Raw genomic sequence first — 56,624 nt, 5'->3', positions numbered from 1 at the left:
GCAGGCAGGGCCGAGGTCGGAGAGGATATCCCCGAACAGATTGGAGCCGACCACGACGTCGAACCAGTCCGGATGCAGCACGAAGTTCGCGGTGAGAATGTCGATGTGGTACTTGTCCCACTTCACACCGGGATACTTCTTGGCCATCGCCTCCACGCGCTCGTCCCAATAGGGCATGGTGATGGAGATGCCGTTCGACTTGGTCGCCGAGGTCAGATGCTTCTTCGGCCGCGACTGCGCGAGATCGAATGCGAATTTCAGGATGCGGTCGACGCCAATGCGGGTCATCACGGTCTGCTGCGTGACGAACTCGCGGTCGGTGTCCGGGAACATGCGGCCGCCGACGGAGGAGTACTCGCCCTCGGTGTTCTCGCGCACCACCCAGAAGTCGATGTCGCCGGGCTTGCGGTTTGCCAGCGGCGACGGCACGCCGGGCATCAGCCGCACCGGGCGCAAGTTGACGTACTGGTCGAACTCGCGGCGGAATTTGATCAGCGAACCCCACAGCGAGATGTGATCCGGGATCTTGGCCGGCCAGCCGACCGCACCAAAGTAGATCGCGTCATGCTTGCCGATCTGAGCCTTCCAGTCGGCCGGCATCATCTCGCCGTGCTTCTCGTAATAGTCGTAGGAGGCGAAGTCGAAATGGTCGAACTTCACGTCGACGCCGTGCTTCTTCGCCGCCGCCTCGATGACGCGCAGGCCCTCCGGCATCACTTCCTTGCCGATGCCGTCACCGGGAATGACCGCAATCCGATACTGCTTTTTTGCGCTGCTCATCGAGAACACCCTTGTGATTTGCCCGGCCGGCAATGCCGCCTATCCTGATGGTCCTGCAATGGACCAAACTTCGCGCGAGCGCAACGCTGCAGTGCAGTGTTGACCGCGGCGCGACCCTGCCCCACCAATTTCGCTGACATCCATTCCTCATACCAAAGCGAGACATCCCATGGATCTGCATCTGCGCGGCAAACGTGTCCTGATCACCGGCGCTTCCAAGGGCATTGGCGCGGCCGCCGCCGAAGCCTTTGCCGAGGAAGGCGCCAATTTGCTGCTCGCCGCCCGCAACGGCGAGCAATTGAAGGCGCTGGCCGAGCGGCTGCGCTCCGCGCACCAGATCGATGCCGCGATCAGCGTCGTCGACCTGCGCAAATCCGAAGATCTGGCGCGATTGGCAAAAGAGGCTGCCGACATCGACATCCTCGTCAACAACGCCGGCGACATCCCGGGCGGCTCGATCGACAAGATCGACGAGGCGACCTGGCGGCACGCCTGGGAGCTCAAGGTGTTCGGCTACGTCAATTTGACCCGCGCCATCTATGCCCAGATGAAGGCGCGCGGCGGCGGTGTGATCGTCAACGACATCGGCGCAGCCGGCGAGAAGTTCGACGCCAATTACATCTGCGGCAGCGCCGGCAATGCGGCGCTGATGTCGTTCACCCGCGCGCTCGGCGGCAAGAGCCTCGCCGACAACATCCGCGTCGTCGGCATCAACCCCGGCCCGGTCGGCACCGACCGCCACGTCACGCTGCTCAAGACCCGCGCCAAGAACCAGTTCGGCGACGAGAGCCGCTACACGGAATTCCAGAAGGGCCTGCCGCTCGGCCGCCCCGCGCATGCGCGCGAGATCGGCGACCTGATGGCGTTCCTGGCGTCCGATCGTGCAGGCTATACGTCGGGCGTGATCTATACGGTGGATGGCGGGCTGACGTCGGGGTGGGGATAACTCTCTCCGCGTCATTGCGAGCGAAGCGAAGCAATCCATAGTCCCACAGCGGGAACATGGATTGCTTCGTCGCTCCGCTCCTCGCAATGACGGGTTACGACGCAGTCCGTTCAAACAACTGCCGGATCAGCGTGGTGATGCGGCCTTGCGGCGCCAGCATCTGGTTCAAAATCGAGAAGTGGTCGGCCCCCGCGATCTCCTCATAGGTCACCGGTAAGCCGTAGCGGGCGCGATGGCCGGCGAAATCGGCGGTCTGCTTGCGCAGCAGCGGCAGTTCGGCGCTGCCGACCACCAGCGACAGCGGTTTTGCCGTGCCGCCTTGCTGCATCATGGGCGAATTGCGCCGTGAGGCGGCTTCGTCGAGCCTGAGCTTCTCGTTGAGGTAGGAATGCCGGATCGGCTCGAGGTCATAGATGCCCGAGATCGCCATGCCGGCCCGGACATGGGCGTTCGACAACGCCATCGATGTCAGATGGCCGCCGGCCGACCAGCCCGACACGACGATGCCTTCGGCAGCGGCACCGAGCGCGGGCAACTGCCCGGCAAGAAAATCGATGCCCGCGTGAATCTCGGCGACGATGTCATCGAGCGTCGCATCCGGCGCCAGTGTGTAGCCGATCAGGGCCACATTGATGCCGTGCACCATCGGCCCCTCGGCAAAGATCGTGAACACCTCCTTGGCGCGGGTCTGCCAATAGCCGCCGTGGACGAACAGCAACGTCGACGCGCGATCGCGGGCTTTGAGGAAATCGATCCGGTTGCGCTCACGCGGACCGTATCGGAGGTCGAGATGCTCGGGATGCTTCTGCCGCAGCGCCGCGGAGCGCTGCTCCCAGCCGGCGGCGATCTCGGCGCTGCCCTTGACGGCAACGCCGTTGTTCAACCCGAGGTCCCGCTCCTGCTGGCTCATCGCGCGCCAGTCCAGCGCGGAAAACAACGCTGCCATCCCTGCCCCTTCGGTTCTCGTCGCATTGCCACGACGGCAGGAAATGTTCTACAGCACAAGCAAACAGAAGACATAGGAGCAACGGCGCATGGCTGATCAGGGCTTGGTGAAGGAAACGGCGTGTGCCGTCGTCGCGAAACTGAAAGCCGGCGACGTCACGTCGCTCGACCTGCTCGATGTACTGGAAAAGCGCATTGCCGAGGTCGACGGCAAGGTCAACGCGCTGCCGACGCTCTGCTTCGACCGCGCACGCAGCCACGCCAAGGCCCTGATGCAGAAGCCGGCCAGCGAGCGCGGCCTGCTCGCGGGTCTTCCGGTCCCGATCAAGGACCTCACCGCCGTCTCCGGCGTGCTGACCACGCTGGGCTCGCCGATCTTCAAGGACAACATCCCCGCCAAGTCGGACATCCTGGTCGAGCGCCTCGAACAGAACGGCGGCGTGATCTACGCCAAGTCGAACACGCCGGAATTCGGCGCCGGCGCCAACACCTTCAACGAGGTGTTCGGCCCGACCCGCAATCCCTGGGACACATCGCGCTCGGCGGCCGGCTCCTCCGGCGGCGCCGCGGCGGCACTGGCCAGCGGCACCGCGTGGCTCGCGCACGGCTCCGACATGGGTGGCAGCTTGCGCAACCCGGCGAGCTTCTGCGGCGTCGTAGGCCTCCGGCCGTCGATCGGCCGGGTCGCCCACACGCCGAAATTCGGGGTCGACCGCACGCTCGGCGTGCAGGGACCGATGGCGCGCAATGTCGAGGACCTCGCGCTGCTGCTCGACGCAATGAGCGGCGAGCATGCGGCCGATCCGCTGTCGCTGCCGGTGCTGCCGACCTCGTTCCTGTCCGCGGTGCGCTCGAACCGGAAGCCGAAGCGCATCGCCTACTCGCCCGATCTCGGCATCACGCCGGTTGATCCAGAGGTCAAGGCCGTGACCCGCAAGGCCGCGGAGCGTTTCGCGGAAGCCGGCGCGATCGTCGAGGAGGCGCATCCCGACTTCCGCGAAGCCCATGAATGCTTCCACGTGCTGCGCGCATTCGATTTCGCGATCAGCAAGGCCGAATTGCTGCGCACCAAGCGCGACCTGCTCAAGCCCGAAGTGATCTGGAACATCGAGGAAGGGCTAAAGCTCACCGTCGAGAAGCTCGAGCGCGCCGAGGCGCAGCGTGTGGCGATGACCGCGCGTGCGCTTGAATTCTTCGAGCGATACGATTTGCTGCTGGCGCCCGCGACCATCGTGCCGCCATTCCCGGTCGAGAATCGCTATGTCGCCGAATGCGACGGCAAGAAGTTCGACAATTACGTCGAATGGCTCGGCATCGTCTATGCGATCACGCTGGCCTGCTGCCCGGCGCTGTCGCTGCCCTGCGGCTTCACCGCGTCGGGCTTGCCGGTCGGTCTGCAGATGGTGGCCAAGCCCCGCGCCGAAGCGCAACTTCTGGCCGGCGCGAAAGTGCTGGAGGACATTCTGGGCGTGCGTGGTACCACCCCGATCGATCCGCGCGCGCCGAGATAAGGCGTTCTACGCCTTTTCTTCCGTCGCATGCAGCGCGACGGTGAGTGCGAGCTTGGTCTGCTCGACGATCTCGTCCATCAGTTCCTCGCGGCTGATCCGGCCGACCTCGCCGGTGAGCAGGCCCTGCTCGGCGAGCATCACGATGCCGTGCAGCCCAGCCCAGATCTTCAGCGCCTGCCGCTCGCGCAACAGCCCGACCGCCGGCGCCTCGAACGACTCGATCAACAGCGCCAGCGTTTCCATCGCTGCGACGTGCAGCTCGCTGCCGACGGGCGCGCAGGCCATGGTTCTGGACGCGAACATCAACCGGTAGATGCCGTGGCGCTCGAGCCCGAAGGCCAGCGCAGCTTGGGCAAAGCGCGACAGTTTCGAGCCCTTGCCGGGCTGCTCGATCGCCTCGCGCATGATCACGTTGAACTGCCGGAACGCTTCCGCGGTCACCGCTTCCAGCAACGCCTCACGGTCGGCGAAATGCCGGTACGGCGCCGGCTGCGAGACGCCGAGCTGCCTGGCCAGCGCCTTGATGCTGATCGCTTCGGGGCCACCGAGCTCGACCTCGCGTAACGCCGCCTGAATCAGGGCTTCGCGGAGGTCGCCATGGTGGTAGGTTTTCAACGGCTTACGAACGATTTGTCCCATTGCGGCAATGATCGCTGAATTTTCGCTTGACGCGCAAGCATGACGATAATGTAATATGCTATAACTTGGCGATCCGGTTAAGAGGCCGGCCGCCCAAGCAAGCTGGAACTTGCATAAACTAAAATGAGGAACCCGGCGCGCCCATCCGTGCGCCAGAGCCGAGGGAGAGTGCTTGCATGTCCAAGCTCAGAATCCGCGTCGACCAGGACAAGTGCCAGGGTCACGCCCGCTGCAAATCGCTCGCCCCCGAACTGTTCGAGCTCGACGAATACGGCAACGCCCATGAAGTCGGCGACGGGACCGTTCCGGCCGGGCTCGAGGACAAGGCCTGGCTCGCGCAGACCAACTGCCCGGAAATCGCGATCGAAGTCACCGAGGAATAGCGGCCAGCAGGGATGGCCGGGTGCCTCCCGTTGAGCCGACCAGCGTTTTGATCGAACGAGAAGGAAACGAGCTGATGTCCGATTCCCCGTCCGCGACCTATCTGCCCGAACATCCCCCGGTCACCGACTGGGTCCATGATTTCGACCATACCGATCCGGTCTGGACCGACGACCCGTTCCCGATCTGGGAGACGCTGCGCACCGCCTCGCCGGTCGTGCACACCGAGCGCTTCCTCGGCTGCTACATGCCGACCACCTATCAGGCGGTGAAGGAGATCGCCTACGACACCGAGCACTTCTCTTCGCGCCGCGTCATCGTGCGCGATATGCGCCCCGAGATCACGGCCCGTGCGCCGCCGATCACCTCCGATCCGCCGGAGCACAAGCCCGCCAAGCAGGTGCTGCTGCCGCCCTTCACGCCGGACGCGATGAAGCGGCTGGAGCCGCGGGTGCGCGCGATCTGCAACGAGCTGATCGACGAATTCATCGCCGATGGCCATTGCGACGCCGCGGCGCGCTACACCAAGCACATCCCGGTCCGCGCCATCGCGCACATGCTGGGAATCCCCGAGAAGGACGGCGACCTCTTCATCAAGTGGATCCACCAGATCCTCGAGCTCGGCATCAAGGACGAGAACGAGATGATGAACGGCGTGCGCGAGATGACCGGCTACTTCATGGCTCATCTCGAGCAGCGCAAGCTTGAGCCGGGCGACGATCTGATCTCGCAGCTCTTGCGGGCCAAGGGCCCCGGCGGCCAGCCGCTGACCGACGAGCATGTGTTGGGCTCGCTGCGGCTGCTTTTGATCGCCGGCATCGACACCACCTGGAGCGCGCTCGGCTCCTCGCTCTGGCACCTCGCCAAGACGCCCGCCGATCGCGAGCGCCTGGTCGCGGAGCCGGCGCTGATCCCGACCGCGATCGAGGAATTCCTGCGCGCCTATTCGCCGGTGACGATGGCGCGCGAGGTGATGAAGGAGACCACGATCTCCGGCTGCCCGGTCAAGGCCGGCAACATGGTGCTGCTGTCGTTCCCCGCGGCCAACCGCGACCCCGCCATGTTCCCCGACGCGGACAAGGTCGTGATCGACCGCAAGGAGAACCGCCACGCCGCTTTCGGCCTCGGCATCCACCGCTGCGTCGGTTCCAACCTGGCGCGGATGGAGATGCAGGTGGCGATCGAGGAATGGCTGAAGCGGATTCCGGATTTCCGCCTCGACCCGGCCGGCAAGGTCACCTGGTCGGAAGGCACGGTGCGCGGCCCGCGTCAACTGCCCGTTCTGTTCGGCAAGAACGCCTAAAGGAACAGGACAGCTGTTACATCGCACCACGCAAATGAGATAGGTTGCCCCGGAATCGCGCCAGAGAATCCGGGGAGGCCTGCCAATGTCCGAACAAACCGCTCAATCCGCGAGCGACCATCTCGACATCCATGACGTCGAGCGGCGGGTCAAGGCGATCTTCATCGGCTCGGTCGGCAATCTCGTCGAGTGGTACGATTTCTACGCCTACACCGCGTTCGCACTGTATTTCGCGCCGGCGTTCTTCCCGCATAGCGATCCGGTGGTGCAGCAGCTCAATGCGGCCGTGCTGTTTGCCGCGACCTTCCTGATGCGCCCGCTCGGCGGCTGGCTGTTCGGCTACATCGCCGACCGCTATGGCAGGCGGCTGTCGCTGACACTTTCCGTTGTCTGCATGTGCTTCGGCTCGCTGATCATCGCGGTGACGCCGACCTATGCCACCATCGGCATTGCCGCACCGGCGATCCTGGCACTCGCCCGCATCATCGAGGGCCTGAGCCTCGGCGGCGAGTATGGCGCCAGCGCCACCTATCTCAGCGAGGTCGCTGACGCCAAGCATCGCGGCTTCTATTCGAGCTTCCAGTACGTCACGCTGATCGGCGGCCAGCTTACCGCGATCATCGTGCTGCTGTTGCTGCAGAAGGTGTTCCTGACGCCGGACGAGCTGAAGGCCTGGGGCTGGCGGATTCCATTCGTGATCGGCGCCATGCTCGCGATCTTCGCGGCGGTGATGCGGCGCGGCCTGCACGAGACCGAGGCGTTCGAGGAGGCCAAGAAGGTCTCCAAGCCGACCGGCTCGATCGTCGGCCTCCTGAACTATCCGCGCGAATTGCTGCTGGTGGTCGGTCTCACCGCCGGCGGCACCGCGGCGTTCTATACCTTCACCACCTACATGCAGACCTTCGTGAAACTGTCGGTCGGCCTCACCGAGGACCAGACCACCTTCGTGATCTTCGGCTCGCTGATCTTCGCGACCTTCCTGCAGCCGATCTATGGCGCGCTGTCCGACCGTATCGGCCGCAAGCCGCTCTTGATCTTCTTCGGCGTCGTCGGCACGCTGGCGACGATCCCGATCCTGACCGCCCTGAAAGAGACCAAGTCGCCCTTCATCGCTTTCCTCTTGATCTGCGGCGCCTGGATCTTCGTCGCCGGCTACACCTCGATCAACGCGATCGTGAAGGCCGAGCTGTTCCCGACCAATGTCCGCGCGCTCGGTGTCGGCCTGCCCTACGCCATCACGGTGTCGATCTTCGGCGGCACTGCGCCTGCGGTCGCGCTCTATTTCAAGAGCATCGGGCATGAGGACTGGTTCTACTACTATCTCAGCGGCATGATCTTCCTGTCGCTCTTGATCTACTCGACCATGCGCGACACCAAGCACGACTCCGCAATGCATCGCCACGAATGATGGCGCTACGCCCATGACCGACGACGCCGAGCCACCCGAGAGCAAGCTGACGCGCAGCAAGCAGCGCTGGGCGCGCGAGGGCAAATTCCTCACCGGCAAGATCACCCGGCCGGAGCAGCAGCGCCTGCCGCCCGGCCAGCATCTGACCGCGGACTGGCCGGTGCTCGATCTCGGGCTGATGCCGAACGTGACGCGGGAGCGCTGGCGGCTCGACGTCTACGGTGCGGTCGAGCAGACGATCTACTGGAACTGGCCGCAATTCACGGCGCAGCCGCAGACCAGGTTCGTCTCCGACATTCACTGCGTCACCACCTGGTCGCGCTACGACAATCAATGGGAGGGGCTCGCGACCCGCGACCTGCTCGCCGCCTGCCGGCCGCGCGAGGACGCGCGCTTCGTCGCGCTGCATTCGTATGACGGCTATACGACAAACCTGTCGCTCGAGGATTTTGCCGCCGAGGACGCGCTGCTCGCCCATAGCTGGTCGGGCAAGCCGCTGGAGCAGGAGCATGGCGGCCCGGTGCGGCTCGTGGTGCCGCATCTCTATTTCTGGAAGAGCGCCAAGTGGCTGCAGCGCATCGAATTCCTGACGGAGGATGCGCCGGGCTTCTGGGAGGTGCGCGGCTATCACAATCGCGGTGATCCCTGGGCCGAACAGCGCTATTCTGGCGACTGACGGATCAACACAATGATGGAGCCTGCCCGTGCCGCACGAACGCTTTCAATTCACCGGTGTGGGCGGCCATCAGCTTGCCGCCGCGCTTGATACGCCGGACGGGCCGATCAAGGCCTATGCGCTGTTCGCGCACTGCTTCACCTGCGGCAAGGACGTGCTGGCGGCCAAGCGTATCGCGGTTGCGCTCGCCGCCAAGGGCATCGCTACGCTGCGGTTCGACTTCACCGGCCTCGGCTCCAGCGAGGGCGATTTCGCCAATTCGACGTTCACATCGAACGTCGCCGATCTCGTCCGCGCCGCCGACCATTTGCGCGAGACGCGCAAGGCACCCGCGATCCTGATCGGCCACAGCCTGGGCGGCGCCGCGATCCTCGCGGCCGCAGGCCAGATTCCCGAGGCGAAGGCGGTCGTCACCATCGCCGCGCCGTCCGATCCCGTCCATGTCACGCACTTTTTCAGGGACCGCATCGAGGACATCCGCGCGCGCGGTGAAGGCGAAGTCTCGCTCGCCGGCCGCCCGTTCCGCATCAAGCGCGAATTCCTCGACGACGTCGCCGAGCAGAATCTGATGGCGCAGGTGACCAGGCTGCACAAGGCGCTCTTGGTCATGCACTCGCCGACCGACGACACCGTCGGCATCGACAACGCCACGCATATCTTCACCTCGGCCAAGCATCCCAAGAGCTTCGTCTCGCTTGCCGGCGCGGATCATCTGCTGAGCGGCAAGCAGGATGCCGCCTATGTCGCCGACGTGATCGGTGCCTGGGCCGAGCGCTATGTCGACCTCGCGCCGCAGCCTGTGGCCGACACTGGCAGCGCGCCGCGCAACGTCGTGGTGCAGGAGACCCGCGCCAGCAAGTTCCAGCAGACCGTCACGACGGGTCCGCATCGGATGCTGGCCGACGAGCCGGTTGCCGTCGGCGGCCAGGATTCCGGTCCCGGGCCTTACGATTTCCTGCTCACGGGTCTCGGCGCCTGCACCTCGATGACGATGCGGATGTATGCCGACCGCAAGTCTCTGCCGGTCGATCGCATCACCGTAACGCTCCAGCACAACAAGATTTATGCGAAGGATTGCGAGGAGTGCGAGACGCGCGACGGCATGCTCGACCAGATCGACCGTGTGATCAGGATCGAAGGCGACCTCGACGCCGATCAGCGCGAGCGGCTGATGGAGATCGCCGACAAGTGCCCGGTGCACAAGACGCTGACGTCGGAGGTGCGGATCGTCACCAAGGCGGCGGAGTGAGCCTGCGACGCAGCGAGACGGGCCGAGCCGTAGCAGCATGTCAGCTGCATCCCCCTCCCGCCTGCGGGCCGTCGCAGGGGCGCGCTGAAAAATATCGAAAACAACCCCATGCAAAGTAGCCGGCCGCCGCCGGCGTTCGACAAGGCTACTTGACACGTCGGGCAACTCAGGGACATTCTTCTATTATTCCGAACTCTGCGAGCGCCCCTCTACCCACGCGCCGCGCGCTTGCCGGTCAGGCAATTCGCCATGATCCGGACCGCGGCGCCGATCTCGTTCTCGCGCCACGCGGCGAAGCCGAGCAGCAGGCCGTGGTCGTGCGGCCGCTCCAGCGCAAGGCTCGACAGCGCGCGCACCTCGACCCCGGCTGCGACCAGGCGCGTCACGGCGCTCCGGTCCGCGGCGCCATCCTTGAATCGGGCAATCAACTGCATGCCGCCCGGCGGGACTTCGGCTGTCAGCACCGGCTCGAGCTGCCGCGCCAGCGCCGCCGCGAGGTGATCGCGGCGCGCGCGATAGATCCGCCGCATTCGCCGGACATGCGCCAGGAAATGCCCGTCGGTCATGAAACCGGCCAGCGCCTCCTGGACGTGCACGGAAGCCATCAGTCCGAGATGGCGCTGCGCGATCTCCATCGTCCGTGCCAGTGACGGCGGCACCACCAGATAGCCGATGCGGATATCGGCGGTCGTCGCCTTGGCGAAGGTGCCGAGATAGAGCACGCGTCCCTCGCGATCGAGCCCTTGGAGGGCCGGCATCGGGCGGCTGTCATAGTGAAACTCGCCGTCGTAATCGTCCTCGACGATCCAGGTCTTGCCGGGCTCGGCCGCCGCCAGCAGCTCGGTGCGGCGTGCCACCGGCATCACCCGCCCGGTCGGGTGCTGATGCGACGGCGTGGTGAAGATCAGCTTCGGAGCGCGCGTCTCGCGCGTCCGCATCATGCCCCATTGATCGAGCCTGACGCCGACGACGGCCGCTCCGGCCGCGCGAAACGCCGCCGCGGCGCCGGGATAGCCGGGATCCTCAGTCCATACTGCATCGCCGGCAACGATGGTGGTCGCGGCGATCAGCGTCAGCGCCGCCTGCGCCGTCGGCAGGATCAGGATCTGGTCGGCCTCGGCGCGCACGCCACGGCTGACTTCAAGGTAGTCGCGCAGGGCCTCGCGCAGGCTCGGCCGGTTGATCACGGTCTGGTCGTTGAAGCGGCGACGCAGCGCGCTGCGTCGCAGGCAGCGCGCCCAGATCTCGTGGGGAAATTCGCGCGCATCCGCTAGTCCAGGACGCAGCGGCCGGAAACCGGCCTGGTAGGACAGCGGCCAATCCGTGTCCGAGAGCTGCAAGGCCCAGGGCGACAGCAACGGCTTGCGGGCGGCATCGCCCCGCGGGGCCGGCGCCGCCCTGGCGAAGCGCGCCTCGATATCGTCGGTGACTACGGGACGCCGCCGCGCAGCCACGCGCAGATACCCCTCGGCCGCGAGCTGCTCGTAGGCATGTGTCACCGTGTTGCGCGACACGTCGAGCCCGGCTGCAAGCGTGCGGCTAGACGGCAGCACGGCTCCGCTCCTGATCCGGCCGCTCGCCATCAGCGCACGCAGCTGCTGCGTCAGCTGCGCGGTCAGCCCGGCATCATCGGCACGCTTCAGCGCGAGCAATTCGGCAAGGATCAATCTGGCTCCTTTGATCTGTCAAATCTGGCTCTTTCGATAGAGCCAGTGCGATCCTATTCAGAAGCGGTATCGCCTGCAAGGATGCCGCCCGTGAACCAATCCCTATCCCCTGCCAAAGCCGCCGCCTTGTTCATCGTCGTGGTGCTGGCCTGGGGCATCAACTGGTCGGTGACGAAATCGCTGGTCGAGGCGGTGCCGCCGCTGTGGACCGCATCGATCCGCAGCTGGGTCGCCCTGGTCGCCCTGCTGGTGATCCTGCGCGCCAGCGGCAATTTGATCATCCCGCGGATCGCCGATGTCCCTGTCGTGCTCAGCGTCGCGCTCTTGCACATGACGTTCTTCTCGACCCTGGTCGCCGCCGGCCTGCGCTATCTGCCGGCCAGTAAGGGCGTCGTGCTCGGCTACACCACGCCGCTCTGGGTCGCGCTGGCCGCGGGCGCGGCGCGCACCGAACGGCTCGGCGCGCTGAAGCTCGTCGGCGTCGCATTGGGACTCGCCGGCCTCTGCGTGATCCTCAACCCGGCGTCACTGGACTGGAGCAATCTGCATGTCATCGCCGGCGCCGGCATGATCATCATCGCCGCGATCTGCTGGGCCGCGAACATCATCTATATCCGCTCGCACCGCTGGATCGCGACGCCGCTGCAGCTGTTGCTGTGGCAGGTGCTGGTTGCGACGGTGGTGCTGACCACGACGGCGCTGGTCACCGAAGGCGTGCCCACGGTGAAATGGTCGCCGCACCTCGTGCTGCTGTTTCTCTATTCCGGCTTCATCGGCACGGCGCTGGCTTATTGGGCGATGTCGATGGTCAACAAGAGCCTGCCGGCGCTGACGACCTCGCTCGGCACCACCGCGACGCCAATCGTCGGCATCGTGACCGCGGCGCTGCTGCTCCGCGAACCGATCGATCTTTCGCTGGCGATCGCCGCGGCGCTGATCGTCGGCGGCATCGCGCTGAGCTCGCTTGCGGACGCGCCGTCGCGCGCGTAAAGCGCGATGAGTTTTGGTTGAATCGGCTTGCGGCGGTTTCGTTTCACCTCTTCCCATCGGGGAGAGGTGAACCTTCGACGCCGTTTCGGGCAGGCCCCGATTAGACGCTTACAGGGTTGAAGCGGACGTCAGCCAGCCGACAATCTCCGCTGAGACCGTCGAAAATGACCCAAAGCGGACAAGCCGCGCCGCGGAGTTATCGAACGAGAGCACCTAAGACGGCGGGCCCATGAAACATTCGATCCCGAGGGAAAGCCCAAGTTCACCGAGCTTCGCAAGGGTTGTCGGGAGGACGTTATCGGCGAGATATCCATCACCGAGGAATTGAATGATCAGTGTCGCTGATCCGCCTGTCTCTCTAAGGTTCGTGAGAAATTCCTTGTGAGGTTCAAGTCTCCCAACGAAACCCTCCACCTCGGAGGCGAACCATTGTTCCGTGACAGTGTGCCGAGTGGAATGTCTCCATCGGGTGTCAGGATAGGCGCCCGACAGGAGCGTCCCCTTGGGGGTCTTTCTCTGGTCGCCGACACGAAGCGAAAAATGTCCCTCCATTCCCAAGGCTCGACTTATGTCTGCCGGATCAAGTGATGGATGGACAATGAACAGTTCGACATCGAAACGCCGAGGTGTCGGGTCCATCACGTCTGTCGTGTTCTGCTCTGTCATGCGACTTCCCGTACGCTGCGAGCGAACAAGCCGTCAAGTTCAGCTTCTGGCCCGTTTGAGACATGCCGAACGGCCAATGTCCGTTGATAGGGATAGATCGGAAGTCCGTTGGCGCAGTGCAGCGGTATGTCTGAAGTTGGGGGCAGGTCGGACGTGGCTGGCCAACGGCAAGAATGTCGAGATTGACCCACAACGGACGTTAAGCCTGCCCAGAAAGCAATATCTCGCAGGTTGAAACCCTGATATCGTGAAACCTCTTAGGAGCCGAAGCCATCCGAAAGCCAGTCAGCAATTGATCTGGAGAATTGTCATGAGCACCACTCGTCGCGCCGCGACGCTTGGCGGTCTCAGCCTGCTAGCCGGAACATCCGTGACCACTGTGAGCCGAGCTGAATTAGGTTCTTTCCTAGGGATCGGGGACGGAATTGAGGATTTCATACTTGCCACCGACGCCTACATCTACGGCTATCCGCTCGTCACGATGGAAATGACGCGCAGGGTCATCACCAACGTGGCAGCACCGGTCGGATCGCGCGGGCCAATGGGCCAAATCATCAAGCTACGCCAGTATCCAGATGCTTCGTTCCGGGACGTAACCGCGCCGAATGCCGACACGCTCTACACGGCGGCGTTCTTCGACGTCGGCAAGGAGCCTTGGGTCCTCAGCATCCCGGATATGAATGGACGTTACGCGCTTTTCCCGATGCTGGACGGCTGGACCACCGTGTTTCAGGTGCCGGGGAAGCGTACCACCGGTACCAGTGCGCAGACCTACGCGGTAACTGGCCCCGGATGGAAGGGCACACTGCCCGCCGGCGTCAAGGCGTACAAATCTCCGACCAACATTGTCTGGCTACTCGGCCGCATCTACTGCACCGGCACGCCTGAAGACTATGCCGAGGTCCACAAGCTGCAGGATGAGTTTAAGCTCGTGCCGCTTAGCTCGTACGGTAAACCCTACATGCCTCCCGCAGGCACGGTCGATCCATCGATCGACATGAAGACGGCCGTGCGTGAGCAGGTCAACCGCATGGACGCTGTGGCGTACTTCACGCTGCTCTGCAAGCTCATGAAAGACAATCCGCCAGCGGCGGTGGATGCACCTCAGCTCGCCAAGTTTGCGGGGATTGGCATCGTTCCTGGTCAGGACTTCGATGCGACCAAGCTCAAGGCGGACTTCGTCAAGCGCGTGCCCGAGGTCGGCTTCGACCGGATCATGCTCCAGTTCAAGATCAACAAGGACGTCAAGGACGAGAACGGCTGGGCCTATACGACCAAGACTGGCATCTATGGTACCGATTATCTGATGCGGGCGCTCGTCACCGCTATCGGGCTCGGTGCCAACCGGCCGCAGGATGCGGTCTATCCGACCTCGCTGAAGGACGCAGAAGGCCGGAAATACAGTGGTGAGAACAAGTACGTGATGCACTTCCCCGAGGGGCACCTGCCGCCCGCGCAGGGCTTCTGGTCCCTAACGATGTACGATTCCAGCTACTTCTTCGTGAACAACCCGCTTAACCGCTACTCGATCAGTGCGCGGCAGAACCTGAAATCGAACCCGGACGGATCGACCGATCTGTACATTCAGAAAGACTCGCCCGGTGCCGACAAGGAGTCGAACTGGCTTCCCGCACCTCCTGGCGATTTTATCCTGATGCTGCGGATGTACTGGCCTGACGAGAGCGACCCCTCAATCATCGATGGATCATGGAAGATTCCGCCGGTGAAGAAGGTATGATTTGAAGAATAAAAGGAGAGGCTGACTCGGATAGCAGTGCGGGTCGAAGCAAGCCTTGCGATGATGATCAAAAGCTTATGCGTCACGCACTGAGCAGCGAATACCTGCGCGAAATACAACCACGCGGCTTTTACATGGAGTGCTGGCTGTGGATTCTTCATTCGGCGCGTTGGATGCGTTCGCTTTTGTCGTATTCGCTGTTCTGATCTTTGTTGGCGTAATCATCGTCGTCAATCTGGGCAAGCTTCCAGGTCAGCTGGCGCACAAATGGAATCATCCGCAGGCAGGCGCGATCAATGCCATGAGCTGGATCGGGATTGCGACCGGTGGGTTGCTGTGGCCAGTGGCGTTCATATGGGCGTTTACAACGCCCTTTGGCGCCAAATCCTCGGTCAGGGATGAGCGACGGGCGAGTAACGCAGCTGAATCCGACGTCGCTGCAACGCCCTTGACGACACTGCGCAAAGCTCCGGACAAGGAGACGGGCCTGTGATCGCATTTCTGATCATTGTCTACGTTGCCGTCGTTCTCGTGCTGTTCAAGGTGCTGCGTATCAAGCCCACGGCGTATCTGATCGCAGCCATGATCGTCGCAGGCGTATTCATGATCGGTGGCGTCGTGGTGGTCTGGACGCAGTCGGCGCCGATTACGGACAAAATGGTGACCAGCCAATACGTGGTGCAGCTCGTCCCTTACGTCAAAGGGCAGGTAAAGACGATCCACGCCCAGGCAAATCAACCCTTGAAAAAAGGTGATCTGCTCCTGGAGATTGATCCGGCTCCCTACCAGTACACGGTCAACCAGGTCGAGGCGCAATTAACGGCATCGAAGGCAAACGTAAAGCAGGCCGAGGCTGCGCTCGCGACCGCAAACGCGGCGATTCCGAATGCACAGGCCAATCTCGCGAAGGCGAAGGCCGCGGACGAATTGGCCAAGACCCAGGAACAGATCGCCCTCAACATTCAGCACGCAGACAAAGCTGCCATTAGCCAGCTCAATGTGGCCAAGGCGACGCAAGAACGTCAGGAAGCCGACGCCGCCGTTCAACAGGCTGAAGCCGGCCTCGCGCAAGCGCAAGCCTCTGCCCAACAAGCTGCCGCTGCCGTGCTTACGGCCCAGAGCAATGTTCCTGCTGTCGAAGCTCAATTGGACGACGCACGCTTTAACCTCGCGCAGTGCAAGATGATGGCACCTGGCGACGGGTACGTTACGAATTGGCAGGTGCAGGTCGGCACCATGCTGGTTCCGATGCCGCTTGCGGCCGCTGGAACATTCGTCAACGTGTCCGACACCGCGGTCGCCGCGGTATTTCCACAGAACTGGCTCTCGAATGTCGAGCTTGGCGACGAGGTGGAAATGGTGCTCAACCCATACCCCGGTCGTCTGTTCCTTGGAAAAGTGGACTACGTGATCCCGGCCACGGGAGGCGGGCAATTCACAACCAGCGGCACAATCCCGAACGCGGCCCGGATCGGATCAGACGGGCTTTATGCAGTGCGGATCAATTTCAGCGACGATGCCGTAGCCCGCAAGCTGTCCCTCGGGTCAGGTGGATCGGCTGTGATCTACACGCAGAAGGGCAAGGCCACGCACGTCATTTCGAAGGTCGCAATCCGGATGAAGAAGTGGCTGTTGTACGTGATGCCCACTGTGGAAAAGCCTCCGTCGTAATGTGCTGCGCGACGATGAAGGATACAGTCAGGTCCACGTAACGTGGGGAGCGAAGCCTTGGAAACGCAGTATCAGGCATCGTTTGGGCGACGGCATAACGTCGGCGCCATTCTTGGCTGGTCAATTCATTGGTTGCTTGTGGCTGCGCTTCTCCTGCCAACCGTGGCATGTACGATTGGGCCGGATTTTGCAGCGCCTGTCGCTCCGCTTGCCGAAAAATTTCGTGGCGCAGACAATCGCTCGGTTAAATCCGGCCCCCTTGAGTACGAACACTGGTGGACGGGCTTTCGTGACCCGACCCTCAACAAGCTGATCCAGATTGCGTATGGCCAAAACCTGACACTGCAGAGTGCAGGGACTCGGGTGCTGCAAGCACGTGCTGCGCTGGGAATAGCCATCGGCATAAGCTATCCGCAGGTGCAGCAAGGAGTGGGCTCGGTCATTTACAATCGAACCAGCGCGGCAACGCCGCTGGCCGGTCCGAATGCGACGCCTTCATATTTCTGGACCGATGCTCTTGCTGCGCAGGCAGCCTGGGAGCTGGACTTCTGGGGCAAGTTTCGCCGCGGAGTTGAATCCGCCGATGGCGTGTATTTGGCGTCGATCGCGACTTACGACGGCGTTCTGGTGTCGCTTCTGGCCGATGTTACCGCAACTTATATCGGTATCCGCACAACGGAGCAGTTGATCGCCATTGCACGGGCCAATGTCGGAAGGCAGGAACAGGCGCTTAGCATCGCAAAGGCAAAGTTCACCGGCGGCGGGACTTCGGAGCTTGATGTCTTCCAGGCGACCAACGTGCTCGAGCAAACACGTGCGGCAATACCCCAATTGACGATACAACTGCAGCAGGGGCAAAACGCGCTCTGCGTCCTGCTCGGCGTTCCGCCGCAGTCGCTCGGCATGATGCTTTCACGATCGGCCGGCAAGATACCGTCGCCGCCCGCCTCCGTCGTCGTTGGCATACCTGCGGATCTGTTGCGCCGGAGACCGGACGTCCGCGCCGCTGAACTCGCTGCGCTGGCGCAGAGTGCGCAGATTGGAATCGCCACGACGCAACTCTATCCGGCAATCAGCATAACGGGCACATTCGGCGGCTCTGCCAGTACCGCCAATGGCCATAACCTTGGTCAAGTCGTAAGTTGGAAGGGCGTGGCGTATGCCGCGGGCCCGTCGTTTCAATGGAATCTCCTGAACTACGGGCAAATCACCAACAACATTCGTTTGCAGGATGCCAAGCTTCAGCAATTGCTGATCGACTATCAGAACACCGTGTTGAGCGCGCAGCAGGAGGTAGACAACGGTCTTGCGACATATCTGCAATCGCGGAGCCAGGCCGCGTATCTGCGTCGCAGCGTTGAAGCGGCAAATGGCGCTCTCAGAATCGCACTTGAGCAGTATGAGCAGGGCGCGACGTCATTTACTACCGTACTGACCGCGGAACAAAATCTCTTTCAGGCGCAGAACAGCCTGGCCGGCGCTTCGGCCAACGTTCCGCTTGGCGTCACTGCGGTGTTTCGGGCGCTCGGCGGCGGATGGCAGATACGGGAAGGCGGCAACTTCGTGACCCCGGCAACGGTTGACCAGATGCGTGCGCGAACGGACTGGGGCAACTTACTTCCGCCCGCGAACGAGCCGCAACCGCCGGCTTCGGGCCTGCCAGGTCCTGAGGACATCGGGCCGACGATCCGGCCTCCGGAGTGGTGATTGTCGCTGGCGAAAGCGTTGCATCTTTGGAGATTGCTGATGTCAGCTTTTGGCCCATCGCGACATATTGCGCTGCCGCACGAACTTGGTCGCTATAGGAGCAAAGCGGACGTAGTCACCAGTCACATGACGCCGCCGGGTTTATAGGCACACGGCCTAATCTCATCACGCTTTAGACCATGATCCGGAAAAGCGTGAAGCGGTTTTCCGTCGCGACAAACGCGGAATGGCTTTGCGCGGAGATCATGCTCAAACAAGAGCTTCAAGCCGTCGCAAGCGGCCTGACCCGCAGCGCGCCGCGCAGGCCGGCGCCGGTGCCGAGCATGATGCCGGCGATTGCGATGAAGGACGACAGTGACAGCGTCGACAAGCCGGTCAGCCCCTGCCCGACCGAGCAGCCGAACGCCATCACGCCGCCCGCGCCCATCAGTGCGGCGCCGCCTGCCGAACGCAGCATGTGCTGCGGCGAGCGATAGCCTTCGAGCTGGAAGCGCCCGGTGGCGATCGCCGTGACCAGGCTGCCGGCGAACACGCCGAACACGGTGACGATGCCGAAATTGAGCGTCGAGCCGGTCGACAGCATGACATATTGCAGGGCGTCGGCGATCGGCGCGATGAAGGTGAGCGAGGTCACCGGCACCGGATTGAAATCATCGGCGCCGAGATAGCCGGTCGCGTACCAGCCGCCCGCCACCAGCAGCCCGACGATCAGGCCGGCCGCTATCTGGCCGGGTGACTTGCGGAACGGCGCATGGGCAAAGGCGAAAATGATCAGGACTGCTGATAGCACCGAGGCTGCCACCATCCGCGCCGGCACCGCGCCGAGGCCGATGCTTGCCAATAGCGCCGGCGCCGAATTGGCTGATACCGTGGCCTGCGAGGCCTGCACCATCGCGATGCGCATGGGCGCGATCAGGCCCTTCAGCGTCATCTCGGCAAAGATGCCGAGCACGATCACGACCACGAAGGAACGCAGATTGCCGCGCCCGAGCAGCACCAGCGCCCGCGAGCCGCAGCCGTTCGACAGCACCATGCCGTAGCCGAACAAGAGCCCGCCGAGGAACATCACCGGCGCCGAGAAGGACGGTTGCAGATAGATCGACTTGCCGAGATCGACGAGGCCGGCCGCCGCCAGCAGCTGCGAGGTCGCGATCGCAACCCCCATCGCCAGCGCGTAGGTGCGCGCCAGCCGGCCATCGCCGTCGGCCCACCAGCCGCGCAGGCCGCTCATCATGCAGAAGCCGCTGACGAGCCCGACCGAGCCATAGATCAGGCCGATGATCAGGGCGGCGAGGATGACGATCGTGGCGGGGTCCATGACAATCCTTCAATTGCCTTCGTCACTGCGGGCGAAGCGAAAAGCGCGCCGCAAGGCGCGCGGATCGTGGCGGCCAGGTGGCCTCAGGCCATGACTAGTCGACTGGCCGATCAATTCAAGGGGCTTGTTGCGGGAGGCCTAGAGCCCCGTTCCGATCGAATCGGAACGGGGCTCTGGATTCTTGTTTCGACGCGTTTTCTTCACGCGAACCGGTAGCCACTTCGCTCGAAAACGCTCTGGTCAGAGCTGCGGTGGCGGGGCCGTGCCCAGGATCGCCTCGATCGACAGGCCGAGCCCGAGCAGCCTGGCATCGCTGCCGACCGGACCGTCGAGCTCGAGCCCAACCGGCAGGCCATCAGGCGTCATGCCGGCATAGAGCGACAGCCCGGGAAGGCCGGCATTGCTGCCGGGGTCGGTGTTGCGGATCATGGTGCCGAAGGTCGGCACCGGCTCGCCGCCATTGACCGACATGTCGCCGGACCCGGTCTTCTCGTCGATCACAGGTGCAGGCGCGATCGTGGTCGGAAACAGGATCGCATCCAGGTTGTTGTCCCTGAGATAGGCGGCATAGATCGCCTGCAGCGCCGGCCGCTGCACCGTGATCGCGTCATCATAGGCGGCACCGAAGGCGTCCGCCGTGATGGCACCGAACGCGCCGACGACGTCGGGACTGGCGACGGCGGCCGCGATGTCGGACAGCGTGATCCCTTCGATCCCGGAGGCGGCGAGCCAGGCCGGGATATCGGCGATCGGTTCATGCAGCGCGACCACGAACGACACCTTGCCGTTCTGCTCGAACAGGTCAGGCATATCGACACCGACCAGCACCGCGCCGGCCGCCGTGAGCCGTGCGCAGGCTGCGCGGACAACAGCTTCGACATCGCGATCGAGGCCGCTCCAGAAACAGGCGGGCGTGCCGAGACGCACGCCGCGTAGCGGAATGGCGGCGGCCAGCGGCGTGCCTGATATCACGGCATCGAGCAGCGCGACGTCGGCGACCGTGCGTCCCATCGGGCCAACCGTGTCGCGGGTATGACTGATCGGAACCACCTGGTTGTCGTCGTGATAGCGCCGCTCGGCGCCGCCATTGCCGACCGAAGGCCTGAGGCCCACGGTCCCGGTCAACGCCGCGGGCACGCGGGTCGAGCCGCCGGTGTCCGATCCGAGGCCGCAGGTGGCGATACGTGCGGCGATCGCCGCCGAGGTTCCGCCGGACGATCCGCCGGGGATCCGGGTCGTGTCGTAGGGATTCCGCACTGGTCCCGCGAACGGCGCGAGATTGGTGCTGGTGATGCCGAAGGCGAGCTCGTGCAGATTGGTCTTGCCGATGACCACAGCACCGGCATCGAGCAGCTTTTGCAGCGACGGCGCATTGCGCGCAGGCCGTGCGTGTTGCAGCGCCGGGGTGCCGCCCGATGTCGGCAGGTCTGATGTGTTGATGTTGTCCTTCACGACGATCGGAAGCCCGGCCAGCACGCCGGTCCGCGTGCCGGCATCGACCTGGCGCGCCGCCGCCAGCGCGCCGTCGCGGTTCAACACGATGAAGGCGTTGAGGTGCTTGAGCCGCTCCGCACGATCGAGCGCCGCCTCGACGACACTGACCGCCGTCGTCAGCTTCCCGTCGCGGATATCAGCCACGATCTCGGCTGCGGTCGCTTCATTGGTATCGGCCATGGAAACTCCGCGCCCTCCAGCATTGCGGGCAAGAGGCTATTCTTTCGGCCGCTTGTCGTAAACACGTTTCGCCTTGCCGAGCGAACGCTCCAGCGTCTCGGGAGCGACGACGCGGACGCGGGTGGAGATGCCGATCGTGTTCTTGATGAAGGCGGCGACCTTCTCGGCGTGCGCGGTCAGCCCTTCGCCGTCCCAGCTCTCGGGCCGGGCTTCGGCGAGCACCGTCATCTCGTCCATGCGGCCCTCGCGGGTCAGCTCGATGACGAAATGGCCGCCGCACCAGTCGGTCGCCAGCAGCGCTTCCTCGATCTGGGTCGGGAACACGTTGACGCCGCGCAGGATGATCATGTCGTCGGAGCGGCCGGTCACCTTCTCCATGCGGCGCATCCCGGGTCGCGCCGTGCCGGGCAACAGCCGCGTCAGGTCACGGGTGCGGTAGCGGATGATCGGGAAGGCTTCCTTGGTCAGCGAGGTGAACACCAGTTCGCCTTTCTCGCCGTCGGGCAGCACCTTGCCGGTCAAGGGATCGATCACCTCGGGGTAGAAGTGATCTTCCCAGATGTGCAGGCCGTCCTTGGTCTCCACGCATTCCTGCGCGACGCCGGGGCCGATCACCTCGGAGAGGCCGTAGATATCTGTCGCATCCATGTCGAAGGCCTGCTCGATCTCGACACGCATCGCGTTGGTCCATGGCTCGGCGCCGAAGATGCCGAACTTCAACGACGATTTGCGCGGGTCGAGCCCCTGCCGCTTGAACTCGTCGAGGATCGCCAGCATGTAGCTCGGCGTCACCGTGATGATGTCGGGCCGGAAATCGTTGATGAGCTGCACCTGCCGCTCGGTCATGCCGCCGGAGATCGGGATCACGGTGCAGCCAAGCCGCTCGGCGCCGTAATGCGCGCCGAGGCCGCCGGTGAACAGGCCATAGCCATAGGCATTGTGCATCAGCATGCCGGTACGGCCGCCGGCGGCACGGATCGAGCGCGCCATCACGTCCGCCCAGGTGTCGATGTCTCCTTTGGTGTAGCCGACCACGATCGGTTTGCCGGTCGTGCCCGAGGAGCCATGGACCCGCACCAGCTGTTCGCGCGGCACCGCGAACATGTTGAAGGGATAATTGTCGCGCAGATCCGTCTTCACCGTGAAGGGAAATTTTGCGAGATCTGCAAGCTGCTTGAAATCGGACGGGTGCACGCCGGCGGCGTCGAACGCCTTCTTGTAGTGCGCGACATTGTCATAGGCATGCTTGAGCGACCAGGCCAGCCGCCTGGTCTGCAGCGCCATGATCTCGTCGCGCGAGGCGCGTTCGGCCGCATCGAGCTCGGCGTGATAACCGCCGTCCTTGACCTTGAGCTTTGCCGTTGCCATCGACGTTTCCCCTGAAGCCTTATGCCTTGATGTCCGTGTCCGGCAGCCAGGTGCCGGGTATCACGCGCGAATGTCCGCGAAATTCAGCGATCACGCCGTCGCCGGCGGTGACGCGCACGTCGTAAATTCCCGAGCGGCCGCTGCGCGAGATCTCCCGCGCGGTCGCCACCAGACGGTCGCCGAGCTTGCCGGGCCGGATGAATGTGACGTTGCCCTGCGCCGCCACCGCGCGATCGTTGCGGCTGTTGCAGGCAAAGGCGAAGGCCGAGTCAGCGAGTGTGAAGATGTAGCCGCCATGGCAGATGCGCTGGCCGTTGACCATGTGCGGCAGCACCGTCATCGCCATCACTGCCTGCCCCGGCTTGATCTCGACGAGCTCCATGCCGAGGCCCTTGCTGGCGTCGTCTTGCTTCCACATCGCATCCGCGCAGGCGCGGGCGACATCCTCGGGCGATAGCGCGGCCTTCACGTTCACATCGAACTCCCTGTGCGTGGGCCCGTTACAATGAGCCTCTTGGTGTCAGTGTTGGACGCGACACCGGGGGTGTCAACGCGCGAATAGAATTAGACGTGGTCGTAGTCGACCACGACCTTGCCGGAGCACGGCTTGGCCTGGCAGGTGAGGATGAACCCCGCCTTCAGCTCCCACGGCTCCAGCGAATAGTTCAGATCCATCGGCGCCTCGCCTTCGACCAGCTTGGCGCGGCAGGTCGAGCACATGCCGCCCTTGCAGGCGAACGGCAGGTCCATGCCGGCGCGCAGCGCGGCGTCGAGGATCGACTCGCCGTCGGCCACCGGCACTTCGCGGCGCTTGCCGTCGATGATCAAGCCGGCAATCGCCTTCGGCGGCGCACCGGCGGGAACGACGACTTTCGCTCGCGGCTTGCCGCCGAATTCCGACACGAAGCGCTCGACATGGATGCGCTCGTCGGCGATGCCGATCTCGCTGCAGGTCGCCTCGATCGTCTCGCTCATCGCGGCCGGGCCGCAGACGAAGACATGATCGACCGTCGCAGCCGGCACCAGCGAGCGCAGCAACACCCGCACCTTCTCGCCGTCGAGCCGGCCGTGCAGGATCGGGATGTCCTGCTCCTCGCCCGAGATGACGTGGAATACCGAGAGCCGCTGCATGAAGCGGTCCTTCAGCTCCTCCAACTCCTCGCGGAACATGACGCCCTCGGTCGAGCGGTTGCCGTAGAACAGGAAGAAGCGGCTGTCCGGCTCGCGCGCCAGCACGCCCTTGACGATCGAAAGGATCGGCGTGATGCCGCTGCCGGCGGCGAAGCCGACATAAGTCCGCGCCTCGCCGGGCGCGTGGACGACACCGAAACGGCCGGTCGGCGTCATCACGTCGAGCTCGTCGCCGGCCTTCAGCTCGTCGGCGGCCCAGTTCGAGAATGCGCCGCCATCGACCTTCTTCACCGCGATGCGCAATTCGCCATCGTCGGGGCCGGAGCAGATCGAGTAGGAACGGCGGACTTCCTCGCCGTCCATCGTGGTGCGCAGCGTCAGATACTGGCCCGGCGTGAAGCGATAGTCGCCTTGCAGATCGTCAGGGATCGCAAAGGTCATCGAGATGGCGTCCGACGCCTCGCGGCGCAGATCGCTGACGGACAGACGGTGGAATCGTGGAGTCGACATGGTCAATGACACTTGAAGTAGTCGAAGGGTTCACGGCAGCTCTTGCAACGCCACAGCGCCTTGCAGGAGGTCGAGCCGAATTCGGACAGCAGTTCGGTGTCGCCCGACCCGCATTGCGGGCACGCGACCGCCTGCTCGCCGAACAGCGCGCGGCGGGAAGAGCCCGGCAGCGGCGGCGCGATGCCATATTCCCTGAGCTTGCGGCGGCCGTCCTCGCTCATCCAGTCGGTGGTCCAGGCCGGCGACAGCACGGTCCGGACCTTCGGCCCATGAATGCCCTCGCGCTCCAGCGCGAGCTCGATCTCGAGCGCGATCATGTTCATGGCCGGACAGCCGGAATAGGTCGGCGTGATCGCGACCTCGACATGGCCGTCGTGGACCGCGACATCGCGCAGCACGCCGAGATCGGCGATCGTCAGCACCGGAATTTCGGGATCGACCACCTGCGCAGCCGCGCTCCAGGCGCGCCGGCGCAGATCGGCGTCGCTGGTTGCAGCCGTCACCATGTCGCCCCCGGAAAGGTCCGCTGCATCGATTGCAGCTCGCTGAGGAGATGGCCGAGATGCTCGCTGTGGCTGCCGGTGCGGCCGCCCTGCTGCATCCAGTTGCCCGATGGCAGCGACAACGTCGCCTCGTTGACGATGCCGGTGACGGCCTTCAGCCAGCGCGGCTTTAGCGTCGCCGGATCGATCGCGATGCCGGCCTCGATCAGACCTCGCTCGCTGTCGTCGACCGCGAACATCTCGCCGGTATAGGCCCAGAGATCGTCGATCGCATCCTGCGCGCGGCGGTGGCTCTCCTCGGTGCCGTCGCCGAGACGGACGATCCATTCCGACGAATGCCGCAAATGGTAGGCGCTCTCCTTCTCCGACTTCGCCGCGATCGCAGCGAACGTCGGATCCGACGAGGCCATCATCGCGCGCCAGTAGAGATCGGCGAACGCAGCGTAGAAGAACTGCCGCACCATGGTGCGCGCGAAGTCGCCGTTCGGTTGCTCGACCAGCAGCAGATTGCGGTACTGCCTGACGTCGCGCAGATAGGCGAACTTGTCTTCGTCATTGCCCTTGCCTTCGACGTTGGCCGCATAGGTGTAGAGCTCGCGGGCCTGGCCGAGCAGGTCGAGACCCATATTGGCGAGCGCCATGTCCTCTTCCATCGCGGGCGCATGGCCGCACCATTCGGACAGCCGATGACCGAGGATCAGCGCATCGTCGGCGCGGCGCAGCGCATAGAGCACCAGCGGCGTTTCGGAGACTTCGATATTGGCGGTTGCCATCTATTCAACTCGCTGTTGGGCGTCATTGCGAGGAGCGCGTGACAAAATTGCAGAGCAATTTTGCACTGAAGCGACGAAGCAATCCACACTTGCTTCGTGCCTTGCGCTCCGATGGATTGCTTCGCTCCGCTCGCAATGACGAACGGAGGCGCAGTCACATATGCCCGACTTCGTCGGGAACGTCGTAGAAAGTCGGGTGACGGTAGATTTTGGTTTCCGCCGGCTCGAACATCATGCCCTTCTCGGACGGATCGGACGCGGTGATCGCGTTCGAGGGCACCACCCAGATCGACAGCCCCTCGCCGCGGCGGGTGTAGATGTCGCGCGCGGCTTGCAGCGCCAGCGTCGAGTCCGCCGCGTGCAGCGAGCCGACATGCTTGTGCGCAAGCCCGTTGCGGCTGCGGATGAAGACTTCCCAGAGCGGAACGTTCGGCGTGGCCATCTCTAGCGCTCCCTTATTCTGCAGCTTGCGCGAGCTTGCGGCTCTTGCGCTTCTCGGCATAGGCCATCGCGGCCTCGCGCACCCAGGCGCCCTCCTCATGCGCCTTGCGGCGCGCGGCGAGACGATCGCGGTTGCAGGGGCCGTTGCCGGCAAGCACCTGCTTGAACTCGTCCCAGTCGATCGGGCTGTGTTCCCAATTGCCGTTCTCGTTCTGCTTCATGCCGGGATCGGGAATCGTGAGCCCGAGGAATTCGGCCTGCGGCACGGTGGCGTCGATGAATTTCTGGCGCAGCTCGTCGTTGGAGAAGCGCTTGATCTTCCACTTGGTCGAGGTGTCGCTGTGCTGGCTGACCTGGTCCGGCGGACCGAACATCATCAGCACCGGCCACCACCAGCGATCGAGCGCGTTCTGCGCCATCGCCTTCTGCTCCGCGGTGCCGCGGCACAGCGTCACCATGATCTCGAAACCCTGGCGCTGGTGGAACGACTCTTCCTTGCAGACGCGGATCATCGCGCGCGCATAGGGGCCGTAGGAGCAGCGGCACAGCGGGATCTGGTTCATGATCGCGGCGCCATCGACCAGCCAGCCGATGGTGCCGATATCGGCCCAGGTCAGGGTCGGGTAATTGAAGATCGAGGAATACTTCGCCTTGCCCGAGAGCATGCCGTCGACGAGCTCTTCGCGCGAGGTGCCGAGCGTCTCGGCCGCGGCGTAGAGATAGAGCCCGTGGCCGCATTCATCCTGCACCTTGGCGAGCAGTGCGGCCTTGCGGCGCAGCGACGGTGCGCGGGTGATCCAGTTGCCTTCCGGCAGCATGCCGACGATTTCGGAATGGGCGTGCTGGGAAATCTGCCGGGTCAGCGTCTTGCGGTAGGCCGCGGGCATCCAGTCGTTCGGCTCGATGCGCTCGTCGGCATCGATGCGGGCCTGGAACTGATTGGCACGGGCGACATCCTCGACGCCGCGATCGTCGCCGTCGGATGAATTGAGCGCCTGCGTATACATGGCCGACCTCCCGATGTGTTGTTAGGCAGGAATATATAACACAAATTTATAAATGCAAGATGTTTTTGTAATATGTTCAGACGCCTTCGAAACGGCGCGCCACGGCCCCGTTGGGCTTCGGCAGCGGCCCGTCCTCATTGGTTGCATGGTCGTCAAGCCATTGTTCTGACGGCGGAAGCAGCCCGCGATAGATCTCGCCGCAGAGTTTGCGGGCTGCCCTGCCCGGCCAATCCGTCGGCAACAGCTGATACGGCAGCAGCGGATCGCGCAGCACGACCCGGCGGTAATGATGGATCAGCAGGATGCGCGCGGTGAAGGCGTCGGCGTCGCTCAACTTATCGCCCCTGGTGATCCAGCCGTGCAGCGGCTCGAACGTCTTCATGAATTTCAGATAGGCGTCCGCGGTGCGATCGAGCGGCCAGCTCTCGCTGAGCAGCCTGCGCCCGCTGTCGTCTTCCGCCGACACTTCGAGACGGATCGCGCGCGACGCTTCATCGGGGATCGGCGCGCCCGATGGCGCAACCCACACGCCCGGCAGCGGGCTGCCGAAGCCAGCATTCTTCAACGCCTCGCGCGCGGCGTCGCGGTCCTCGGCATTGCCGATCAACAGCAGCTCGAAGCGGCCGGTCCAGTCCGACGGCGGCGGATCGTAGATGTGCCGGGTTGCGGTGTCGAAGGTCTGCCGGCCCTTGGCGTTCAAGCGATAGAAGCTGTTGCGGCCGACCTTGCTGCGCTCGAGCCAGCCGTCGGCGGCGAGCCGCGACATCGCGGTGCGCACCACATTGCCGTCGATGTCGAGCGACTTGAAGAATTCCAGCAGCGTGCCGAGCCACACCGAGCCGCCGCGCGGCACGATGGAATCGCCGAACACGGTGATGATGATCGAGCCCGTGCGTGACGGCTCGCGCTTCAACTGGTCGACGATGCGGGCAAGCGGCTGTGGCATGCCCAACGCATAGCGCGTTTTGTCGATTCACGACAATGTGGGGTGCGGTGTCTCTGCTCCCTCGCCCCGCTCTTGCGGGGAGAGGGTTGGGGTGAGGGGCTGCCTCCGCAAATTGGACAGACGTGAGTGCGTGGAGACTCCCCCTCACCCGGATCGCATCTGCGATGCGATCCGACCTCTCCCCGCAAGCGGGGCGAGGTGAAGAAAGACTTCCGAGCCTCAGCGATTGGGATCCGGATAGACGAAGCTGCGCCAGCCGCTGCGATCGAACGGCGCCCACTCGCCTTCCTTCTGCGCGAGGCGATCGGCCACCGCGTAGACCACTGCGGGGTGATGGCCCATGCCGCAATGGCTGCTCTCGACCTCGATGCTGTCGGTCATCGACGAAGCCTGCTCGCGGCAACCCTGCCAGGCGCAGACGCCGTCGGTGCGGCTGAAGATCGCGGTGGTCGGCACCGGCGGTGCGCTGGCGAGCGAGCCGCCGAAACGCTGGTCCTCTTCATCGGCACGGCGCCCGCTGGCCATCTCGTAGACGCGCCAGGCGTTGGTCGCCTTCGGGCCCGCGGCGAACGGGCTGCCGAGGGTGATCACCTGGCGCACGCGCTCAGGCATCATCTTGGCGAGCTGGCGCGCATAGAGGCCGCCAAGGCTCCAGCCGACCACCGAGACCGTGCGGCCGCTGGTCTCATTCATCTCCTGCAGCAGATCGACCATCCCGTCCTGCACGCCGGCGCGAAGCCCAAGGTTGCGGCCCTGACGCCAGCCGCTGACGGCATAGCCCTTGCTCTTGAGGAAGTCGCGCAGCGGGCGCGTGGACATGTCGGAGGCAATCAGCCCGGGCAGCACCAGCACCGGATGCCCATCGCCGCGCGGCGCGAGGCTCAACAGCGGCAATGCACCAAGAAAGGCACCGAGCTCGTGAATGGCGCGGCCTTCCAGAAACATCAGTGTCCTGGACGGCGGGCGTAGCGTCTGCGCAGCAACGGACATTTCAACTCCTCTTCGGCACGGCCCCTGACGTCTCGGCGGCCGGCAATGGAATCAACGGAAATGGGTCAACAGGATTGACGCAAACCCGGCGGAATCGTTCCGCAACGCAACAATCAACCTTGAAAAGCTAGGGAACCGGTCACTTTGGTGCAAGCGGTCCAGGTCACACTTGCCACAACTAAAGTGACCTCCGTGCCCAATCGGTCACAGCAGCCGCAGCACATATTCCAGCGTGTAAAGTGCAAGCCCGGCAAGCCCGCCGATCAGCGAGCCGTTGAAGCGGATGTATTGCAGGTCCTTGCCGACATTGACCTCGATCAACGAGATCAGCTGCTCCATGTCCCAGCTCTTCATCTGATCCGCGATGAAGGTCGAGACACCGCTCTTCTGGTCGGCAACGACCGTGCGCAGAACCGCGACCAAGCCCTGGTTGATTTCGGCGCGCAGCTCGGCGTCGCCGTCCAGCGCGTCGCCGGCCTCGACGAACATCCGCGCCAGCTGATGCTGCAGCACCTGCGACTCGCCCGAGGCACTACGCTCGATGAAATCCTTGACGTTGGCCCAGATCGTGCGCCCGAGATTGGCGAGCTCCGGTCGCGCCATCAGATCGCGCTTGAGACCGTCGATACGATCGGCAAACGCCTTGTCGCTGCCGAGCCGGTCGACGAACGACAGCAGCATGCGGTCGAACTCGCCGCGGAACGGATGCTGCGGGTCGTTGCGCACTTCTTCGAAGAATTTCGTGGCCGAGGCGATGATCCGGTTCACCACGAACTTGTCGGCGCGATAGAGCCTCAACAGCGTCGGCATCTCCGCGCGGACCTTGTCGCGGATCACGGCCATGGTCTCCTGCTGCGTCAGCGTCTGGTGCAGCACGCGCAGGATGTCGTCGAGCAGGCCGCCATGCTTGCCCTCCTGCACGAAGCCGCGCAGCGCGCCGGCCGCAAGCGGCGCGAGGTCGATCGAAAGCACCTGCGTCGTGACGCGGCGGCTGATGAACTGCATCAGGCCCGAGCTCTCGGTCGCCGCAAACGCTTCGGGCAGCATCCGCAGCACGAAGCGGGCGAGATCCTCCGAACGCTTGCGGTCGCGCAGCCAGTCGGCGATGAAGCTGCCGAAATCGATCTCGCGCAGCTTGGCCTCGACCGGCCCGGATTCCAGAAAATTGTTCTCGATGAATTCGCCGAGCTTCTCGGCGATGCGTTCCTGATTGCCCTGGATGATCGCAGTGTGCGGGATCGGCAGCCCCAGCGGCCGCTTGAACAGGGCGACGACGGCATACCAATCGGCGAGGCCGCCGATGGTCGCGGCCTCGGCAAAGGCCGCGATGAAGCCGAAGGCGGGATGCACCGCAAGCAGCGCCTTCGCTGTGATGAAGATGATGAGGGTGGCCGCCAGTACGCCGGTCGCCAGCCACTTCACGCGCCGCAGCTCGGCCGCGCGTTCGGCATCGACGGGCGTTGCGATGAGGGCGGCGGGAAGGGTCATGGGGGACCTTCGATTGAACGAACGACCCTCATCCTCAGGGAGCGCGAAGCGCATCTCGAAGGATGAGGCCCGCATGGTGGCCTCATGGTTCGAGACGGCGCAAGAGCGCCTCCTCACCATGAGGTGATGTATGGGAGTGCGCCCAAAAAAGAAGGCCCGCAAAATGGCGGGCCTTCGAAAAGGGCAATGGTCAGCGCAAGCGCGATCAGGCGGTCTTGCTGTAGACCTTGGCGAAGTTGTCCTGCGCGGACTTCGCACCGTCGGTGACGAGCTTGCCGAGATACTCGGTGGTGGCCTTCGCCCGCGAGACGAACAGTTCGCCACGCGCACGGACCATGTCCGACTGGATCTGGGCGGCTTCGCTCAGCGACTTGGCGGAAGCGAGCTTGTCGATACCGGCGAAGAACGCCTCGGCGTCCTGGTAGAGCGCCTGCTGGATGTTGCGGCTGATCTTGGCGGCCTCGGTCACCGAACCGGCAACGGCAGTCTCGATCACGTTGGTCACCTTCTCGGAGCCGGCATACGCATCGGCGGCGCGGGTCTTGGCGGCCTCGGCCTGCTTCTTCACGAACTCACGGGCGGCTTCCGGAACTTCCAGGTTCTGGAGCTTGGTGAACGCCTCGGTGACGGGCGCGAAGGCATCCTTGACGCTGTTCAGCACGGAATTGGTTTCGGTGGTCATTGGGGTCTCTCCATCCTCAGGTTTGAGCTATGGGCTCACCCCGTCCGGATTGGCCCGGGGCAAGGCTGTTGTGTCACAATCCATGGTGCGTTGCAACATCAATGTTGCACCGCGATATCACGAACGTGTGAACAGGATAAATAACCGGCAGATTGCCTAAGGAACCGGCGGATTGCGGTTTCTAAATACCACCAACCGCTTCAGATACCCCATATGCCTCCATCTGCGCCCGGACCTGCGCCACATTGTGCCCGAGCACGACGATGTCGTGAGTCTTGCCCTCGACGTCGCGGACATGGTCGCGCAGCAGGGCCTCCGCTTTGAAGCCGAGGCTTTCGAACAGCGCGATCGCCGCCCGCTGGTCGACTGTCATCTGCACCGAGAACTTCTCCAGCCCGGCGCCGAGCGCGATGGCGAAGGTCTCCTGCGACAGCGCTCGGCCGACGCCCTGCCCGCGCACGTCGAGCGACACCACCATCCGGATCTCGCCCACATGCGGCGACCAGGAATGTGGGTCGCGCACCAGGGTGCCGCAGCCGACCACCTTGCCGTCCTTGATCGCGAGCAGGCTCGTGATGTCGCCGCGCTCGATCTCGTTGATCCAGGCCGACAGCACCTTCGGCTGGCTGATGTTGCGCGGCAGGAACAGCAGATCATGCGTCGGCAGTTTCTGCGCGAAGGCCAGCACTGCGGCCTCGTCGGGCCGCTTCATCAGCCGGAACTCGATGTCGCCGGCCTCGGTCTTGACGTGGCGCGGATAGGAACGTTGTTCGGTCATGTCGATCTCTTGCTCAACCAGGAGTCCAGTTTCGGCCACAGCCGCTTGATTGCATTGGCGCCGGCGACCAGCGAGACGTGACCGCCTTTCAGCATCACCTCCTCCTTGTCCTCGGAGCCGATCTTGGTGATCAGGTGCTTTGCCGCATCATACGGCACGATGTGGTCGTGCTCGGCGACCGCGTGCAGAATCGGCACCTTGATGTCGGCAAGCTTCGCCGCGCGGCCGCCGACCGTCATGGTGTCGTTGTAGAGCTTGTTGTCCCACATCAGGTCCTTGGTGATGGCGCGGAAATATTCGCCCGCCAGCGGCAGCGTGTCGGTCGCCCAGCGATCGAACATCCGGTACGACTTGACGAACTCGTCGTTCCAGATGTTGTCCCAGAGCTGGATCTGGCCGACGACGCGCGCGGCCGGCCGCAGCATGTCGAACGATTGCAGGATCAGTTCGGGCGGCATGTTGCCGGTGCTGTCGATGAGGCGGTCGACGTCGAAGTAGCGGCGGTCGGCGAAATTCGAGAACAGCTTCATCTCGCGAAAATCGATCGGCGTGGTGAAGCAGATCAGGTTCTTCATCGGCCCGTCGTTGAAGATCGAGCCATAGAGCAGCGACAGCACGCCGCCGAAGCAATAGCCGATCACGGAGATGTCCTTTTCGCCGGAATCCTGCTGCACGCGGCGGACCGATTCCGGGATGAAGTCGAGGACGTAGTCCTCCATGCGCAGCGATTTTTCCTCGGGCTTCGGCGCGGTCCAGTCCAGCATGTAGACGTCGAACCCGCGCTTGAGCAGGAACTCGATGAAGCTCTGCCCCGGCACCAGGTCGAGGATGTAGCCGCGGTTGGTGGTCGCCATCACGATCAGGACCGGCACGCGATAGACTTCGTCGGCCTGCGGCCGGTAGTGATAGAGGTTCATGGTGCCGCGCGAATACAGCACGTCCTTCGGCGTCGAGCCGAGCTCGGGGCCGGAGCTCGAGAAATACTCGACGCCCTTGATGCTGCGCTGGATCGCACGCTGCACCTCGGACTGTACCCGCTCGGAGATCGAGGCGAAATCAAACCCGGTGGGAGCATTCATTTGCTGTCTCCCTCGGATGGCGGGCGCCTGGTGCGCGGCGGCCGTGGCGTTGCGCCGTAGCCGTCGTCCGGCGCCAGCGAATTGTGGTGCACCTGCTGCAGCAGCGTCTTGATCTCGTTGAGCTGGGTCTCCATCGACTGCAGCCGCTCGGCCATGCCGACGAGCTGGGCGCGGCTCGGCAGGTTCATCGCCAGCAGATATTTCTCCATCATCTCGCCGAGCTGCTTCTGCGCGCCCGCCGCGGCGCTGCCGGCCTGATTCATCACCTTGGAGAATTCAGGCGAGCTCATCAACTGGTTGCCGAAGGAGTTGAACCCCTTCTCCATCTCGCCAATCATCGTCTGCCAGATCACGGCAGGGTCGTTGCCCTTGTCGGCCATGAGGCCCTCCTCCACGTCAATTCCGAGCGCTTGTCGCGCTTCCGTTTGTTTGTGCCATACGACACTGTTGCCGCTGATCGGTCAACAGTGCGGCGCGCCCGGCGACGTCGAAGCTCTTCTGCGCTGCGTCAAACCGTGGCAGCATGCAGGTTCCTGACCGCGAATCCAGGAGAGGACGCCCGTGACCACGCTCGCCCATCAGTTGCCGCAACTAACCCGCGCCAATGGCATAGACATCTGCTACGAGATTTTTGGCGATGCGAATGCGGAGCCGCTGCTTTTGATCATGGGCCTCGGCGCCCAGATGATCCATTGGGACGACGAATTCTGTCGCCAGCTTGCTGCGCGCGGTTTTCGCGTGATCCGGTTCGACAACAGGGATATCGGCAAGTCCTCCCGCATGAGCGGCGGCAAGCGGCTGACCGCACTTGAACTGCTGAAGCTGCGCTTCCTGAAGATTCCGGTCGCAGCGCCATACCGGCTGGCCGACATGGCGCGGGACACGATCGGATTGATGGATGCGCTCGGCATCCGCACCGCGCACCTTGTCGGCGCCTCGATGGGCGGCATGATCGCGCAGGAGGTTGCGATCACCTTCCCCGAGCGCGTGCGCTCGCTGACCTCGATCATGTCGACCACCGGCAATCCAAAGGTGCCGGGGCCGACCCGCGAGGCGACCGCAGTGCTGATGGCGCCGCCGCCGAAGAGCAAGGAGGAGTACTTCGTGCGTTTCGGCCAGACCTGGAAGGTGCTGCGCAACGGCTCGTTCCCGGAGGATGAGGCACTTGATCCGGAACGCGCGCGGCGCACCTTTGAGCGCGGCCTCAATCCGGAAGGCGTCGGCCGCCAGCTCCGCGCCATCCTCGCCTCGGGCAGCCGCAAGGAGCGCCTGCGCAGCGTCAAGGCACCGACGCTGGTGATCCACGGCACAGTCGATCCGCTGGTGCATCCCGAAGGCGGCAAGGACACCGCGGTCTCGATCCCCGGCGCAAAGCTCCTGATGATCGAGGGCATGGGCCATGCGCTGCCGATCCCGATGTGGCCGCAGATCATCGACGCCATCGACAAGCATGCGCATGGGGCTGCGGTGAAGGCGGCGTGAGGCTAGAGCGTTTTCGAGCGAAGTGGATACCGGTTCGCGTCAAGAAAACGCGTCAATCAAGAATCCAGAGCCCCGTTCCGCTTCAATCGGAACGGGGCTCTAGTATCTTCCGGTGACCATGTGAGCCAGGGGTGCGTTCTTCCGGCTGGCGCGCGGAGGCTGTAGACAGCGCGATGCACTGCGCGGGTCGCGCGCCATCAGCCACCGGGAGTCACCAGATGAAGACCCTTCTCCGGCCGCGGACAGCCGTCGCCGCTCTCCTCCTCGCGCTCGCATCTTCTGCCGCGATGGCCGCGACCGGCGACGCGCAGCAGGAAGCCAACCGCAAGGCGGTGCTGGCCTTCTACGAGAAGGGGCTGAACCAGAAGGACGCCGACGCGGCACTCGCCTATGTCGGCAACCGCTATGTGCAACACAATCCCGGCGCGGCCGACGGTCCCGACGGCTTCCGCAAATTCATTGCCTTCCTGCGCGAGAAGTTTCCGAACTCGCACAGCGAGATCAAGCGTTCGTTCGTCGACGGCGACTACGTGATCCTGCACGTCCACGCGGTGCGCGAACCCGGCACCCGCGGCAATGCGATCATCGACATCTTCAAGCTCGAGGACCGCAAGATCGTCGAGCATTGGGACGTGGTGCAGCCCGTTCCGGAAAATCCGGCGAACAGCAACACGATGTTCTGAGAACGGACCTCAGAGAACGGCCGGGATCTTCGGCACTAGAGCGCGATGAGATTAGGTCGAATAGCACCGCGAAGGCGGTTCGCTCCCTCTCCCGCTTGCGGGGGAGGGCTGGGGTGGGGGCTCTCTCCGCGGGTCACATCGCGGAGAGAGCCCCCACCCGCATCGCATCTTCGATGCGATGCGACCTCCCCCGCAAGCGGGAGAGGTGAGCCAGTCCGCCGCAAGACCGATTCAACCTGACATCATCTTGCTCTAGCGGCTGCGGCCGAGCCAGCGCTGTGTCGGGAATAGCTGCACCTGCCAGCGCCGCGCCGCCGCGCCCCACACGCCCCTCGGCATGAACAGCATGATCAGGATGGCGAGCGTACCGAGCACGACCAGATACAGGCTGCCATCCTGGGCGAGCCAGGTGACGAGCCCCCATAGCAGGAGCACGCCGACCATCGGGCCTTCGATGGTGCGCACCCCGCCGATCACGACGATGAAGATCACATAGGCGGTCCAGTCGGTGACGCTGAAGGCGGCGTCAGGCGAGATGCGCGCCTTCTGCAGATAGACCACCGCGCCGACCATGCCGGTGGCGAAGGCGACCGCGATCCACAGCAGATGGCGAATCCGCGCGGTGCGGACGCCGACGCTGCGCGCTGCCGCTGCGTTGTCGCGGCTTGCGGCGAGCGCGAGGCCATGGCGCGAGCGGATGAAGGCGTAGATGCCGAGCGTGACCAGCACGGCGAGCAGCAGCGCCAGCCAGTAGACCAGCACGTCGCGCGCGGCCGCCGGCCGCAATCCGAGCAGCGCCTGCACCGCCTTCAGCCCGAACATCTGCGACAGTTCGCCCGGCGAGATCGACATCCCAGTGCCGCCGCCGAGCGACTTGAACTGGGCGCAGATCAGCCGCAGCGCTTCGGCGGCAACCCAGCTGCCGATCGCGAAATATGGCCCCTCCAGCCGGAACAGCAGCGGGCCGAGTACCGCTGCGACCAGCGCCGCGAACAGCCCGGCCAGCGGGATCGACGCAACGGGATCGAGCCCGGCCATCACGATGGCGGCAAACAGAGCATAGGCGCCGAGCCCGACAAACGCCTGCTGCCCGACCGACACCAGCCCGCCCCAGCCAGCCAGCACGTTCCAGAGCTGCGCCAGCGTCAGCATGGTGAAGACGAAGATCAGATCCTGGATCAAATTGCGCGAAGCAATCGTGGGCAGCACGGCAAGCACCACCACCAGCGCGATGCCGACGACGGCCGCTCCGCGCGACAATCGCGTGCCGACCCGAACTTGCCAGACCGGCAGATCCGCCGGACGTTGCTCCCGGCTTGCCGGGACATGGATGCTTTCGACGCTCATGTCCGCCTCGCCGGGAAGAGGCCGCGCGGCCGCACCATCAGTACGGCAAGGAAGGCGAGATGGCCGGCCAGGATCTGCCACTCCGGATTGATCCGCCCCCCGATCGCCTGCGCCAGCCCGAGTACGATGCCGCCGGCCAGCGTTCCCCACAGGCTGCCGAGGCCGCCGATGATCACGGCCTCGAACGCATAGAGCAGCCGCGCCGGGCCGATCGACGGATCGAAGCTGGCGCGGATGCCGAACACAACAGCGGCGATCACCGACACCGCGAGCGAGAGCCCGACCGCGATCGCATAGACATTGCGCTCATTGACGCCCATCAACTGCGCGATCGCGGGATTGTCAGCGGTGGCGCGGAAGGCCCGGCCGAGCGAGGTGCGATAGAAAATGAGCTGCAGCAGCGCGACGGCAGCGATCGCCGTCACCAGCGCCGTCAGCGGGGCCAGCCCGACGCTCAGACCGGGGGCGAGCGCCACCGACGAGGATTCGAAGGCGCCCGCCTGCAGCCGCCGGCTGTCGGCGCCGTAGCCGAGCAGCAGTCCGTTCTGGATCACGATCGACAGGCCGAAGGTGACGAGCAGCGGCGGCAGGATGTCGTCGCCGAGCACCCGCTCCAGCACCAGCCGCTGCAGCACGAAACCGAGCACGAACATCGTCGCGACAACCAAGAGGGCTGCGGCCGCAAGCGGCAGGCCGAGCGCCGTGGTGGCGCTGAGCACCAGATAGGCCGCGAGCAGGATCAGGTCGCCATGCGCCAGATTGACGAGACGCATGATGCCGAAGATCAGCGACAGGCCGAGCGCGAACAGCGCATAGACGCCGCCGAGCAGCACGCCCTCGATGATGGTATCGAACCCACTCATGGCTCCCTCATGCTCCGAAATAGGCCGCGCGGATCGTGTCCTGATCCACATCCTTGGGCCGTCCGCTTAGCGTCACTCGTCCCTCCTGCAGGCAGTAGAAGCGGTCGGCGGCCCGCAACGCGCGGGCGATGTCCTGCTCGACCAGCACGACCGCGGTGCCGCCCGAACGGATCTGCGGCAGCATGCGGTAGATGTCCTCCACCACGATCGGCGCGAGGCCGAGGCTGATCTCGTCGCACAGCAGAATCTGTGGGTTCGACATCAGCGCGCGGCCGATCGCCACCATCTGCTGCTGACCGCCCGACAGCGCCGTGACGGCGCCACGCCGCCGCTCCTTCAGCACCGGGAACATCCGGTAGACCGCGGCGAGATCCCACGGAGTTGTTCGTTCACCGCCGTAGGCCCCGATCAAGAGGTTCTCCTCGACGCTGAGCGAGGGAAACAGCTGACGGCCCTCGGGGACCAGCGCAAGGCCGAGCCGCACGATGCGGGCGGCGGACGCATCGCCGATCGCCCGCCCGCCGAGGCGGATCGCGTCGGGGCGGCTCTTCACGAGCCCGGCCAGCGACTTCAGCATCGTCGACTTCCCGGCGCCGTTGGCGCCGATCACCGCGACCGCCTCGCCCTCCGCCAATTCGAAATCGATGCCGAACAGCGCCTGGAAGTCGCCATAGAACGCATCGAGCGCCGTGACATTGAGCAGCGCGGTCATGCCGGCACTCCCATGTAGATGGTCTCGACCTCGCGCGAGCGCATCACCTCGACTGGTGCGCCTTGCGCGACCACCTTGCCGAAGTTCAGCACCACCAGCCGCTGCACCACCGCGAGCAGCGCGTGCACCACATGCTCGATCCAGATGATGCCGACACCTTCGGCGTGGATGGTGCGGATGGTCTCGACCAGTTCATGACATTCGGCATCGGTGAGGCCGCCTGCGATCTCGTCGAGCAGCAGCGTGCGTGGCTTGGTGGCAAGCGCCCGCGCCAGCTCGAGCCGCTTGCGATCGAGCAGCGGCAGGCTGCCGGCGAGCCGATTGGCCTTGGCTTCGAGGCCGGTCAGATCAAGTATGCGGCCGCAATGCTGGACCGCATCGGCCTCCGAGAGGCCGCCGCCGAATTGGGCGGCGACCGCAAGGTTCTCGAACACCGAGAGGTGATCGAACGGCTGCGGGATCTGGAACGAACGCCCGATGCCGGCGCGGCAGCGCGCTTCGGGAGAAAGACCCGTGATGTCGACGCCATCGAGGACGATACGGCCGGCATCCGGCCGCAACAACCCCGTGATCAGGTTGAACAGCGTCGATTTGCCGGCGCCGTTCGGCCCGATCACGCCCAGCGCCTCGCCGGACGCAAGCGTCAGGTCGATCGCGTCGGCAACGACAATGGCGCCGAACCTTTTCGAGATGGCATGGAGTTCGAGCATGGTCGCCCACTGTATGATTGCGGCGGAGAGAAGATGCGTGGCAATGCCACGCATCTCCTGTCTTCGACGACGTGCTGACTTGCGCTAGCTCAGCGCCTGCATATCGCCGCCGAGCGGGATCTGCGGCGCCAGCTTGTTGTCGGTGATCACCATGTCGTACTTGTCGCCGTTCAGCCGCCACTGGCCGCCGACCAGCGGCGTCTTGGCGATGTTCTTCGCCGCGAACGGCGGCACCGCGCTGGAGCCGAACGCGACCTGGCCCACGATGGTATCGAGCTTGGTGGCGCCGATCGCTTTCGCCAGCGCCGCGCCATCGGCCGGATCGCCGGAGCGCTTGATGGCGTCGATCGCGACCTCGAACAGCGAATGCACGAAGCCGATCGGCTGGGTCCATTGCTTGCCGGAGGCCTGCTCATATCCCTTGGCAAGATCGGCCGCGCTGACGCTGCTGAGGCTCGATTTGTACGGATGCGTCGGCGTCCACCACACCTCGGTGGAGATGTTGTTGCCGCCCTTGCCGAGCGCCTGCACCGACGCCGGGAACAGCAACGCCTTGGCGACCGACACGACTTTCGGCTTCAACCCCTTCTGGCGCGCCTGGTTCCAGAACGTGGTGAAGTCGGGCGGGATGACCACGCCGGTGATGATCTCGGCGTCGGCGCCACGGAACGCAGCGATCTGCGAGCTGAAATCATCGGTGAGATTCTGGAAGCGGCCGGGATCGGTCAGCTTGAAGCCCTGCTTGGCCATAACAGGCGGGAAGCCGATCGTGGTGTCGCCCCAGGCATTGCCATCGGCATCGTTCGGAAACAGCGCGCCGACCGATTTGTTGGTCGCGACCTGGCTCCACATGCTGGTGAAGACACCGATGACGTCCTCGAGGCCCCAGAAATAATGGAAGGTGTAGTCGAACGGCTTCCAGCTCTTCGGATCGCCCGGATTGGCCTGCCGGCCGATGAAATTGGTCTGCCACGGTGCGACGGTGGAGATGCACGGCACCTGCTCGAGCTCGCACTGCGTCGCCACGGGGTTGTTGGTCTCGGGGGTGGCGCCGACCACGATCAGGCTAACATTGTCGCGGGTGATCAGTTCCTTGGCGACCTCAGCGGCGCGGTTCGGATTCGACTGGCTGTCCTTGGTCACCACCTCGACCGGATAGGTCTGCGATCCGACCTTGACGCCATCCTTGATGAATTTTCGGAATTCGCCGAGCACGAAATCGTCGGCTTCGGCGAAGGCAGCCAATGGTCCGCTCTTCGGCGAGACATAGCCGATCTTGATCGGCTTGTTGGCGGCGCGCACGGCCGGTGCGAACAATGTGGTCGTGCCTGCAGCGGCGAAACCACCGGCGATGCCTTGCAGCACCCGGCGGCGATCGAAAGACAATGCGTTCAAGTGGTCGTTGGCGTTCAAATGGTCCTTGGTCATTTTCCCCTCCCTTGAGGCAAGCCGGTTTTCAAGCCGGCTGCCGTTCATTCCGTTCTGAAAATTACCAGCGCCGTGCCACATCACGCGGCGGCGACGGACTTCGTTTGCGCCTTTGCGCCGCGGCCGAGGATCTGGCCGAACACGTCGAGCAACAGATCGGAGGCATTCGCCGCCGCCTCCCTGGCGCGCCAGGCGACATACATGTCGGGACGCACCAGCACGCAGCCGTCCTCGTCCACCTCGCTCTGGCGATACCAGTCGGCATAGATGTCGAGCGCATCGCAGCCTTGCGGGCCGATCGTCACCACGTCGACCGGCAGGCCGTAGGCCTTCTCGACCGCGGCAGCGGCCGCCTTCCAGCCGTCGCCGCCGATCCCGGTGAGCAGCGTGAAGCGGCCCTTGCCGGTGAGATCGAGCGTCGACTTCCGTTCGCCCTGATGCTCGACCCAGACATGCGGCAGGTGCGCGCCGGGCCAGGTGGTGGCCTGATAATACAGCTCGTGATCGCGACTGAAGGCCGGCATCGGCGTGCCATCGGACACCACGGCGGTCGACCCGTAGCGCTGGTTCATCTCGACGCCGTGGCAGTTGAACTCATAGCTCTTGTTGGCGATGGCCTCGTAGAGCTTCTTGCGGCGCGCCTTGCCCTCGGCGGTCGGCGCCTTGCGCGCCGCGATCGCCTTGCGCGCTTCGGCCGGGTCGGTCGAAGCGACGAGGCCTACCGCCTCGAAGATCGGCGGGAAGTCGCCGATGCTCTTGTTGGCGCGGGTCACGATCTGCTTGCCGACCGGCTGGCGCTCGGCCGAATAGGTTTCCAGCAGCGACGGCGCCGCGTGGCCTTCGAGCACCAGTTTCAGCTTCCAGCACAGATTGAAGGAATCCTGGATCGAGGTGTTGGAGCCGAGGCCGTTGGTCGGCGGATGGCGGTGCACGGCATCGCCGACGCAGAACACGCGGCCGGACGAATAGTGGCCGGCATACATCTCGTTCACGGTCCAGGTCGAGGTGGAGCGCACCTTGACCTCGAGGGTCTCGTCGCCGACCAGATTGCGCACGATCGAGACGGCCTCGCCATTGCTGAGCTTGCGCTCGCCCTGCTCGATGTCGTAGCCCCAGATGATCAGCCACTCGTTCCATGGCCGCACCATACGGATCAGGCCGGCCCCGATGCCGCCGATCTCAGCACCGGGCTGCAGCACCCAGTACAGCACGCTCGGCCGATGCGCGACGTACTTGCTTAAGTCAGCCTGCACGATGATGTTCATGCTGCCGGCGCGGCCCATCTGGCCCTCCATCGGCAGTCCGATCACTTCGGCGACCCGGCTGCGGCCGCCATCGGCGCCGATCAGATATTTGGCGCGGATCTGAAAGGTCTCGCCGGAGAGGCGATCCTTGACCGTCGCAGTCACACCGTCGGCATCCTGTACCAGGTCGACGAACTCGGTGTTGAAGCACAGCGAGGTGCCGCGCTGGCCGGCGGCCTCGATCAGGATCGGCTCGAGGAAATTCTGCGGCAGGTCGCAGATGCGCGCGGGACTGGCGAGATCGTAATCCGCCTTGCGCGAGGGATGATTGCCCCACGAATACAGCCGGCCGAATTCCTCGCCGGCGAGACTCTCGCAGAACACGTTGTTGGCCATCAGATGCTGCGGCACGGCCTGCGCCACGGCCTTCTCCTCGAGGCCGAGATCGCGCAGCACCTCCATCGCACGCTGGTTGCTGATGTGGGCCCGCGGCGTATCAGCCAGCCAGCCATATTTGGTCACCAGGATATGCTTGACGCCGTACGTGCCGAGCAGCGCCGCCGCCGTCGCGCCGGCCGGGCCACTGCCGACGACAAGGACGTCGGTCTCAATCGATTTGCTGGTCATGGTCCTCTCCTTGGTCGTCTTGTTGGTTGCGATCGTCATTCCGCGGCCATCATGGGCTTCGGCACCAGGCCCGCGCCGGGCTTCATCTGGAAGTCGTAAGTCATCAGGTGCCACGGGCCGGAGACCCGCTCGCCGTTCGGCAACGCCGGCTCGCTCTTCGGCTCGACGCGCGCAATGAGCTCGTCCTTGACGCCGAACACCACGTCGCTGCGCAGATATTCGTCGCCATCGAGGAAGACGTGGGTGATCAGCGGCTCGTAACCCTCGGCCTTGACCAGGAAATGCACATGCGCCGGCCGCATCGGATGGCGTTGCGTGGCGGTGATGAGATCGCCGACCGGGCCATCGGTCGGGATCGGATAGCTGCACGGCAGGATGGTGCGGAAGGAGAAGCGGCCGTCGGCATCGGTGACGAAGCGCGCGCGCAGCGATGGGCCATGAGCCGCATAGTCCGCCTTCTGCGAATCGTAGAAGCCGTCATCGTCGGCATGCCAGACATCGATCTCGGCACCGGCGAGCGGCTTGCCGGCGAGGTCAGTGACGCGGCTCTGCACGAACATCACTTCACCGTCGATGCCCTCCGAGATGTTGGCGCCGTGCGGTGTGACGCGGTGCTCGCCGACATAGAACGGACCAAGCACTGTGGTCTCGGTCGCGCCCTCGCGCTCGCGGTGATTAACCGCGTCGACCAGCATCGAGACGCCGAGCACGTCGGAGAGCAGGATGAACTCCTGGCGCAGCGGCGTGCAGGTCTGGCCGGTGCGGGTCAGGAATTCGATCGCCTGATTCCATTCCTCGAAGGTGAGCTCGGTGCGGCGCACCAGATCGTGCAGCGACTTGACCGTCTCCTCGATGAGGAACTTCAGCCGCTTGTTCGGCGTATTGGCGAAGCTGCTGATCACCTCGTCGGTGAGGTCATGCTCGTTGAAATTGGCCATCGTGTTGTCCTTTGATCCTGAGATGTCAGTGCTGCACGGGCGCATCGCCGCGCCAGGCTGCCGCGATCAATTGCTCGATCGGGGCGCGTTCGACCGGTCTTGGGTTGGCATAGGGATTGCGCACCGCCATCTCGGCAGCGTGCGCGATGCCGTCCTCGGGCATTCCGATGCCGGAAAGCGCGCGCGGCAGCGCGAGCTGCCGGGCAAGGTCAAACAGACCCTGCGGTGCATTGGCGCTGTGCAGTGCGCGCGCCACCCGGATCATCGCCTCCGGCGCCGCGGCGGCGTTGTAGGCGGCCGCGTGGGGCAGCACGATCGCGTGGGTTTCCGCATGCGGCAGGTTGAACATGCCGCCCAGCACGTGGCAGAGCTTGTGATGCAGCGACATGCCGACCGCGCCAAGACACACGGCGCACAGCCAGGCGCCATAGAGCGCGTCGCGGCGGGCACCGGGATCGGCCGGGGCCGTCATGATGCGCGGCAATGCGCGGGCAAGCGCGGCGATGCCCTCTTCCGCCATCAGCGAGGTCAGCGGATTGGCATCAGGCGCATAAAGCGCCTCGACGGCGTGGGCGATTGCATTCATGCCGCTGGCCGCGGAGATATGCGGCGGCAGGCTGACGGTGAGATCGACGTCGTAGATGACGGTGTCCGGCACCAGATCCTGGGAATGCTGCGTGGCCTTGATGCCGTTGCTGGTTTCGCCGAGGATTGGCGTCATCTCCGAACCGGCATAAGTGGTCGGCATCGCGATATGCGGCAGCCCGGTGCGCAGCGACAGCGCCTTGCCGAGCCCGACCGTCGAGCCGCCGCCGATCGCGACCAGCCCATCGATGTCGCGGGACTCGACGATGCGAAGCGCTTCATTGGTGACCTCGACCGGCGTGTGCATGCGCGCGCCGGCAAACAGCCCCGCGAGCCTGTCACCGAGGCCTGCGCCGAGCCGGCGCCCAAGATCCTGCTGCTCGCGTGTGGTCAGCACCAGCGCCCGCTTGATGCCAAGGCGCTCGCTCTCCTCGCCAAGCCGCGCCGAGGTGCCGGTGCCGAACACCACGCGATATTGCTGCGAGCAATAGGCAAAGGTGCCCTGGCCGGCATCACCGGCCGCCGCAACGGACGCAATGGATGCGCCTCCGGCATCAGGCATCGCAACGCTCATGGCATTTCTCCCAAGCCGGTGAACCGGCAATCTCGTCTTGTTGGGAGAAAGCTAGCGGCGGGTGGCCATGGCGGGCCTGCACGAAACCGGAGAAAATCTGCACAAAACCGGAAAAATCATCCGTCGGTACAGGACCAGGCTATGCGCCCTCGCCCGTCAGAATCGCGGGCCGCCGCACGCTAATGGCTACGGCGGTATCGCCCCGGCGTCACGCCGGTGAAGCGGCGGAACATGCGGGTGAAGTGCTCCTGATGGGAGAAGCCGCAGGCCAGCGCGATGTCGGCGAGGCTCTGCGTCTCGTCGGCGAGCAGCACCCTGGCGCGCTCGATGCGCAGAGTGAGCACGTATTGGTAGGGCGAGACGCCGCTGGTTGCCTTGAACAGGCGCACGAAATATTCGGTGCTGCGGCCGCACAGCTCCGCCAGCTGGTCGAGCCGGATATCGGAATCGAGATTTGTGTCGACGAACTCGCGGATGCGCGCCATCTGCCTGACGCTCAGCAGGTTCGGATGCTTGCCGGCCTCCACGCTCGGCTTGTGGAAATTGATTGCGACGAAGCGATTGGCGATCGCCTGCGCGATCGGATCGACGAACAGCGACGAGGCCGATAGGCCGCCGGTGATGGTGTCGCCGATCGCTGCGGCGAGATGCTCCAGCACCGCATCCTGATCGCCGAGCATCGGCGCGAGCCCGTGGATCAGGCTCGGGGCCCCGTCCCGGCCCGCGAACAGATCGGAGCGCAGATAGATGTGGGTGGATTCCAGCGCCTCGCGCAGCACCACGTTGCAGGCGTGTCCGGCCGGCAGGAAGAACACCCCGCCGCGCGGGATCTGCCGGGCAACCGACTTGCCGTCCATCACATAGGTGATGTCGACCGGGCCACCCCGGTGCAGCACCATCAGATTGTCCGACAGCGCGTGGAAGTGCCCGTCAAACGGCCGTTCGCGCTGGACCGAGGCAAATGCGGACGACCAGCCGAGCCCTTCGCTCGAGCCGCGGAATTCGGCCTGGAAACGGTCCAGGATCCCGTGCGTCTCCTGCACCCCAAAATTCGACGTCGCCTGCATCAGACAGACCAAGGGCTCGAGGCTTCGGTGCCGCGAGTGAAACCCAACGGCCCTCGATTTTCAACACAATCGAACCGAACGCTGCTGGAGGTCTTGCTGCGTCGCAATAGCGGCGCCTGCTACTCCTTGACCGCGATCCAGATCACGTGGCGCACGCCGCGGCCTCGGCCGGTGGCGCGGACGGCAATCTCGTTGACGGCGAAGCCGGCGCGGGACAGCGATTTCGGGAACTTGGCATTTGGCCCGGACGACCAGACGGCGAGCACGCCGCCGCGCCGCAGCGCAGTGTGTGCGATCTTGAGTCCTGAAACGTCATACAGCGCGTCATTGGCCTTGCGGGTCAGGCCTTCGGGGCCGTTATCGACATCGAGGAGAATGGCATCGTAGGTGCGCGGATTGCGCTCGATCACATCGGCGACATCCACCTCCTGGATGCTGACGCGTGGATCGGTCAGGCTGTCGCCGAAGATCTCGGCCATCGGGCCCCTCGCCCAGGCGACCACGGCGGGCACCAGCTCGGCCACCACGATTTCCGCCTCGGGTCCAAGCACGGTAAGCGCCGCCCGCAGCGTAAAGCCCATGCCGAGGCCGCCGATGAGAAAACGCGGCCGTGCGACTTTCTCGATCTTCTTCGCAGCGAGCGTTGCCAGCGCGGCTTCCGAGCCCGACAGACGGCTGTTCATCAGCTCGTTGGTGCCGAGCATGATCGAGAATTCGCGGCCGCGCCGCATCAGGCGCAATTCACCTTCGGTGCCGGGAATGCGCGCGGTATCGATCTTTTCCCAGGGAATCATGCGGCGGCTTGTAACATGGGCGTCAGGGCGGGCGAAGCTAGCGCCCAGAGAATGCGAAATAGTGACTCACGAATGGCGCAACAAACTCAGTGTCGTCCCTGCGAAAGCAAGGACCCATAACCACCGAAGGTGATTGTTGCGCACCGCTGGGGCCATAGCCCTCTTCAACGACCCAATCCCGTGGTTATGGGTCCCGGCTTTCGCCGGGACGACGATGGGGAAAGGAACCTGCCCTCAACCGCATCACCGTCGTCCCCGGCTCCGAGGCTACCCGCCGGCCCAGACGTCGAGCACGTAGCGGTTCCTGGTGCCCATCTCCTCGATCCAGCGCGCGGCGGCATCGGTGTCGGCTCCGCTGCGCTCGCGATAGATCGACATCAGGGTTGCCTTGACGTCGGGCTCCATCTTGCCGCCGTCGCCGCAGACATAGACGATGGCGCCCTTCTCGATCAGCTCCCAGACCCGATCCTTCTGCGCGGCGACGAGGTGCTGCACATAGGTCTTGGGCCCGTCGGCGCGCGAGAAGGCGGTGTAGAGTTCACTGAGGCCATCGGCTGCGAACGCCTTCAGCTCGTCCGCATAGATGAAGTCCTGCTCCGGATGGCGGCAGCCGAAGAACAACATCGCGGGGCCCAGCGCAGCGCCCTGTGCCTTGCGCGCGGCGCGCTCCTGCAGGAAGCCGCGGAACGGCGCGAGCCCGGTGCCCGGCCCGATCATGATGATCGGCACGGCGTTGTCGTCAGGCAGGCGGAAGCCGGCCTTGGTCTCCTTGATCGTGGCGTGGACGGTGTCGCCGGCGCGGCGGCGCGCCAGATAGTTCGAGCAGACACCCTTGTAGACGCCGCGGCCAGAGCTCGCAGGCGCTTCCACGACCCCGACGGTGACGCTGCAGCGCTGTGCCTCGCCCGCCGGAGACGACGAGATCGAGTAATAGCGCGGCGCCAGCAGTGACAGCATTTCGAGGTAGAGATGGAACGGCAGCTCGCAGGCCGGATATTCCTCGAGCAGGTCGAACACCGATTTGCGCCTGGCCAGCACCTCGGCGCGGTAGCGCCCGGCGGAGGCCTCGTCATCGCCGATATAGGCCATCAGCTTCGGCTTGGTCACCGGGCACCGCGTTTGCTCGGCCATGATCTGGATCTGCTTGCGGGTCGCGACCTGCTGCAGTTCGACGAATTCGGTGAGCAGCCGCCCGACCGACACGGCGTTGCCGACCGGCAGTTGCGCGCGGCGGCCTTCCGAGACCTGCAGACGGATCTGGTCGGCCGGCAGGAAGCCGAACCGGCGCGCGACGGAATCGACCAATGTCGGATCGTTGCGCGGCACCACGCTGAGATGATCGCCGACGCGATATTTCAGACTGGCCGGCAGCTCGACCTCGATATGCCGGGTCGAGCGTTCCGACGGATGGGCGCCTTCCTTGTTCTGCAGCTCGTTGTTGGCGAGCACCTTCATCGGCACCGCGCCGCCCTGCGTCACGATGGTGTTGACCGCGCCCTGCGCCACCGGCTCGATCGCGTAGAGCGGTTCGTCCTCGGCGGTGCGGGTGAAATTCCAGTCGATGCCGAATTCCTTGGTCGCGAGCTTCGCGGCCTCCGGGAACCATTTCTGGAACTGGCCATCGAGATCGCTGCGCGCATCGCCCTCGCCGCGCGGATAGACCGCGCGCGCGCCGTGCTTGGTCAGCTGCTCGTCGATGAAACGCGGCACCGACTGGTAGGTCGCTGCCCAATCGCTGTTGCCGCAGCCGAACACCGCGTAGCGCACCTTGGCGAAGGCGTCCTTCGGCAGATCGGTCTCAAGCCATTTGACGAATTGCGTCGCGTTGTCGGGCGCCGCGCCATTATAGGAGGCGCAGATGATCAGGACACCGCCCTCGTCCGGCAGCTTGCCGACATAGTCGTCCAGCGGCCCGAGCCGCACCGCGAATCCGTTGATCTCCGACAGATCAGCCATGCGGGTCGCCAGTTCCTCGGCGGAGCCGAGGTTGGAGCCGTAGAGCACCAGCATCGGCGTGTTGTGGCCGGGGCGCGTGGTCGGCGCGCGCGGTGCCTTCGGCGCGGCCACAACCGCGCCCGTGCTGCCCGCGAAGGCGCCGCGATCCCTGTCGTCGCGCGGCCGCACCTTGATCCTGAAACCGTCGGGCTTGACCGTCAGCGTCTCCTTCAGATGCATCTGGTAGCGATGCACGTCGAGCAGCCTGAAGCGTTGCAGGATCATCCCGATCGCGAGCGCCGCCTCGTGCATGGCAAAGCCGCGGCCGATGCAGGCGCGCTGGCCGTTGCCGAACGGCTTCCAGGCGTTGATCGGGCGCTTGGCCTCCGCCTCGCGGCTGAAATTCTCCGGATCGAATACATCGGGGTTCGGGCCCCAGACGGAGGGATCGCGATGCAGCGCCATCACCAGCACGGTGATGAAGGTGTTCTTCTTGAGCTTGTACTTGCCGCCGATCGTCTCGTCGTTGAGCGGCGCGATGCCGTAAGCCGGCGCCGGCGGCCACAGCCGCAGCGCCTCCTTCAGGCATTGGGTGATGTAGGTGAGCTGCGTCACCTGCTGATAGGTCGGCCGCGCATCGACGTCGGGACCAAGGACGCGATCGACCTCCTCATAGGCCTTCTTCAGCACCTCGGGATGCTTCAACAGCGCGTAGATCGTGCACGACAGCAGGCCGCTGGTGGTCTCGTGGCCGGCGATCAGGAAGGTGTTGATCTGGTAGCGGATGTTGACGTCGTCGAGCTGCTCGCCGGTGGCGCGGTCGACGCCGGTCATCATCGCGGCCAGCATGTCCTTCTTGTCACTGGTCACGTCGGTATTGCCGCGCCGCTCGGCGATGATCTCGTCGACCATCTTGTTCATGAAGCCGACGTCGTCGGTCAGCGTCTTGCGCCGCTTCTGCATCCACAGACCCTCGAGCGGCAGGCCGCGGGTCATCATGATGGTCTCGAGCGAGCGCACCAGCGATTCCACGAAAGGGTGGTAGTCGCGGCGGTAGAACGAATTGAAGCGATAGTCGAAGCCGCAGAGCCCGATGGTGTCGAGGGTCAGCGCCGTCATGTCGTGGACGACCTCGATCTCCTCGTCGGCGTTGAGGCGCTCCCATTTCTTGACCAGCTGCTCGGCGATATCGACCATGCTCGGGTGATACGACTGCATGGCGCGGTTGCCGAACGGCTGCATCAGGATGTTGTGCGCCTTGCTCCAGTTCGGCTCCTTGGTGTCGGCAGTGAACAGCCCGTCACCGCCGACCGCGCGCACGCGGCGCAGCGAGCCGCGCACCGCCTTGTCGAAGCGCTTCTCGTCGGAGAGCTCGTCGACCAGATCGTGACCGGAGACGATCACGATCGGCGCACCCATCATGTCGAGCCAGAAGATCGGCCCGAGCTCCTTGGAGAGCTTGACGAGATGCTGCACCGGCGCGTTCGAATCCAGCGACAGCATGTTGCCGACCACCGGCTTCGTCGGCGGATGCGGGATCGGACTCAATCTGTTGCCGGATGCCATGTCGGAAGTGCCCCCTGTCCTCTATTCGTCATTGCGACGAGCGAAGCGACGAAGCAATCCATCTGTCCTGGCATGCGGACCAATGGATTGCTTCGCTTCGCTCGCAATGACGGTGTTTGTGTCTCGTCGTCACCCAAACCGTCGCTTACGCCACTCGATCAGCTTGGCGCTGACCTCGTCCGGCTTTTCCTGCTGCGTCCAATGGCCGCTGTCGTGGACCAGATATTTTTCGAGGTCCGGCACCAGCTTCTCCATGCCGTCGGCGGCAGACGGCGGCAGCACCGCGTCGTTCTCGGCCATGATCATCAGCGACGGCACCCGCACGTGATGGTCGAGCCCCGCCGAGCGTTCCCAGTTGCGGGTGAAGTTGCGATACCAGTTGATGCCGCCGGTGAAGCCGGTCTCGGTGAAGGTGTCGACGAACACCTTCTTCTCCTCGGCCGACAGGATCGGCGTCCGCGGATCGTGCTTGGCGTCGTAATTCGCGATCATCTGCGGGAACGCCAGGTTCAGCCGCGCCGAGGCGCCGACGCCGGCGATCGGCTGCTCCTCCGGCGTGCCCGGCGGGCGCGCCGCCGGCTTGCGCATGAAGGCATCGAAGGTCTGCTCCACACGGCTGCCGAAGATGCGGTCGGGCTCGCGCGCCGGATCCTGGAACTGGACGATGTACATCTGGTCGCCGAAGCGCTGACGGAACAGCGCGATCGGGTCCATCGGCGCGCGGTTCAGATGCGGCGTGTTGACGCCGACGACGCCGGCAACCCGCGACGGATGCCTGAGCGGCATCTGCCAGACGACAAAGCCGCCCCAGTCGTGACCGACGAAGATCGCCTTGTCGATCTTGAGATGGTCGAGCAGGCCAACCAGATCGCCGGTCAGGTGCTCCATGTCGTAGGCCTCGACCGGCTCCGGCCGGTCGGTCGCACCATAGCCGCGCTGATCCGGGGCGATCACCCGGATGCCGGCCTCACCCAACGCCTTGATCTGGTGACGCCAGGAGAACGCCAGCTCGGGCCAGCCGTGGCAAAGCACCACGGGCGGCGCGTCGGTCTTGGGGCCTGCTTCGTAAAACCCCATGCGGATGCCGTTCGTCTCGGCGAACTGCAGCGATGGCATATCGATCATGGACAGGATTCCTATTCGGCCGCGCCCTTGATGTCGGCAGGCGGCGGCGCGAATGCCGCCTCGAGTGCATCGAATTCGAGCGGCAGCATGTCGCACATCACCTGCACATGGGGGATGATGTTGGCACCGACGATGAAGCCGAAATCGAGCTGATCGCGGTAGCTCTGCACGGTGATGTTGAGCGCGATCCCGTGGGTCGAGATCGAGACCGGGAAGATGTGCAGCAGCTCTGCGCCGGCCGCGTACAGCGTCTGGCGCGGCCCCGGCACGTTCGACACCGTGATGTTGGTGGCTGGCGGCAGCACATTGGACAGGTCGGATCGGCTGTAGAGCAGCGCCATGATCTGCACCAGGATCGGTGCGCCGAGCAGCGAGATGTTGGAGACCTGCGGCACCAGGGCGCGCAGCGGATGCGACATCTCCTTGGACTTGGTGGATTGCGCGATGATGGTTTCGAGGCGCTTCTTGGGATCTTCGACGTCGGTCGCGATCGAGCAGATCATACCGAACACCTGGTTGTTGGATTCGGCGTTGCCTTCCTCGCGCAGCGAGATCGGCACGCCTGCCGTCAGCGACTTGTTCGGCAGCGCGCCCTGGCTGATCAGATAGCGCCGCACCACGCCCGAGGCGAGTGCCAGCACGACGTCGTTGAGCTTGCCACCCGATGCTTTCGCCAGCGCCTTGGCGCGCGACAGCGAGATCGAGGTGCCGGCAAAGCTGCGCTCCGACGAGATCGCCTTGTTGAGGATGGTCGGCGGCGAGGACATCGCTTGCAGGCTCTCGCGCGACCTGGGATCGGCGATCTTCGCGACGACGTCGGACAGGCTCTTGAGCACGGTCGGCATGGAGCCCGCGAACTTCACCGCGCTCTCGATCTGGAACATGGCATTGTCGAACAGGATCGAGCCGAGGTCGCTCTTGCCCGAGCGCGGCAGTTCCAGGCTCTTTTGCGCGGTGGCGGCGGCCTCGAACGGCTGGGTCCAGAGCTGCTGATAGGCATCGATCAAATTGGCCGCGATGTCGCGCGGCTCCGGCGCGACCTTCTTCGCGCTCGGTGGCTCGATCTGCCGGGGCACTGGCGTCAGGTCGTAGATCATGCTGGTCAGCGCCGCGCCGGCGCCGCCGTCGATGCAGGCGTGGTGCATCTTGGAATAAAGCCCGATCTCGTTGTCTTTCATGCCCTCGAAGACATAGAACTCCCAGAGCGGGCGGGCGCGGTTCAACAGCTTGGCGTGCATCCAGCCGACGATGCGCTCCAGCGTCGCGCGGTCGCGCGGCGCAGGCAGGCTGGCGCGGAAGATGTGGCGGTCGATGTCGAACTGGTCGTCCTCGACCCAGGACGGGTGATCGATGTCGAGCGGCGCCTTCTGTAGGCGCGCCTTGAGGATCGGCGCGACGTGCAGCCGCGAGGCGATCATCGCCTTGAACTCCTCGAAGAAGTCGCCCTTGTAGCCGTCCGGCAGGCGGAAGATCGCCATGCTGCCGACATGCATCGGCATTTCCGGCGTTTCCAGATACAGAAACGATGCGTCCAGCGAGGACAGCTTTTTGGCGTCGCTCATGATCTCCTCCCGAGAGCAAATTCACGCGGGCGCCTTGGCGGCGCTTCTCGTCGTCTGGTTAGGATAGTGCCTGTTCTGCCGGCCCATAGGCAATGGCAAAGGGGCCCGAGCGGTCAAAATGCCGGAACTCCCCTTCCGGCTGCGCCAGCCGGTCCGCGATCGCCCACAGCGCTGCGGGGTTGACGCCGAGGCCGAGATGGCTGGCGAAATGCACCTCGATGTTCTCGGCGGTCGCCGACGGCCGCACCCGTGAGGTCCGCCAGTTCACGATGCCGTCGGTGCGGGAATAGATCGAGGTTGCCGGCACCGGCATGTCGCCGGCGATCGCCGCGCGAATCTCGGGAATATCGTCCACCCCCTCGCCGGACAGCAGCTCGTACAGCCGGGTCGCGTTGGTAGCGCGGATATCGTCGGCGAACGGGCTGCCCAGCGTGATGATGGAGCGCACCAGCTCAGGCATCTGCGACGCCAGGTCGCGCGCATAGACGCCGCCGAGGCTCCAGCCGATGATCGAGACCTTGCGCCCCGACGCCTCATGGACCCGTTTCAGCAGGTCGCGCAGCGCACTCCGCCTGCTGGAGATGCCGCCGAAATTGCGGCCCATGTTCCAGGCATAGGCGTCATAGCCGAGCTCCTTCAGATAGCGCCGCATCGGCGCCATCGAAAGGTCGCTGGCGAGGAAGCCGGGCAGCGCCAGCACCGGATGACCGTCGCCCTTCGGCGCCTGCATCAGCAAGGGCGACAGCAACAGGCTCGAATTCAGCTCGAGCACGCCGCGCGCTTCCGCCAGCATCAGCAACAGGCTGGGTGGACGCAACCGGCGTTCGGCCGCATCAACGCTCCCTTTCGCGGCCGCCACTATTTCTTGTCCTTCTTGCCCGCGCCGCCGCCGAAGCCGGCCATCGCCACGAACATGTCCTGGAAGCGCTCGGCGAGCTTGGGATCGAAGGTGAACCAGCTTTGCAGTAACGCTTCCGGCGAAACCTTGTCGATGTTCGACAGCATCTGCTGTTGCAGCCTGTCCATCACCGCGTTCTGCATCGGTGCCACGTCCGGCAGGCCGAAGAACTGCCGCGCTTCAAGGGGCGTACAATCTATCTCGACGTTGACCTTCATATCCGCCTCCTCAAATGCGCCTGGCCCGCCTCAGTATCGCCGGGACGGGGTCGGTCACGCAAGCGAGCCGTACCTGCCCCGATGCATAGTCGGCCTCAATCATCCGTTATGGTCAACCAAACCGTTTGGAACGACGGCCCCAAACGGTTTGGAGCGACCGCTCCAAACCGCTTGGTGGGACCGGCACCAACGGGCTCGCCGGCGATCGGCAAGCAGCACTCCGAAAGTCGAATGTCACGCGCCCGCACCAACCGCCTACTCTCCTAGCGCATTCATTGCGCTGCACCCGCGCGAACCGATTAACCCTTTGGGAAATCGCGCTTGCGCGGCCGGTAAACTCTGGCAACATGCATCAATAATAGCAGCCGGACAAAGCAGCTGGCGGACAAAAACGGGGACGCGGGATCACATGTCGGTACGTTGGAGTTTGTTTGCAGCGACTGCCGTCGCGCTGGTCGCCCTTGCCTTGCCGGCATCGGCCCAGACACTGAAATATGCCAATCAGGGCGAGCTGAAGTCGCTGGATCCGTATACGCTGAAGGAAACCACGACGATCGCGCACCACGCGCACGTCTACGAAGGCCTCACCGCGCGCGACAAGGACCTCAAGATCATTCCGGCACTGGCGGAAAGCTGGGAGACGCTGAGCCCGACCAAATGGCGCTTCCACCTGCGCAAGGGCGTCAAATTCCACAACGGCGATCCTTTCACCGCCGACGACGTGCTGTTCTCGGCCGACCGCGTCCGCGCCAAGGGCTCCAATTTCCTCAGCAATGTCCCGGCCGACGCCAAGTTCACCAAGGTCGACGACTACACGGTCGACGTGACGCTGGATTCGCCCAATCCCATCCTGACCTCGCAGTGGGATAGCTGGTACATCATGGACAAGAAGTGGTGCGAGGAGAACAACGCCGTCGCACCGACGCCGGCCTCCGCGACCACACCGAGCTACGCGGCGCTGCACGAGAACGGCACCGGCCCCTTCACGATCGAGAGCCACCAGCCCGGCGTGAAGACTGTGTTCAAGGCGTTTCCAGGCTATTGGCGCAAGCCCGAGCATAATCTCCAGGAGATCATCTTCACCCCGATCGGCTCCGACGCCACCCGCGTTGCCGCGCTGCTCTCGGGCGAGGTCGATGTCATCGAGCCGGTTCCGCTGCAGGACATCCAGCGCGTCAATTCCAGCGGCGTCGCCACCGTCATGACCGCACCGGAGATCCGCACCATCTTCATCGGCATGGACATGGCGCGCGATGAGCTGCTGTACTCCAACGTCAAGGGCAAGAATCCGTTCAAGGACATCAAGGTCCGCGAAGCCTTCTACAAGACGATCGACGTCGACCTGATCAAGACCCGCGTCATGCGCGGCATGTCGACGCCCTCGACGCTGATGATCGCACCCGAACTCTATCCGCTGTCGAAGGAGTTCACCCGGCCGAAGCTCGATCCCGATGGCGCCAAGAAGCTCCTGGCCGAGGCCGGCTATCCGAACGGCTTCGAAGTCACGATGGATTGCCCGAACGACCGCTACGTCAACGACGCCGCAATCTGCCAGGCGGTGGTCGGCATGCTGGCCCGCATCGGCGTCAAGGTGAACCTGCTGGCGCAACCGAAAGCGCAGTATTTCGGCAAGGTGCTGAAGCCCGGCGGTTACCAGACCTCATTCTTCATGCTGGGCTGGACGCCCGCGACATCGGATTCCCACAACGTTCTGCACGACATCCTCGGTTGCCGCGACGATCCGAAGGACTCGACCCGGGGCGAGGCCAATCTCGGCGGCTATTGCAACAAGGAAGTCGACGCGCTCACCGACAAGGTCCTGGTCGAGAGCGACACTGCCAAGCGCGACCAGTTGATCAAGCAAGCCTACGAGATCGTCATCAAGGATTACGGCTACATTCCGCTGCATCAGCAACCGCTGGTGTGGGGCGTGTCGAAAAAGGTCAAATTGACCCAGCGCGCGGACAACCAGGTGCTGCTCTACTGGGCGACCAAACAAGGTGAATAGTGGTTGCAGCGAATTGGGTCCCGGAAGCGCAGGCTTCCGGGACCTCTCGGTTTTCGGCCGCGCAAAGCCGCGCGCGCCGGACGTCAAAAGCAGTGAAAGGTAGAGATGCTGGCTTTCACTCTTCGCCGCGTGCTGCAGGCGATCGGCGTGATGCTCGCCGTAGGCGTCATTGCGTTCGCGATGTTCCGCTTCGCCGGCGATCCGGTGAGCCAGATCGTCTCGATCGACACCTCGGCCGCGCAGCGCGCTGAAATCCGGCGCTCGCTCGGCCTTGACGATCCCGTGCTGGTGCAGTTCGGCCGCTACTTCATCAATGCGCTGCAGTTCAAGTTCGGCGTGTCCTACCAGTTCCGCCTGCCGGTCTCCTCGCTGCTGGCGGAACGGCTGCCGGCGACGCTGGAGCTTGCGATCTGCGCCACGGTGTTCGCCATGGTCGCCGGCATCCTGATGGGGGTCTATTCGGCGCTGCGCCGCGACACCGTGCTCGCCAAATTATTCCAGGCAGTATCGCTGATCGGCATTTCGCTGCCGACCTTCCTGATCGGCATCCTGCTGATCTATCTGTTCGCGGTGACCTTGGGCTGGCTGCCCTCCTTCGGCCGCGGCGAGGTGGTGAAGCTCGGCTGGTGGACCACCGGGCTGCTCACCGTCTCCGGCCTGAAGGCGCTGATCATGCCGGCGATCACGCTCGGGCTGTTCCAGATGACCCTGATCATGCGGCTGGTGCGCGCCGAGATGCTGGAAGTGCTGCGGACCGACTATATCCGCTTCGCCCGCGCCCGCGGGCTGACCACGCGCGCGATCCATTTCGGCCATGCGCTGAAGAACACGCTGGTTCCGGTGATCACGGTGGCCGGCCTGCAGTTTGGCTCGGTTATTGCTTTCTCGATCATCACCGAAACCGTGTTCCAATGGCCGGGCATGGGACTTCTGTTCGTCCAGGCCGTGCAAAATGTCGATATCCCGATCATGGCCGCGTATCTGTTGATGGTCTCGCTGATCTTCGTCACCATCAATCTCGTGGTCGACATCCTCTACACCGTGGTCGATCCGCGCTTGCGCTCGACCATCGGCCGCGCGGCGTGAGGGGGCAACCGATGTCCGACGCCGTCGTCCCCCATCGCTCCGACGATCACTCACAGGCACCTGCCGGCTGGTTCGGCCGCGCGCTCGACAGCGACATCCTCTATTCGTTCCGCCGTTCCAGGCTGACGATGGTCGCCGCCGTGATCACGCTGTTGTTCTTCCTGCTGGCAATCTTTGCGTCATGGCTTGCGGTGCAGAACCCGTTCG

At 64.4% G+C, this 56,624-nt stretch carries 53 protein-coding genes (2 of these 53 running past the window's edge); 17 read left to right on the top strand and 36 right to left on the bottom strand.

What is annotated here, in order from left to right; translation table 11 throughout:
- Nucleotides 1-780, bottom strand: the 5' portion of a protein-coding gene (locus ACVIGB_RS46390; protein WP_456724228.1) for a tartrate dehydrogenase. The gene continues 300 nt to the left of window position 1, outside the view; only the first 780 of its 1,080 coding nucleotides appear in the window; the start codon lies at nt 778-780; the stop codon falls past the left edge of the window.
- Nucleotides 781-949: 169 nt separating this feature from the next.
- Here ACVIGB_RS46390 and ACVIGB_RS46385 point away from each other — a divergent pair, with 169 nt between their 5' ends.
- Nucleotides 950-1,726 carry an SDR family oxidoreductase gene (locus tag ACVIGB_RS46385; protein ID WP_176532658.1) on the top strand — a complete coding sequence of 259 codons (777 nt, stop codon included), beginning with the start codon at nt 950-952 and terminating at the stop codon, nt 1,724-1,726.
- Between the two features lie 94 nt (nt 1,727-1,820).
- Here the strand turns inward: ACVIGB_RS46385 and ACVIGB_RS46380 are convergent, their stop codons facing one another.
- Complete coding sequence (locus tag ACVIGB_RS46380; RefSeq protein WP_456724229.1) at nt 1,821-2,672, bottom strand: alpha/beta hydrolase; 852 nt, start codon at nt 2,670-2,672, stop codon at nt 1,821-1,823.
- An 88-nt stretch (nt 2,673-2,760) separates the two neighbouring features.
- On the opposite strand from ACVIGB_RS46380, the gene ACVIGB_RS46375 reads away from it, so the two are divergent.
- Entirely contained in the window at nt 2,761-4,182 is a 1,422-nt protein-coding gene (locus ACVIGB_RS46375) for an amidase (protein WP_456724230.1), read from the top strand.
- 6 nt (nt 4,183-4,188) lie between these two features.
- On the opposite strand, the gene ACVIGB_RS46370 is transcribed toward ACVIGB_RS46375, so the two are convergent.
- On the bottom strand, nt 4,189-4,821 hold the full coding sequence (locus ACVIGB_RS46370; RefSeq protein ID WP_456724231.1) for a TetR/AcrR family transcriptional regulator: 633 nt from the start codon (nt 4,819-4,821) through the stop codon (nt 4,189-4,191).
- A 176-nt stretch (nt 4,822-4,997) separates the two neighbouring features.
- On the opposite strand from ACVIGB_RS46370, the gene ACVIGB_RS46365 reads away from it, so the two are divergent.
- From ACVIGB_RS46365 to ACVIGB_RS46345, 5 genes are all read left to right on the top strand, one after another.
- Nucleotides 4,998-5,204 (top strand): ferredoxin, encoded by a 207-nt coding sequence (locus ACVIGB_RS46365; protein ID WP_016842874.1) that lies wholly within the window; start codon nt 4,998-5,000, stop codon nt 5,202-5,204.
- A 74-nt stretch (nt 5,205-5,278) separates the two neighbouring features.
- The gene (locus ACVIGB_RS46360; RefSeq protein WP_456724232.1) at nt 5,279-6,505 is read left to right on the top strand and encodes a cytochrome P450; all 1,227 of its coding nucleotides are present in this window, start codon (nt 5,279-5,281) and stop codon (nt 6,503-6,505) included.
- Nucleotides 6,506-6,590: 85 nt separating this feature from the next.
- Entirely contained in the window at nt 6,591-7,913 is a 1,323-nt protein-coding gene (locus ACVIGB_RS46355; RefSeq protein WP_298369758.1) for an MFS transporter, read from the top strand.
- Nucleotides 7,914-7,926: 13 nt separating this feature from the next.
- Nucleotides 7,927-8,589 carry a sulfite oxidase-like oxidoreductase gene (locus ACVIGB_RS46350; protein ID WP_456724233.1) on the top strand — a complete coding sequence of 221 codons (663 nt, stop codon included), beginning with the start codon at nt 7,927-7,929 and terminating at the stop codon, nt 8,587-8,589.
- Nucleotides 8,590-8,617: 28 nt separating this feature from the next.
- Entirely contained in the window at nt 8,618-9,838 is a 1,221-nt protein-coding gene (locus ACVIGB_RS46345; protein ID WP_456724234.1) for a bifunctional alpha/beta hydrolase/OsmC family protein, read from the top strand.
- Nucleotides 9,839-10,047: 209 nt separating this feature from the next.
- Here the strand turns inward: ACVIGB_RS46345 and pdxR are convergent, their stop codons facing one another.
- Nucleotides 10,048-11,505, bottom strand: coding sequence for a MocR-like pyridoxine biosynthesis transcription factor PdxR (pdxR, locus tag ACVIGB_RS46340; protein ID WP_456724235.1), 1,458 nt, complete (start codon nt 11,503-11,505; stop codon nt 10,048-10,050).
- An 81-nt stretch (nt 11,506-11,586) separates the two neighbouring features.
- On the opposite strand from pdxR, the gene ACVIGB_RS46335 reads away from it, so the two are divergent.
- Nucleotides 11,587-12,495: a DMT family transporter gene (locus ACVIGB_RS46335; protein WP_456725263.1), complete on the top strand. Its 909-nt coding sequence runs from the start codon at nt 11,587-11,589 to the stop codon at nt 12,493-12,495.
- Nucleotides 12,496-12,708: 213 nt separating this feature from the next.
- On the opposite strand, the gene ACVIGB_RS46330 is transcribed toward ACVIGB_RS46335, so the two are convergent.
- Nucleotides 12,709-13,161 (bottom strand): DUF4279 domain-containing protein, encoded by a 453-nt coding sequence (locus tag ACVIGB_RS46330; RefSeq protein WP_456724236.1) that lies wholly within the window; start codon nt 13,159-13,161, stop codon nt 12,709-12,711.
- A 310-nt stretch (nt 13,162-13,471) separates the two neighbouring features.
- Here ACVIGB_RS46330 and ACVIGB_RS46325 point away from each other — a divergent pair, with 310 nt between their 5' ends.
- The 4 genes from ACVIGB_RS46325 (at nt 13,472) to ACVIGB_RS46310 (ending at nt 18,277) form a co-directional block, all read left to right on the top strand.
- Complete coding sequence (locus tag ACVIGB_RS46325) at nt 13,472-14,899, top strand: DUF1254 domain-containing protein (RefSeq protein ID WP_456724237.1); 1,428 nt, start codon at nt 13,472-13,474, stop codon at nt 14,897-14,899.
- A 148-nt stretch (nt 14,900-15,047) separates the two neighbouring features.
- On the top strand, nt 15,048-15,392 hold the full coding sequence (locus ACVIGB_RS46320; protein WP_456724238.1) for a DUF3302 domain-containing protein: 345 nt from the start codon (nt 15,048-15,050) through the stop codon (nt 15,390-15,392).
- Nucleotides 15,389-16,570: an HlyD family secretion protein gene (locus tag ACVIGB_RS46315; RefSeq protein ID WP_456724239.1), complete on the top strand. Its 1,182-nt coding sequence runs from the start codon at nt 15,389-15,391 to the stop codon at nt 16,568-16,570. The genes ACVIGB_RS46320 and ACVIGB_RS46315 overlap by 4 nt, the downstream gene beginning before the upstream one ends.
- 57 nt (nt 16,571-16,627) lie before the next feature.
- Complete coding sequence (locus ACVIGB_RS46310; protein WP_456724240.1) at nt 16,628-18,277, top strand: efflux transporter outer membrane subunit; 1,650 nt, start codon at nt 16,628-16,630, stop codon at nt 18,275-18,277.
- Between the two features lie 262 nt (nt 18,278-18,539).
- On the opposite strand, the gene ACVIGB_RS46305 is transcribed toward ACVIGB_RS46310, so the two are convergent.
- The 16 genes from ACVIGB_RS46305 to ACVIGB_RS46230 all read right to left on the bottom strand — a co-directional run bounded on the left by ACVIGB_RS46305 (nt 18,540) and on the right by ACVIGB_RS46230 (nt 33,345).
- Nucleotides 18,540-19,595: a YeeE/YedE family protein gene (locus ACVIGB_RS46305; RefSeq protein ID WP_456724241.1), complete on the bottom strand. Its 1,056-nt coding sequence runs from the start codon at nt 19,593-19,595 to the stop codon at nt 18,540-18,542.
- A gap of 240 nt (nt 19,596-19,835) precedes the next feature.
- Complete coding sequence (gene iaaH, locus ACVIGB_RS46300) at nt 19,836-21,269, bottom strand: indoleacetamide hydrolase (protein ID WP_456724242.1); 1,434 nt, start codon at nt 21,267-21,269, stop codon at nt 19,836-19,838.
- A gap of 36 nt (nt 21,270-21,305) precedes the next feature.
- On the bottom strand, nt 21,306-22,637 hold the full coding sequence (gene paaK / locus ACVIGB_RS46295) for a phenylacetate--CoA ligase PaaK (RefSeq protein WP_456724243.1): 1,332 nt from the start codon (nt 22,635-22,637) through the stop codon (nt 21,306-21,308).
- A gap of 19 nt (nt 22,638-22,656) precedes the next feature.
- A complete protein-coding gene (gene paaI / locus ACVIGB_RS46290; protein ID WP_456724244.1) occupies nt 22,657-23,112 on the bottom strand; it encodes a hydroxyphenylacetyl-CoA thioesterase PaaI in 456 nt (151 codons plus the stop codon).
- A gap of 89 nt (nt 23,113-23,201) precedes the next feature.
- On the bottom strand, nt 23,202-24,278 hold the full coding sequence (gene paaE / locus ACVIGB_RS46285; RefSeq protein ID WP_456724245.1) for a 1,2-phenylacetyl-CoA epoxidase subunit PaaE: 1,077 nt from the start codon (nt 24,276-24,278) through the stop codon (nt 23,202-23,204).
- A gap of 2 nt (nt 24,279-24,280) precedes the next feature.
- On the bottom strand, nt 24,281-24,784 hold the full coding sequence (gene paaD, locus ACVIGB_RS46280) for a 1,2-phenylacetyl-CoA epoxidase subunit PaaD (protein WP_456724246.1): 504 nt from the start codon (nt 24,782-24,784) through the stop codon (nt 24,281-24,283).
- Nucleotides 24,778-25,554 carry a 1,2-phenylacetyl-CoA epoxidase subunit PaaC gene (paaC, locus tag ACVIGB_RS46275; RefSeq protein ID WP_456724247.1) on the bottom strand — a complete coding sequence of 259 codons (777 nt, stop codon included), beginning with the start codon at nt 25,552-25,554 and terminating at the stop codon, nt 24,778-24,780. The genes paaD and paaC overlap by 7 nt, the downstream gene beginning before the upstream one ends.
- Nucleotides 25,555-25,708: 154 nt before the next feature.
- Nucleotides 25,709-25,996, bottom strand: coding sequence for a 1,2-phenylacetyl-CoA epoxidase subunit PaaB (gene paaB / locus ACVIGB_RS46270; RefSeq protein WP_092125024.1), 288 nt, complete (start codon nt 25,994-25,996; stop codon nt 25,709-25,711).
- 13 nt (nt 25,997-26,009) lie between these two features.
- Nucleotides 26,010-27,002: a 1,2-phenylacetyl-CoA epoxidase subunit PaaA gene (gene paaA / locus ACVIGB_RS46265; RefSeq protein ID WP_456724248.1), complete on the bottom strand. Its 993-nt coding sequence runs from the start codon at nt 27,000-27,002 to the stop codon at nt 26,010-26,012.
- Nucleotides 27,003-27,078: 76 nt separating this feature from the next.
- A complete protein-coding gene (paaX, locus tag ACVIGB_RS46260; protein WP_456724249.1) occupies nt 27,079-27,948 on the bottom strand; it encodes a phenylacetic acid degradation operon negative regulatory protein PaaX in 870 nt (289 codons plus the stop codon).
- 219 nt (nt 27,949-28,167) lie between these two features.
- A complete protein-coding gene (locus ACVIGB_RS46255) occupies nt 28,168-28,938 on the bottom strand; it encodes an esterase/lipase family protein (RefSeq protein WP_456724250.1) in 771 nt (256 codons plus the stop codon).
- Nucleotides 28,939-29,142: 204 nt separating this feature from the next.
- Nucleotides 29,143-30,426: a DUF445 domain-containing protein gene (locus ACVIGB_RS46250; RefSeq protein ID WP_456724251.1), complete on the bottom strand. Its 1,284-nt coding sequence runs from the start codon at nt 30,424-30,426 to the stop codon at nt 29,143-29,145.
- A gap of 205 nt (nt 30,427-30,631) precedes the next feature.
- On the bottom strand, nt 30,632-31,108 hold the full coding sequence (locus ACVIGB_RS46245) for a phasin (protein WP_456724252.1): 477 nt from the start codon (nt 31,106-31,108) through the stop codon (nt 30,632-30,634).
- 181 nt (nt 31,109-31,289) lie between these two features.
- Nucleotides 31,290-31,886 carry an N-acetyltransferase family protein gene (locus tag ACVIGB_RS46240; protein ID WP_456724253.1) on the bottom strand — a complete coding sequence of 199 codons (597 nt, stop codon included), beginning with the start codon at nt 31,884-31,886 and terminating at the stop codon, nt 31,290-31,292.
- A complete protein-coding gene (locus tag ACVIGB_RS46235) occupies nt 31,883-32,965 on the bottom strand; it encodes a PHA/PHB synthase family protein (protein WP_092125017.1) in 1,083 nt (360 codons plus the stop codon). The genes ACVIGB_RS46240 and ACVIGB_RS46235 overlap by 4 nt, the downstream gene beginning before the upstream one ends.
- Nucleotides 32,962-33,345 carry a hypothetical protein gene (locus ACVIGB_RS46230; RefSeq protein ID WP_092125016.1) on the bottom strand — a complete coding sequence of 128 codons (384 nt, stop codon included), beginning with the start codon at nt 33,343-33,345 and terminating at the stop codon, nt 32,962-32,964. Before ACVIGB_RS46230 ends, ACVIGB_RS46235 begins: the two co-directional genes overlap by 4 nt.
- Before the next feature lie 181 nt (nt 33,346-33,526).
- Between ACVIGB_RS46230 and ACVIGB_RS46225 the strand changes: the two genes are divergently transcribed.
- Together ACVIGB_RS46225 and ACVIGB_RS46220 are read left to right on the top strand one after the other, a co-directional pair.
- Entirely contained in the window at nt 33,527-34,447 is a 921-nt protein-coding gene (locus tag ACVIGB_RS46225) for an alpha/beta fold hydrolase (protein WP_456749344.1), read from the top strand.
- A gap of 287 nt (nt 34,448-34,734) precedes the next feature.
- Nucleotides 34,735-35,130 carry a nuclear transport factor 2 family protein gene (locus ACVIGB_RS46220; RefSeq protein WP_456725264.1) on the top strand — a complete coding sequence of 132 codons (396 nt, stop codon included), beginning with the start codon at nt 34,735-34,737 and terminating at the stop codon, nt 35,128-35,130.
- 252 nt (nt 35,131-35,382) lie between these two features.
- On the opposite strand, the gene ACVIGB_RS46215 is transcribed toward ACVIGB_RS46220, so the two are convergent.
- From ACVIGB_RS46215 to ACVIGB_RS46145, 15 genes are all read right to left on the bottom strand, one after another.
- The gene (locus ACVIGB_RS46215) at nt 35,383-36,477 is read right to left on the bottom strand and encodes a branched-chain amino acid ABC transporter permease (RefSeq protein ID WP_456724254.1); all 1,095 of its coding nucleotides are present in this window, start codon (nt 36,475-36,477) and stop codon (nt 35,383-35,385) included.
- Nucleotides 36,474-37,340, bottom strand: a complete 867-nt coding sequence (locus ACVIGB_RS46210; protein WP_456724255.1) for a branched-chain amino acid ABC transporter permease — start codon at nt 37,338-37,340, stop codon at nt 36,474-36,476. Before ACVIGB_RS46210 ends, ACVIGB_RS46215 begins: the two co-directional genes overlap by 4 nt.
- 7 nt (nt 37,341-37,347) lie before the next feature.
- Nucleotides 37,348-38,052, bottom strand: coding sequence for an ABC transporter ATP-binding protein (locus ACVIGB_RS46205; protein WP_456724256.1), 705 nt, complete (start codon nt 38,050-38,052; stop codon nt 37,348-37,350).
- Nucleotides 38,049-38,816 (bottom strand): ABC transporter ATP-binding protein, encoded by a 768-nt coding sequence (locus tag ACVIGB_RS46200; RefSeq protein WP_456724257.1) that lies wholly within the window; start codon nt 38,814-38,816, stop codon nt 38,049-38,051. The genes ACVIGB_RS46205 and ACVIGB_RS46200 overlap by 4 nt, the downstream gene beginning before the upstream one ends.
- Before the next feature lie 30 nt (nt 38,817-38,846).
- Nucleotides 38,847-40,190: an ABC transporter substrate-binding protein gene (locus ACVIGB_RS46195; protein WP_456724258.1), complete on the bottom strand. Its 1,344-nt coding sequence runs from the start codon at nt 40,188-40,190 to the stop codon at nt 38,847-38,849.
- An 80-nt stretch (nt 40,191-40,270) separates the two neighbouring features.
- Nucleotides 40,271-42,061 carry an FAD-dependent oxidoreductase gene (locus tag ACVIGB_RS46190; RefSeq protein WP_456724259.1) on the bottom strand — a complete coding sequence of 597 codons (1,791 nt, stop codon included), beginning with the start codon at nt 42,059-42,061 and terminating at the stop codon, nt 40,271-40,273.
- Nucleotides 42,062-42,096: 35 nt separating this feature from the next.
- The gene (locus ACVIGB_RS46185; protein WP_342723234.1) at nt 42,097-42,999 is read right to left on the bottom strand and encodes an intradiol ring-cleavage dioxygenase; all 903 of its coding nucleotides are present in this window, start codon (nt 42,997-42,999) and stop codon (nt 42,097-42,099) included.
- Between the two features lie 25 nt (nt 43,000-43,024).
- On the bottom strand, nt 43,025-44,146 hold the full coding sequence (locus ACVIGB_RS46180) for a maleylacetate reductase (protein ID WP_456749411.1): 1,122 nt from the start codon (nt 44,144-44,146) through the stop codon (nt 43,025-43,027).
- A 191-nt stretch (nt 44,147-44,337) separates the two neighbouring features.
- Nucleotides 44,338-45,225 (bottom strand): helix-turn-helix domain-containing protein, encoded by an 888-nt coding sequence (locus ACVIGB_RS46175; protein WP_456724260.1) that lies wholly within the window; start codon nt 45,223-45,225, stop codon nt 44,338-44,340.
- A gap of 119 nt (nt 45,226-45,344) precedes the next feature.
- Nucleotides 45,345-46,019: a spermidine synthase gene (locus ACVIGB_RS46170; protein ID WP_456724261.1), complete on the bottom strand. Its 675-nt coding sequence runs from the start codon at nt 46,017-46,019 to the stop codon at nt 45,345-45,347.
- Between the two features lie 267 nt (nt 46,020-46,286).
- Nucleotides 46,287-49,520, bottom strand: a complete 3,234-nt coding sequence (locus ACVIGB_RS46165; RefSeq protein ID WP_456724262.1) for a bifunctional cytochrome P450/NADPH--P450 reductase — start codon at nt 49,518-49,520, stop codon at nt 46,287-46,289.
- 129 nt (nt 49,521-49,649) lie between these two features.
- Nucleotides 49,650-50,645 carry an alpha/beta fold hydrolase gene (locus ACVIGB_RS46160; protein WP_456724263.1) on the bottom strand — a complete coding sequence of 332 codons (996 nt, stop codon included), beginning with the start codon at nt 50,643-50,645 and terminating at the stop codon, nt 49,650-49,652.
- Nucleotides 50,646-50,656: 11 nt separating this feature from the next.
- Nucleotides 50,657-52,207: a WS/DGAT/MGAT family O-acyltransferase gene (locus tag ACVIGB_RS46155; protein ID WP_229164296.1), complete on the bottom strand. Its 1,551-nt coding sequence runs from the start codon at nt 52,205-52,207 to the stop codon at nt 50,657-50,659.
- 58 nt (nt 52,208-52,265) lie between these two features.
- Complete coding sequence (locus tag ACVIGB_RS46150) at nt 52,266-53,000, bottom strand: alpha/beta hydrolase (RefSeq protein WP_244550014.1); 735 nt, start codon at nt 52,998-53,000, stop codon at nt 52,266-52,268.
- Nucleotides 53,001-53,065: 65 nt separating this feature from the next.
- A complete protein-coding gene (locus tag ACVIGB_RS46145) occupies nt 53,066-53,323 on the bottom strand; it encodes a DUF6489 family protein (RefSeq protein ID WP_092125001.1) in 258 nt (85 codons plus the stop codon).
- A gap of 409 nt (nt 53,324-53,732) precedes the next feature.
- On the opposite strand from ACVIGB_RS46145, the gene ACVIGB_RS46140 reads away from it, so the two are divergent.
- The 3 genes from ACVIGB_RS46140 to ACVIGB_RS46130 form a co-directional block, all read left to right on the top strand.
- Nucleotides 53,733-55,331 carry an ABC transporter substrate-binding protein gene (locus tag ACVIGB_RS46140; RefSeq protein WP_092125000.1) on the top strand — a complete coding sequence of 533 codons (1,599 nt, stop codon included), beginning with the start codon at nt 53,733-53,735 and terminating at the stop codon, nt 55,329-55,331.
- Nucleotides 55,332-55,436: 105 nt separating this feature from the next.
- Entirely contained in the window at nt 55,437-56,417 is a 981-nt protein-coding gene (locus ACVIGB_RS46135) for an ABC transporter permease (protein ID WP_092124999.1), read from the top strand.
- 11 nt (nt 56,418-56,428) lie between these two features.
- Nucleotides 56,429-56,624, top strand: partial view of an ABC transporter permease gene (locus ACVIGB_RS46130; protein WP_456724264.1) — the 5' portion only. 767 nt of this gene lie beyond the right edge of the window; only the first 196 of its 963 coding nucleotides appear in the window; it begins with the start codon at nt 56,429-56,431; its stop codon lies off the right edge, out of view.

This window comes from Bradyrhizobium sp. USDA 4341 (assembly GCF_054063755.1).
The sequence above is the reverse complement of the archived record's forward strand: the minus strand, read 5'-3'. Positions and strand labels throughout refer to the sequence as shown.

Excerpts from the sequence above, each read along its gene's own strand:
- ACVIGB_RS46160 (WP_456724263.1), bottom strand. The coding sequence starts at position 50,645 with ATGATCGATATGCCATCGCTGCAGTTCGCCGAGACGAACGGCATCCGC.
- ACVIGB_RS46135 (WP_092124999.1), top strand. The coding sequence starts at position 55,437 with ATGCTGGCTTTCACTCTTCGCCGCGTGCTGCAGGCGATCGGCGTGATG.
- ACVIGB_RS46250 (WP_456724251.1), bottom strand. The coding sequence starts at position 30,426 with ATGACCCTTCCCGCCGCCCTCATCGCAACGCCCGTCGATGCCGAACGC.
- ACVIGB_RS46255 (WP_456724250.1), bottom strand. The coding sequence starts at position 28,938 with ATGTCCGTTGCTGCGCAGACGCTACGCCCGCCGTCCAGGACACTGATG.
- ACVIGB_RS46220 (WP_456725264.1), top strand. The coding sequence starts at position 34,735 with ATGGCCGCGACCGGCGACGCGCAGCAGGAAGCCAACCGCAAGGCGGTG.
- ACVIGB_RS46380 (WP_456724229.1), bottom strand. The coding sequence starts at position 2,672 with ATGGCAGCGTTGTTTTCCGCGCTGGACTGGCGCGCGATGAGCCAGCAG.
- paaD (WP_456724246.1), bottom strand. The coding sequence starts at position 24,784 with ATGGTGACGGCTGCAACCAGCGACGCCGATCTGCGCCGGCGCGCCTGG.
- ACVIGB_RS46305 (WP_456724241.1), bottom strand. The coding sequence starts at position 19,595 with ATGGACCCCGCCACGATCGTCATCCTCGCCGCCCTGATCATCGGCCTG.
- ACVIGB_RS46335 (WP_456725263.1), top strand. The coding sequence starts at position 11,587 with ATGCCGCCCGTGAACCAATCCCTATCCCCTGCCAAAGCCGCCGCCTTG.
- paaX (WP_456724249.1), bottom strand. The coding sequence starts at position 27,948 with ATGCCACAGCCGCTTGCCCGCATCGTCGACCAGTTGAAGCGCGAGCCG.
- ACVIGB_RS46170 (WP_456724261.1), bottom strand. The coding sequence starts at position 46,019 with ATGATTCCCTGGGAAAAGATCGATACCGCGCGCATTCCCGGCACCGAA.
- ACVIGB_RS46165 (WP_456724262.1), bottom strand. The coding sequence starts at position 49,520 with ATGGCATCCGGCAACAGATTGAGTCCGATCCCGCATCCGCCGACGAAG.
- ACVIGB_RS46375 (WP_456724230.1), top strand. The coding sequence starts at position 2,761 with ATGGCTGATCAGGGCTTGGTGAAGGAAACGGCGTGTGCCGTCGTCGCG.
- ACVIGB_RS46365 (WP_016842874.1), top strand. The coding sequence starts at position 4,998 with ATGTCCAAGCTCAGAATCCGCGTCGACCAGGACAAGTGCCAGGGTCAC.
- ACVIGB_RS46370 (WP_456724231.1), bottom strand. The coding sequence starts at position 4,821 with ATGGGACAAATCGTTCGTAAGCCGTTGAAAACCTACCACCATGGCGAC.
- ACVIGB_RS46330 (WP_456724236.1), bottom strand. The coding sequence starts at position 13,161 with ATGACAGAGCAGAACACGACAGACGTGATGGACCCGACACCTCGGCGT.
- ACVIGB_RS46205 (WP_456724256.1), bottom strand. The coding sequence starts at position 38,052 with ATGACCGCGCTGCTCAATGTCACGGCGCTCGATGCGTTCTATGGCGAC.
- ACVIGB_RS46140 (WP_092125000.1), top strand. The coding sequence starts at position 53,733 with ATGTCGGTACGTTGGAGTTTGTTTGCAGCGACTGCCGTCGCGCTGGTC.
- ACVIGB_RS46245 (WP_456724252.1), bottom strand. The coding sequence starts at position 31,108 with ATGACCACCGAAACCAATTCCGTGCTGAACAGCGTCAAGGATGCCTTC.
- ACVIGB_RS46360 (WP_456724232.1), top strand. The coding sequence starts at position 5,279 with ATGTCCGATTCCCCGTCCGCGACCTATCTGCCCGAACATCCCCCGGTC.
- ACVIGB_RS46180 (WP_456749411.1), bottom strand. The coding sequence starts at position 44,146 with ATGCCTGATGCCGGAGGCGCATCCATTGCGTCCGTTGCGGCGGCCGGT.
- ACVIGB_RS46155 (WP_229164296.1), bottom strand. The coding sequence starts at position 52,207 with ATGAGCGACGCCAAAAAGCTGTCCTCGCTGGACGCATCGTTTCTGTAT.
- ACVIGB_RS46235 (WP_092125017.1), bottom strand. The coding sequence starts at position 32,965 with ATGAATGCTCCCACCGGGTTTGATTTCGCCTCGATCTCCGAGCGGGTA.
- ACVIGB_RS46230 (WP_092125016.1), bottom strand. The coding sequence starts at position 33,345 with ATGGCCGACAAGGGCAACGACCCTGCCGTGATCTGGCAGACGATGATT.
- paaB (WP_092125024.1), bottom strand. The coding sequence starts at position 25,996 with ATGGCCACGCCGAACGTTCCGCTCTGGGAAGTCTTCATCCGCAGCCGC.
- ACVIGB_RS46190 (WP_456724259.1), bottom strand. The coding sequence starts at position 42,061 with ATGACCAGCAAATCGATTGAGACCGACGTCCTTGTCGTCGGCAGTGGC.
- ACVIGB_RS46325 (WP_456724237.1), top strand. The coding sequence starts at position 13,472 with ATGAGCACCACTCGTCGCGCCGCGACGCTTGGCGGTCTCAGCCTGCTA.
- ACVIGB_RS46215 (WP_456724254.1), bottom strand. The coding sequence starts at position 36,477 with ATGAGCGTCGAAAGCATCCATGTCCCGGCAAGCCGGGAGCAACGTCCG.
- ACVIGB_RS46145 (WP_092125001.1), bottom strand. The coding sequence starts at position 53,323 with ATGAAGGTCAACGTCGAGATAGATTGTACGCCCCTTGAAGCGCGGCAG.
- ACVIGB_RS46210 (WP_456724255.1), bottom strand. The coding sequence starts at position 37,340 with ATGAGTGGGTTCGATACCATCATCGAGGGCGTGCTGCTCGGCGGCGTC.
- ACVIGB_RS46355 (WP_298369758.1), top strand. The coding sequence starts at position 6,591 with ATGTCCGAACAAACCGCTCAATCCGCGAGCGACCATCTCGACATCCAT.
- ACVIGB_RS46185 (WP_342723234.1), bottom strand. The coding sequence starts at position 42,999 with ATGGCCAATTTCAACGAGCATGACCTCACCGACGAGGTGATCAGCAGC.
- ACVIGB_RS46195 (WP_456724258.1), bottom strand. The coding sequence starts at position 40,190 with ATGACCAAGGACCATTTGAACGCCAACGACCACTTGAACGCATTGTCT.
- paaA (WP_456724248.1), bottom strand. The coding sequence starts at position 27,002 with ATGTATACGCAGGCGCTCAATTCATCCGACGGCGACGATCGCGGCGTC.
- ACVIGB_RS46200 (WP_456724257.1), bottom strand. The coding sequence starts at position 38,816 with ATGCGTGGCATTGCCACGCATCTTCTCTCCGCCGCAATCATACAGTGG.
- ACVIGB_RS46240 (WP_456724253.1), bottom strand. The coding sequence starts at position 31,886 with ATGACCGAACAACGTTCCTATCCGCGCCACGTCAAGACCGAGGCCGGC.
- ACVIGB_RS46175 (WP_456724260.1), bottom strand. The coding sequence starts at position 45,225 with ATGCAGGCGACGTCGAATTTTGGGGTGCAGGAGACGCACGGGATCCTG.
- ACVIGB_RS46350 (WP_456724233.1), top strand. The coding sequence starts at position 7,927 with ATGACCGACGACGCCGAGCCACCCGAGAGCAAGCTGACGCGCAGCAAG.
- paaK (WP_456724243.1), bottom strand. The coding sequence starts at position 22,637 with ATGGCAACGGCAAAGCTCAAGGTCAAGGACGGCGGTTATCACGCCGAG.
- paaE (WP_456724245.1), bottom strand. The coding sequence starts at position 24,278 with ATGTCGACTCCACGATTCCACCGTCTGTCCGTCAGCGATCTGCGCCGC.
- ACVIGB_RS46385 (WP_176532658.1), top strand. The coding sequence starts at position 950 with ATGGATCTGCATCTGCGCGGCAAACGTGTCCTGATCACCGGCGCTTCC.
- paaC (WP_456724247.1), bottom strand. The coding sequence starts at position 25,554 with ATGGCAACCGCCAATATCGAAGTCTCCGAAACGCCGCTGGTGCTCTAT.
- ACVIGB_RS46150 (WP_244550014.1), bottom strand. The coding sequence starts at position 53,000 with ATGCTGGCGGAAGCGCGCGGCGTGCTCGAGCTGAATTCGAGCCTGTTG.
- iaaH (WP_456724242.1), bottom strand. The coding sequence starts at position 21,269 with ATGGCCGATACCAATGAAGCGACCGCAGCCGAGATCGTGGCTGATATC.